This is a genomic window from Bifidobacterium thermacidophilum subsp. thermacidophilum DSM 15837 (assembly GCF_000426425.1).
Classification (GTDB): domain Bacteria; phylum Actinomycetota; class Actinomycetes; order Actinomycetales; family Bifidobacteriaceae; genus Bifidobacterium; species Bifidobacterium thermacidophilum.
On sequence record NZ_AUFI01000011.1, the window covers coordinates 57,672 to 115,342 of the forward strand.

General features: G+C 61.3%; 42 protein-coding genes, 2 tRNA genes and 1 pseudogene (1 of these 45 only partly in view). 26 read left to right on the forward strand and 19 right to left on the reverse strand.

The features are described 5' to 3' along the window. Positions 1–1,266, reverse strand: partial view of a signal recognition particle protein gene (ffh, locus tag K315_RS0107395; RefSeq protein WP_029576876.1) — the 5' portion only. 375 nt of this gene lie to the left of the window's left edge; 1,266 of the gene's 1,641 nt are visible here — the first part of the coding sequence; its start codon is at positions 1,264–1,266; the stop codon falls past the left edge of the window. A gap of 368 nt (positions 1,267–1,634) precedes the next feature. After that, complete coding sequence (gene cysS, locus K315_RS0107400; protein WP_029576877.1) at positions 1,635–3,245, reverse strand: cysteine--tRNA ligase; 1,611 nt, start codon at positions 3,243–3,245, stop codon at positions 1,635–1,637. 80 nt (positions 3,246–3,325) lie between these two features. Between cysS and K315_RS0107405 the strand changes: the two genes are divergently transcribed. Then, positions 3,326–4,051, forward strand: coding sequence for a type 1 glutamine amidotransferase (locus K315_RS0107405; RefSeq protein ID WP_029576878.1), 726 nt, complete (start codon positions 3,326–3,328; stop codon positions 4,049–4,051). Between the two features lie 74 nt (positions 4,052–4,125). After that, entirely contained in the window at positions 4,126–6,243 is a 2,118-nt protein-coding gene (locus K315_RS0107410; RefSeq protein WP_029576879.1) for an ABC-F family ATP-binding cassette domain-containing protein, read from the forward strand. A 235-nt stretch (positions 6,244–6,478) separates the two neighbouring features. Here the strand turns inward: K315_RS0107410 and ilvN are convergent, their stop codons facing one another. The 7 genes from ilvN to coaD form a co-directional block, all read right to left on the reverse strand. Continuing rightward, the gene (gene ilvN / locus K315_RS0107415; RefSeq protein ID WP_015449836.1) at positions 6,479–7,033 is read right to left on the reverse strand and encodes an acetolactate synthase small subunit; all 555 of its coding nucleotides are present in this window, start codon (positions 7,031–7,033) and stop codon (positions 6,479–6,481) included. 38 nt (positions 7,034–7,071) lie between these two features. After that, positions 7,072–8,994: an acetolactate synthase large subunit gene (locus K315_RS0107420; protein ID WP_029576880.1), complete on the reverse strand. Its 1,923-nt coding sequence runs from the start codon at positions 8,992–8,994 to the stop codon at positions 7,072–7,074. Between the two features lie 291 nt (positions 8,995–9,285). Continuing rightward, positions 9,286–10,239: a ribonuclease III gene (gene rnc / locus K315_RS09695; RefSeq protein ID WP_152571442.1), complete on the reverse strand. Its 954-nt coding sequence runs from the start codon at positions 10,237–10,239 to the stop codon at positions 9,286–9,288. A gap of 513 nt (positions 10,240–10,752) precedes the next feature. Beyond that, positions 10,753–10,947: a 50S ribosomal protein L32 gene (rpmF, locus tag K315_RS0107430; protein ID WP_015449839.1), complete on the reverse strand. Its 195-nt coding sequence runs from the start codon at positions 10,945–10,947 to the stop codon at positions 10,753–10,755. Positions 10,948–11,043: 96 nt separating this feature from the next. Further along, entirely contained in the window at positions 11,044–11,637 is a 594-nt protein-coding gene (locus tag K315_RS0107435) for a YceD family protein (protein ID WP_029576882.1), read from the reverse strand. Position 11,638: 1 nt separating this feature from the next. Further along, positions 11,639–12,700, reverse strand: coding sequence for a hypothetical protein (locus K315_RS10050; protein WP_029576883.1), 1,062 nt, complete (start codon positions 12,698–12,700; stop codon positions 11,639–11,641). Between the two features lie 163 nt (positions 12,701–12,863). Beyond that, entirely contained in the window at positions 12,864–13,370 is a 507-nt protein-coding gene (coaD, locus tag K315_RS0107445) for a pantetheine-phosphate adenylyltransferase (protein WP_029576884.1), read from the reverse strand. Positions 13,371–13,774: 404 nt separating this feature from the next. Between coaD and K315_RS0107455 the strand changes: the two genes are divergently transcribed. Beyond that, on the forward strand, positions 13,775–14,095 hold the full coding sequence (locus K315_RS0107455; protein ID WP_033520717.1) for a DUF3039 domain-containing protein: 321 nt from the start codon (positions 13,775–13,777) through the stop codon (positions 14,093–14,095). Between the two features lie 232 nt (positions 14,096–14,327). On the opposite strand, the gene K315_RS0107460 is transcribed toward K315_RS0107455, so the two are convergent. Continuing rightward, on the reverse strand, positions 14,328–15,725 hold the full coding sequence (locus tag K315_RS0107460) for a nicotinate phosphoribosyltransferase (RefSeq protein WP_274518221.1): 1,398 nt from the start codon (positions 15,723–15,725) through the stop codon (positions 14,328–14,330). Positions 15,726–15,819: 94 nt separating this feature from the next. On the opposite strand from K315_RS0107460, the gene K315_RS0107465 reads away from it, so the two are divergent. From K315_RS0107465 to K315_RS0107475, 3 genes are all read left to right on the forward strand, one after another. Continuing rightward, a complete protein-coding gene (locus K315_RS0107465; RefSeq protein ID WP_029576887.1) occupies positions 15,820–16,452 on the forward strand; it encodes a Pr6Pr family membrane protein in 633 nt (210 codons plus the stop codon). 212 nt (positions 16,453–16,664) lie between these two features. Further along, positions 16,665–17,399 (forward strand): ribonuclease PH, encoded by a 735-nt coding sequence (rph, locus tag K315_RS0107470; protein ID WP_033520719.1) that lies wholly within the window; start codon positions 16,665–16,667, stop codon positions 17,397–17,399. A 114-nt stretch (positions 17,400–17,513) separates the two neighbouring features. Continuing rightward, positions 17,514–18,197 carry a non-canonical purine NTP pyrophosphatase gene (locus tag K315_RS0107475; RefSeq protein ID WP_033520689.1) on the forward strand — a complete coding sequence of 228 codons (684 nt, stop codon included), beginning with the start codon at positions 17,514–17,516 and terminating at the stop codon, positions 18,195–18,197. A gap of 30 nt (positions 18,198–18,227) precedes the next feature. Here the strand turns inward: K315_RS0107475 and K315_RS0107480 are convergent, their stop codons facing one another. From K315_RS0107480 to K315_RS0107490, 3 genes are all read right to left on the reverse strand, one after another. Further along, positions 18,228–19,229 (reverse strand): AEC family transporter, encoded by a 1,002-nt coding sequence (locus K315_RS0107480; protein ID WP_029576890.1) that lies wholly within the window; start codon positions 19,227–19,229, stop codon positions 18,228–18,230. A gap of 564 nt (positions 19,230–19,793) precedes the next feature. After that, positions 19,794–19,866 (reverse strand) — tRNA-Thr (locus K315_RS0107485). A gap of 161 nt (positions 19,867–20,027) precedes the next feature. Next, positions 20,028–20,108, reverse strand: a tRNA-Leu gene (locus K315_RS0107490). A 1,847-nt stretch (positions 20,109–21,955) separates the two neighbouring features. Between K315_RS0107490 and K315_RS0107505 the strand changes: the two genes are divergently transcribed. The 16 genes and pseudogenes from K315_RS0107505 (at position 21,956) to K315_RS0107570 (ending at position 43,490) form a co-directional block, all read left to right on the forward strand. Continuing rightward, positions 21,956–23,209 (forward strand): mannose-1-phosphate guanylyltransferase, encoded by a 1,254-nt coding sequence (locus tag K315_RS0107505; protein WP_029576891.1) that lies wholly within the window; start codon positions 21,956–21,958, stop codon positions 23,207–23,209. Positions 23,210–23,359: 150 nt separating this feature from the next. Next, positions 23,360–25,057, forward strand: a complete 1,698-nt coding sequence (gene pgi / locus K315_RS0107510; RefSeq protein WP_015449853.1) for a glucose-6-phosphate isomerase — start codon at positions 23,360–23,362, stop codon at positions 25,055–25,057. A 249-nt stretch (positions 25,058–25,306) separates the two neighbouring features. Next, the gene (locus K315_RS0107515) at positions 25,307–26,422 is read left to right on the forward strand and encodes a LacI family DNA-binding transcriptional regulator (RefSeq protein ID WP_029576892.1); all 1,116 of its coding nucleotides are present in this window, start codon (positions 25,307–25,309) and stop codon (positions 26,420–26,422) included. Between the two features lie 585 nt (positions 26,423–27,007). Then, on the forward strand, positions 27,008–27,340 hold the full coding sequence (locus K315_RS10750) for an MFS transporter (RefSeq protein ID WP_238556465.1): 333 nt from the start codon (positions 27,008–27,010) through the stop codon (positions 27,338–27,340). Further along, a pseudogene (locus K315_RS10870) lies at positions 27,304–27,699 on the forward strand (MFS transporter); the annotation flags it as partial. The gene K315_RS10750 and the pseudogene K315_RS10870, both read left to right, overlap by 37 nt. A 115-nt stretch (positions 27,700–27,814) precedes the next feature. Next, positions 27,815–28,060, forward strand: a complete 246-nt coding sequence (locus tag K315_RS10875; RefSeq protein ID WP_029576894.1) for an MFS transporter — start codon at positions 27,815–27,817, stop codon at positions 28,058–28,060. A 49-nt stretch (positions 28,061–28,109) separates the two neighbouring features. After that, entirely contained in the window at positions 28,110–29,738 is a 1,629-nt protein-coding gene (locus K315_RS0107530) for a xylulokinase (protein WP_029576895.1), read from the forward strand. An 83-nt stretch (positions 29,739–29,821) separates the two neighbouring features. After that, a complete protein-coding gene (locus K315_RS0107535) occupies positions 29,822–30,514 on the forward strand; it encodes an L-ribulose-5-phosphate 4-epimerase (protein WP_029576896.1) in 693 nt (230 codons plus the stop codon). 51 nt (positions 30,515–30,565) lie between these two features. Continuing rightward, positions 30,566–32,080, forward strand: a complete 1,515-nt coding sequence (araA, locus tag K315_RS0107540) for an L-arabinose isomerase (RefSeq protein WP_029576897.1) — start codon at positions 30,566–30,568, stop codon at positions 32,078–32,080. A 1,064-nt stretch (positions 32,081–33,144) separates the two neighbouring features. Beyond that, positions 33,145–33,510 (forward strand): 50S ribosomal protein L19, encoded by a 366-nt coding sequence (gene rplS, locus K315_RS0107545; RefSeq protein WP_015449855.1) that lies wholly within the window; start codon positions 33,145–33,147, stop codon positions 33,508–33,510. 291 nt (positions 33,511–33,801) lie between these two features. Next, entirely contained in the window at positions 33,802–34,056 is a 255-nt protein-coding gene (locus K315_RS10450) for a hypothetical protein (protein ID WP_152571437.1), read from the forward strand. After that, positions 34,053–34,985 carry a signal peptidase I gene (gene lepB / locus K315_RS10755; protein WP_029576898.1) on the forward strand — a complete coding sequence of 311 codons (933 nt, stop codon included), beginning with the start codon at positions 34,053–34,055 and terminating at the stop codon, positions 34,983–34,985. The genes K315_RS10450 and lepB overlap by 4 nt, the downstream gene beginning before the upstream one ends. Further along, on the forward strand, positions 34,966–35,775 hold the full coding sequence (locus tag K315_RS0107555; RefSeq protein WP_029576899.1) for a ribonuclease HII: 810 nt from the start codon (positions 34,966–34,968) through the stop codon (positions 35,773–35,775). The genes lepB and K315_RS0107555 overlap by 20 nt, the downstream gene beginning before the upstream one ends. A 173-nt stretch (positions 35,776–35,948) precedes the next feature. Then, complete coding sequence (locus K315_RS0107560; RefSeq protein WP_029576900.1) at positions 35,949–37,067, forward strand: LacI family DNA-binding transcriptional regulator; 1,119 nt, start codon at positions 35,949–35,951, stop codon at positions 37,065–37,067. Between the two features lie 479 nt (positions 37,068–37,546). Beyond that, entirely contained in the window at positions 37,547–41,314 is a 3,768-nt protein-coding gene (locus K315_RS0107565) for a thiol reductant ABC exporter subunit CydD/CydC (protein WP_029576901.1), read from the forward strand. A 298-nt stretch (positions 41,315–41,612) separates the two neighbouring features. Next, positions 41,613–43,490, forward strand: coding sequence for a DUF4012 domain-containing protein (locus K315_RS0107570; RefSeq protein WP_029576902.1), 1,878 nt, complete (start codon positions 41,613–41,615; stop codon positions 43,488–43,490). 98 nt (positions 43,491–43,588) lie between these two features. On the opposite strand, the gene K315_RS0107575 is transcribed toward K315_RS0107570, so the two are convergent. The 3 genes from K315_RS0107575 to K315_RS09710 are packed head-to-tail and all read right to left on the reverse strand — an operon-like array spanning position 43,589 to position 45,816. Beyond that, entirely contained in the window at positions 43,589–44,440 is an 852-nt protein-coding gene (locus K315_RS0107575) for an SDR family oxidoreductase (RefSeq protein WP_238556466.1), read from the reverse strand. 51 nt (positions 44,441–44,491) lie between these two features. Next, on the reverse strand, positions 44,492–44,635 hold the full coding sequence (locus tag K315_RS10760) for a hypothetical protein (RefSeq protein WP_238556467.1): 144 nt from the start codon (positions 44,633–44,635) through the stop codon (positions 44,492–44,494). Then, positions 44,614–45,816 (reverse strand): aminotransferase class III-fold pyridoxal phosphate-dependent enzyme, encoded by a 1,203-nt coding sequence (locus K315_RS09710; protein WP_238556468.1) that lies wholly within the window; start codon positions 45,814–45,816, stop codon positions 44,614–44,616. The genes K315_RS10760 and K315_RS09710 overlap by 22 nt, the downstream gene beginning before the upstream one ends. 241 nt (positions 45,817–46,057) lie before the next feature. Between K315_RS09710 and K315_RS10525 the strand changes: the two genes are divergently transcribed. After that, entirely contained in the window at positions 46,058–48,424 is a 2,367-nt protein-coding gene (locus K315_RS10525; RefSeq protein WP_029576904.1) for an aminotransferase class I/II-fold pyridoxal phosphate-dependent enzyme, read from the forward strand. Between the two features lie 766 nt (positions 48,425–49,190). Here K315_RS10525 and K315_RS10460 read toward each other — a convergent pair. Beyond that, positions 49,191–49,346, reverse strand: a complete 156-nt coding sequence (locus tag K315_RS10460) for a hypothetical protein (RefSeq protein ID WP_155804624.1) — start codon at positions 49,344–49,346, stop codon at positions 49,191–49,193. A 148-nt stretch (positions 49,347–49,494) separates the two neighbouring features. Between K315_RS10460 and K315_RS0107595 the strand changes: the two genes are divergently transcribed. The 3 genes from K315_RS0107595 to K315_RS0107605 all read left to right on the forward strand — a co-directional run bounded on the left by K315_RS0107595 (position 49,495) and on the right by K315_RS0107605 (position 53,391). Next, positions 49,495–50,733, forward strand: coding sequence for an ABC transporter substrate-binding protein (locus K315_RS0107595; protein WP_029576905.1), 1,239 nt, complete (start codon positions 49,495–49,497; stop codon positions 50,731–50,733). 357 nt (positions 50,734–51,090) lie between these two features. Beyond that, positions 51,091–51,918: an HNH endonuclease family protein gene (locus K315_RS0107600; protein ID WP_238556486.1), complete on the forward strand. Its 828-nt coding sequence runs from the start codon at positions 51,091–51,093 to the stop codon at positions 51,916–51,918. 84 nt (positions 51,919–52,002) lie between these two features. Then, on the forward strand, positions 52,003–53,391 hold the full coding sequence (locus K315_RS0107605; RefSeq protein ID WP_029576907.1) for an Nramp family divalent metal transporter: 1,389 nt from the start codon (positions 52,003–52,005) through the stop codon (positions 53,389–53,391). Between the two features lie 157 nt (positions 53,392–53,548). Here the strand turns inward: K315_RS0107605 and K315_RS0107610 are convergent, their stop codons facing one another. Beyond that, on the reverse strand, positions 53,549–55,315 hold the full coding sequence (locus K315_RS0107610) for an MDR family MFS transporter (RefSeq protein WP_081666448.1): 1,767 nt from the start codon (positions 55,313–55,315) through the stop codon (positions 53,549–53,551). Positions 55,316–55,653: 338 nt separating this feature from the next. Beyond that, on the reverse strand, positions 55,654–57,381 hold the full coding sequence (locus tag K315_RS0107615; RefSeq protein WP_029576909.1) for a sugar transferase: 1,728 nt from the start codon (positions 57,379–57,381) through the stop codon (positions 55,654–55,656). Positions 57,382–57,671: the final 290 nt, after the last annotated feature.

Consider the following 57,671-nt stretch of genomic DNA (forward strand, 5'->3'; position numbering starts at 1 on the left):
GGAACCATAGGCGATGCGGGCGCGGCGAGAGCCGTCGATGATTTTCGGGTTGCGACGCTCCTCAGGGGTCATCGAGCGGATAATCGCCTCGGTGCGGTCGATCTCATGCTCGTCGAGCTGCTCCAGCGCCTGACGATGGGCCGCCATGCCCGGAATCATGCCGAGCAGGTTCTTCATCGGGCCGAGTTTGCGCACCTGCTGCAACTGCTCTAAGAAGTCGTCAAGCCCGAAGGTGCCTTCGGACATCTTGGATGCCGCCTCGCGGGCCTGCTCCTCGTCGAACTGCTTCTGCGCCTGTTCGATAAGCGTGAGGATATCGCCCATATCGAGGATGCGGGACGCCATGCGATCGGGGTGGAAGACCTCGAAATCCTTGAGTCCCTCGCCGGTTGAGGCAAACAGGATCGGCTTGCCAGTCACGCTGGCAACCGACAAGGCGGCACCACCGCGGGCGTCGCCATCGAGCTTGGACAGGACCACGCCGGTGAAGTCCACGCCTTCGTCGAAGGCCTTCGCGGTCTTGACCGCATCTTGGCCAATCATCGCGTCGATGACGAACAGGATTTCATTGGGATGCACGGCGTCGCGGATGTCGCGCGCCTGCTTCATGAGCTCTTCGTCAACGCCCAAACGGCCGGCGGTATCGATGATGACGACGTCGTACAGCTTGCGCTTGGCGAATTCGATGGAATCGCGCGCAACCTTCACCGGGTCGCCCGTGGTTTGGCCGGGGGCTGCGACCGCCTCGCCGCCGTCGGACTGCACACCCTTCTCGGGAGCGTACACCGGTACGCCGGCGCGCTCGCCGACGACCTGCAACTGGGTGACCGCGTTTGGACGCTGCAAATCAGCGGCGACCAGCAGCGGGGTGTGGCCGGCGTCTTTCAGCCAGTAACCGAGCTTGCCGGCGAGCGTGGTCTTACCGGCGCCCTGAAGGCCGGCGAGCATGATGATCGTCGGCGGGTTCTTCGCGAAATTCAGCGGACGGTCGACGCCGGCGCCGAGAATCGCGGTCAACTCCTCGTTGACGATTTTCACGACTTGCTGTGCCGGATTCAGCGCCTGCGAGACTTCCTCGCCGAGAGCGCGTTCACGCACACGGCCGGTGAAGGAACGGACGACTTCAAGCGACACGTCGGCGTCGAGAAGCGCACGGCGGATTTCGCGGATGGTACCGTCGATATCCGCTTCGGAAAGCTTGCCCTTGCTCTTCAAATGCTTGAAGGCATTCGAGAGCCGGTCTGTCAAAGAACTAAATGCTGCCATAATGCATTCCAGTCTAGCCGTGATGCGGGAAAAACCGCCACCCGCGCCCCTCCTGTTTCTGCCGATGCTGGGACTGGTGTGAGCGTCAGCAGTGGGTTGTGGTTCTGTTTCTGCCGACGCTGACGGGTAGCTGAGCGTCGGCAGAAGCTTGCATACACAAACTAGCTACGCGTGGGCTCTCGTTAGCGTAGACAGTTTGTGGAGATGGACAGTCATGACTTTGCGCGATTGGGATTCCTAACCTCGTAGAATCTCAAACCTCGCAGGGCTCCTAACACCGCGAGAATCCAAACGGCGCAGGAACCGAGTCGCTCGGAATCCTGCGCCGTTCGCATCGCTGCATCACTGTGCCGCTTACGCCATTTGCGTCACTTGAGCGACCAGGTCGAGCCGGACGGCGTGTCCTCGATGACGATACCGACCGCCGCAAGCTCGTCGCGAATCGCGTCGGCCTTCGCGAAATCCTTCGCGGCGCGCGCGGCCTGACGGGCCTGAAGCTGCTCGGAAACCAAAGCGTCGAGCGCGTCAGCGGCCTTGGAATCCCCGCCGTCTTTGGCACCGGCCCACGGTTCAGCCAGCGGATCGAGCCCGAGCGTATCGAGCATCGCGCGCACGGACACCAAAGCCTCGCGCACCCGTGCCTGCACCGTGTCATCGGCATGGTCCTCAACCTGCGACAACAGCGTGTTGCCGGAGCGAATCGTGCTGAAGACAGCTGCGATGGCGCCGGACACATTGATGTCGTCGTTCATCGCGTTGACAAAATCAGCAGGCAGCTGATCAGCGCCCACCGTGGTGATTTCCTCACGGGACGGCTGACCGCCGATGGCGGCGCCGGCGCGTTCGATGAAGTTGCTCACGCGCTCAAATGCGGCCTGCGCTTCGGTGAGCGTCTGGTCGGACCATTCAAGCATCGACCGGTATTGCACGGATCCGAGCGCGTAGCGCACCACCCACGCGCTGTGCTCGGCGAGCACAGCCGGCACGGACAGTCCGTTGCCCAATGATTTGGACATTTTCTCGCCCTTGGCGGTCACCCACGCTGAATGCATCCAGCGAGCCGCGGAATTCCAGCCGGCCGCGCGGGTCTGTGCCATCTCGTTCTCATGGTGCGGGAAGCGCAAATCAAGCCCGCCGCCATGGATGTCAAACGCCTCGCCCAGATAACGGTGGCTCATCGCGGAGCACTCGATATGCCAGCCGGGACGCCCCACACCGAACGGGGTCGCCCAGCGCGCGTCCTGCGGATCGGTGGCCTTCGGCGCCTTCCACAGCGCGAAATCACGGGGATCATGCTTGTCCGGGGAGGCATCTGCCGGGTCAACGGGGTTGTATTTGTCGTTGCCCGTCGCATCCACGCTCGGACCCATGCGGTCGGCGACCTCCGCGGCCTCATCCGCTTCGACGGCGCCCTGCTTCTGATGCGTCAATTCGCCGTAGTGCGGCCAGCTTGCCACATCGAAATACACGTTGCCGGTCGGGTTGCCGTCGGCGTCCTTCACCACGTAGGCGTGCCCGTTGCGGATAATCCGCTCGATGAGCTCGACCATGTCGGGGATATGCCCTGTCGCACGCGGCTCGACTGTAGGCGGCAGCACGCCGAGCGTATCGTAAGCGCGGGTGAACTCACGCTCGTAGTAGTACGCGCGCGCCCACCACTGCTGTCCTGCGGCGGCGGCCTTGTCGAGAATCTTGTCGTCGATATCGGTGACGTTGCGCACGAAAGTCACGTCATAGCCCAGACGCAGCATCCAGCGGCGGACGATGTCGAAGGCGACGGCGGCGCGGATATGCCCGATATGCGGGGAGCTTTGCACTGTGGCGCCACACACGTAGATCCCCACATGTCCCGGACGGATCGGCCTGAACGGCGACACGGCATGCGAGGCGGTGTCGTACAGATTCAGCCCGGCGGCGGATCCAGCGAGCTCATGTGCGCCGGAAATGTTGGAATTCTGCGGTTCTTCGACGTTTCCCATACCCATGAGCGTATTCGATTTGCCAGACAAAATCGGCCGGGTGTTCGCATGTTTACATAGGCAATGTCACAATGGTGTGTATGACGCAACCAGAAGTGCTTATCGTGCAGCATGTCCCGTGGGAGAAGCCGGGGCGTATTTTGGATAGCCTTGAGGACATGCAAATCCCGACGCAGACCGTCAACATTGTCAAGGAAAAGGAGCCCGACCTGCCGGATTTCAAGGAGCTCGCAGGCGTGGTGATCATGGGCGGGCCCATGGGCGCCCAGGACTATGACAAATACCCGGGTCTGAAGGCGGAGGAGAAGCTCGCGCGAGCCGCGATCAGCGTCGGCAAGCCGGTGCTCGGCATCTGCCTAGGCCATCAGATCATCGCCGGGGCGCTGGGCGCGAAGCTCAGCCACGGCAAGGAGCCGGAAATCGGTTTCGCTCCGATCAAGCGCGTTGACAAGCATGATTACTTCTCCATGTGGAGCAAGGAACTCAACGTTCTGCACTGGCACAACGACGTGGTCGGTCTGCCGGAGGGAGCCCAGCTGCTCGCCCGGTCGGCGAATACGAAAAACCAGGCGTTCCGGGCGGGCTCGGCCTTGGGCTTGCAGTTCCATCTGGAGGTCACGGCCACGCTGCTTGACGAATGGCTCGCCGAACCGGCCATGGTCGAGGGGATGAAGAAGTCGCAGATCGCCAAGATCCGCGATGATTTCGCCGAATACGACCCGCAGCTGCAGCCTTTGGCCGACCAGGTCTTCTCCGGGTTCGCGGCGCGTTGCAACACGTATATCCGCACGTTGCGCGGACGCTGATACCGCTGCGTGTCATCGGCGGCCGGACTCGTCTGCCCGGGCGTGCCCATGCCGGGCGATACGATGGGGGCATTATGCCGACTTATGATCTTGGACTGGAACACGTTTCGCTTTCGTTCGCCACGAAAACCATCTTCACCGATGTGACGCAAGGGGTATTCGAAGGCGACCGCATCGGTATCGTCGGACGCAACGGCGACGGCAAATCCACGTTGTTGCGCCTATTTTCCGGGGAACAGCAGCCTGATTCCGGGCGCGTAATCACCCGCAACGGGCTGACCTTCGGCATGCTCAGGCAACGTGATCCGCTGGACGACAACGCGACGCTGCGCGAGGCGGCGCTCGAGGGACGCGAAGACTACGAATGGGCGTCCGACACGTCATCGCGCGAAATCGTCGAGGCGCTGCTCGGAGGCATGAGCCTTGACGCCAAAGTCGGTTCGCTCTCCGGCGGTCAGCGCCGTCGCGCCGATCTGGCCCGTCTGCTGCTCAAGGACTGGGATATCCTCGCGCTGGACGAGCCGACCAACCATCTTGACGTCGTGACGATTCACTGGCTTGCCGAACACCTGAAGAACCGTTGGGCATCCGGTCAGGGTGCGCTGCTGCTGGTCACCCACGACCGGTGGTTCCTTGACGAGGTATGCGAATCGATGTGGGAAGTGCACGACGGGCTGATCGACCCCTTCGAAGGCGGGTACAGCGCGTACATGCTACAACGCGTGGAACGTGACCGTCAGGCCGATGTGCGCGAGGAACGCCGACGTAATCTCGCCCGCAAGGAACTCGCATGGCTGTCCCGCGGCGCGAGGGCACGTTCGACCAAACAGAAGTTTCACGTGAAACAGGCACGCGAACTCATCGCCGATGTGCCGCCGATGCGCAACACGTTGGAATTGAAGCAGATGGCGACATCGCGACTGGGCAAACAGGTCGTCGATCTGATTGATGTGACGCAGATTTATTCGCAGGATGACGAGCGTCGGCTCGATGCCGATGCTGCCGCCGTCACCGCGGCATCCGGGCGTGTGGATGTGGTTCCGCCGCTGTATGCCGAGCCGATTGTCACCGGTTCGGTCCAGCTGTCCGTCGACCCGGATGCGCTGATTCCCGGCACAGGGGAGCGCGAGGCTTCCGCTCATGTGTCCGAGGCAAACGATGCGGACGGGATGCCGGCCGCTGATACCGCCGCCGCACGCACGGTGACCGTATCCGGGCGCAAAATCCTTGATGATGTGACCTGGCTGATCGGTCCAGGCGACCGATTCGGCATCGTCGGTGCCAATGGCGCCGGCAAATCCACGCTGCTCAGGATCATCGACGGCACCCTCACCCCGACGTGCGGGCACGTGAATATCGGCAAAACCGTGAAATTCGCGGTGCTTTCGCAGCGGCTCGACGAGCTGGAGAAACTCGGCAAATACAAGATCAAGGAAGTTCTCAGCCGATACAAGCCAAGCTATATCGTCGACGGCAAGGAAGTCACTCCTGCCCAGCTTATGGAACGGCTCGGCTTTTCGTCAGCCCAGCTCATGACACCGATCAGGGACCTGTCAGGCGGCCAGAAACGCCGGATGCAGCTGTTGCTAATTCTGCTTGACGAGCCCAATGTGCTCATCCTCGATGAGCCGGGCAACGACTTGGACACCGACATGCTCGCGGTGATGGAGGATCTGCTCGACACTTGGCCGGGCACGCTGATTGTCGTATCGCACGATCGGTACTTGTTGGAGCGTGTCACCGACGAGCAGTTCGCGTTGATTGGCGGTAAAGTCAGGCATCTGCCCGGCGGCGTTGGCGACTACCTTGATATGGTCGAACAGGCCAGGAAAGACGGCGATTGGTCGGCTATTCTCGGCACCGGCGATGACCGGAAGGGCGGCACTGGTACCAAGGGTGGCTCCGCCGCCTCGGATGACGGCAAGCAGCCGGACGCCGACCAAGCCAAGCCCCAGACGCATAAGCTGGGCGGCAAGGAATTCCACCAGGTGTCCAAGCGGGTGTCCGCCATCGAGCGCAAACTGGCGAAACTCGAGGAAAGCCGCGCTGATATCGAGGCGAAGATGGCCGCGCATGATCCCAGTGATTTCGCCGGACTCAACGAGCTCAACACGCAGCTCAACGCAGTGACGGACGAGAAGGATGCGCTTGAAGCCGAATGGCTGGAACTGTCCGAAGAGTTGGAAGGCTGACCGGCGGGCAAATGACATCTGAGCTGGACAGTCATCCAGTTTAGATGCTGCACGCCAATCGTTTGGTGGACAGGCGACCGCCTGCCAGACGGACACCTGCCAGAGGGCGACCTGTCAAGCAGCCAATCTCGCTTGCCTATGAAACAGCCCCGTGAAACCCAATGCTTCACGGGGCTGTTTCATAGGCAAGCGTACGGCTCGCACGAATCGTACACTTCGCACAAATCGCTGATAATCAGCGGCCGGTAATCTCCGAACCGATGACCTTCTCGCTCAGCGCCTTCGGACCGCGGGTCACCGCGACCGCGCCGGAACGGACCAGCTCAATCACGCCGTAATGCTCAAGCAGACCGAGCAGCGCGTCAATCTTGCCTTCCGCGCCGGTCGCTTCGATGGTCAGCGACTCCGGGTTCACGTCGACCACGCGCACACGGAACAGACGCACAATCTCGAGCACGTCGGAACGGTTGGATTCGTCGGCGCTGACCTTGATGAGCACGAGTTCGCGTTCGACCGTGTTGTTCGGATCCAGCTCGACGATTTTCAGCACGTGCAGCAGTTTGTTGAGCTGCTTGATAATCTGCTCCAGCGGTACCGCCTCGACATCGGCCGTCACCGTGATGCGGGAGATATCCGGGCGTTCCGTAGGCGAAACGGACAGCGAGTTGATGTTGAACGCACGACGGGCGAACAGACCGGCCACGCGCGCGAGCACGCCAGGACGGTTTTCGACCAGCACGGACAGGGTGTGACGCTCGGAACCGGGCTGTGATGCGGGATAGTTTGCCATGATGACTCCTCTAAACCTCGATGCCTTCCTTGCTGGACTCACGCCGCGTCCGCGGCTGCGACGGAATTGCCAGTGCTGCCGGCTGCGGCCTTCGCCTGTGCGGCGGGGCTGAGCAGCGGTCGGACACCCGGACGGTAGGCGACCTCGTCGTTCGAGGCGCCAGCCGGAACCATCGGCCACACCATCGCGTCCTTCCAGACGCGGAAGTCGATGAGCACCGGGCGGTCGTTGATTGCATTGGCCTTCTTGATCGCCTCAAGCGCCTCATCCTTGGTGAACGCGCGCATGCCGACGCAGTCGTAGGCCTCTGCCAGCTTCACGAAATCAGGCACATCGACGATATCGTCGCGGTTCTCGCCGTCGTTCAGGCTTGTCGCCGAATAATGATGGTCGAAGAACAGGGTCTGCCACTGGCGGACCATGCCGTACACGGAATTGTTGATGATCGCGATCTTGATCGGCGTGTGGTCGAGCAGGGCGGTTGCCAACTCTTCGGAGGTCATCTGGAAGCTGCCGTCGCCGTCGATAAGCCACACCGGCTTGCGGCCGTTGAATTCGCGCTGCGAGCCGACTTTCGCGCCGATTGCGGCGGGCAGGCCGAAGCCCATTGTGCCCAGGCCGCCGGAGGAGATCCATGAATGCGGATGCTCGAAGTCGATGAGCTGCGACGCCCACATCTGGTGCTGGCCGACGCCCGCGACCCAGATGGTCTCGGGATCGGCGTTCTTGGACAGCTGCTCGACAACCCACTGCGGGGAGAGAGATCCATCCGCGGGGGCGTCCTGCGGCTCGTCGTACGTGGTCGGATACTTTTCACGCCATTCGTTGATCTGTGCCCACCACGGCTTGAGGTTCGGCTTGCTGTGGATGGCCTGCTGACGCTTGATTTCGGGGATTAGGTCGTCAAGCACTTCGGCCACGTCGCCGACGATTGGCACGTCGGGCTGACGGTTCTTGCCGATTTCTGCCGGGTCGATGTCGATGTGGATGACGCGGGCGGCGGGAGCGAAGGAATCGAGCCGGCCGGTCACTCGGTCGGAGAATCGCGAACCAATGGCGACCAGCAAATCACAACGCTGGACCGCGCCGGTCGCGGCGATGGTGCCGTGCATACCGAGCATGCCAAGCACTTTCGGATCGGAATCCGGGACGATGCCGCGTGCTGGAAGCGTGGTGACGATTGGTGCGCCCGTCAGATCGGCGAGTTCCTTGACCTGCTTGCCGGCGTTGGAGCGGACCGCGCCGCCACCCACATACAGCACCGGGCGGTAGGACTGCGAGAACAGCTTCGCGGCATCCGACAGCACATGGCCATGCGCCTTGGTGGTGGGGTTGTAGCCGGGAAGAATCATTCGCTGCGGCCAGGAGTAATACATCTGGCCGTTTTGCGCGGTCTTCGTCAAATCGACGACCACCGGGCCGGGGCGGCCGGAACCGGCGATGTAGTAGGCTTCGGCGAGCACGCGCGGAACATCCTGCGCATTCGTGACCAGATATGAATGCTTGGCGACCGGGTAAGTGATGCCGACGATATCGGCCTCCTGGAAGGCATCGGTGCCGATGGCGCCCACGCCCACCTGGCCGGTGATGACGACCATCGGGATGGAATCCATATTGGCGTCCGCGATGGCGGTGACCACGTTCGTGGCGCCCGGGCCGGAGGTGACGATGCACACGCCGACCTTGCCGGTCGCGACGGCGTATCCTTCTGCCGCATGGCCTGCAGCCTGCTCATGACGGGTCAGCACGAAGCGGAACTTGGTGTGCTGGTTGATGGCGTTGTAAACAGGCAGGATGGCTCCGCCGGGGATGCCGAATACGTCCTTGACGCCCAGATCCTCCAGCGCACGGATCAGCGCCTGTGCGCCGGTCATTTTCTCACCGTCGACGATGGACTGTTTCTCCGTTGCGGGTGCCTTAGGCACGCCGCTGAATGCCTGAAGTGGCGTTGGTGTAGCCATGATCCCTCTCATGTGTGTATTGGTGGTGCTCCGCTGCGGCGTCGCCCCTGGTGAGGCGCAACCCGGTGAGGCTCCTGTGCCGCCTGTCCCGCTTGTGGCGGTCTGGCAGGCAAGATAGTTGTATTGGTCTTATCGTAATCGCCTGTGGAGAGATAATCGCCGGACCGACCACATGATGGTAACGGTTCGGCGATTATCTCTATAGAGGTGTTGTGGCTGTCTGCGGGGCTGGCCAGCACGTTGCCTGCGGAGACCTGTGCGCCTGCCTGCAACGGTGGCGTGTATGGGTCGTCAGGCGGCGTCAGTTGCGTGGTCGGTACCTGTGGTTGCGGTGCTGTCGTCAGCGTTGCTGTTGCCGCTGATGTCCTTACCGTCGTTGTTGCCATTAACATCTGCGGTATCGCCGGAGCCTGCATGGGCGCGCATACGATTGCAGTCACGTTCGCGTTGTTTGAGCGTATGCCACGCCTGTTCCGCCGCGGCAAGTTGCGCCTTGCGCTTGCTGGTCCCCGAACCGGTCCCCAGCAGCGGGTCCTCGCCTTCCTGCGCGATCGAGCCATGTTCGTCGCGGATCGGCAGTGTCCAGCGCTTGCCATATCCGCCGGGAAGAATGGCCCGGGCGGTGAACTGTTGCGCGTATTCCGGACCGCTGACTGACATGCGGTACACCGGCTCGGTCAAATCCATGTGATGGGCGAGCACGGTCAGCGAGGTCTTCCAATCCAAAGCCGGGCCTTCTGTGGCGACTTCCCGGAGCGTATCGTCCACCAGCCGGTGAACCACTTCGCGTGCCCCGTCGATGCCGTGTTCGACGAAAGTGGCGCCGATCAGGGATTCAACGATGTCGCACAGAATGGAACTTTTATCAGCTCCGCCGGATTCGGATTCGCCGTGGCCGAGCAGAATGAATCGTCCGACATGGAGTTTGTTGCGCGCAATGGCCGACAACGATTCCTCGGACACCGCCTTGGCCCGCATCTTCGCCAGCTGCCCTTCCGTCATGTCGGGATGCGCCTTGAACAGGGTCTCTGTGGAGACCAGTTCCAGCACTGCATCGCCGAGGAACTCCAGCCGCTCATAGTTGGGGGCGCCGGGATGCTCATGGGAGAACGAGCGATGCGTCAACGCCTGGACGAGGAGCTCGGGGCTGATGGTGGTGCCGAGTGCGTCGAGCAGTTCCTTGGTCGGCGCCTGATCTGCCGCTTCCTGTCCGGAAACGCCGACATGATGCCGTTGCTGGGACATCTCGTCGGTATGGTTTGCGGGCGATGCGCCGGATGGGTGACGCTTGTGGTGGTGTTGATGTTCTGATGTGCCGTCGCGGTTGATAGCCATGCTGGGTTCCCCTGTCTGTGTCCTGTTCTGCCGTCACGCATGTGCGTGACGGCTCGGCGGCTTCCGGTGTTCTGCTGACGGCCGAATCAGGGGATGTCCCCGTTGTGGTAGCCGGCAGGATGCCTGAAGTCCATGTCTTGATGGCTTGCGCGTCGGGGATTGCTCGTCGGTTGCTCGTCGGTTGGCAGGCGTTCCTTCTGTGCAAGACCTGACCACTATCATACCGGCGGTCGTGATATTGCCGGTCTTCGGCACAGCACACCCAGGGGATGGGTGGGGTATCTGCTCGGTGTGTGACGTCTCGGTCGCACTGTGGACGGAATCGTCACAGGTACGCGGAATCGTCGCAGATACGACAGAACCCTGCCACCCGTCGATGGCAGGGTTCTGATTTACTGAATTACCTCAGCTGCTCCGGAGCGCTCACTTGGTGTGGGCGGACTGGATGGCGTCACGATAGACGCGGCCGCGGAAGGAGCCGCAGCTCGGGCAAGCCACGTGCGGCAGCGTCGGGGCGCCGCAGTTCGGGCAGGTGACGGTCTGCGCGGCAGACGCTTTCCAGTTCGCGCGACGCGAATGCGTATTGGCGCGCGAGGTCTTGTACTTAGGCAGTGCCATGGTGTAATCCTCTATTTCGTTCGAACGATTGAGCTTAAGCGTTCAGAATTGTACCGCATAGCTCGTACAACGTCCATCGGGGCGGCATGGCGCCGGTCAGCGATCCTTCGTTTCCCGCTCAAGCTGTTCCTTGAGCCCGGCGAGTGCCGCGAATCGGATGTCCGTGGTGTCGTGCTTGTGTTCGGGGTGCTCGTTGAGGTTGATGCCGCATTGCGGGCACAAGCCTTTGCAGTCGGGCTGGCACAGCGGTTGCAGCGGCAGGCTTTCGGCGAAGGTGTCGCGCAGCAGGGCCTCGAGATCGGCGAAGCAACCGTCGGGGCTAAGCGGGTAGGTGTCTTCGGATTCCTCTTCTCCGGCGATGATGTCGGTATCGTCGTCCGTTTCGTCTTCCTTGTAGGAGTAGGGGAAGAACGCGGTGACGTCGGTGCCCCAGTCGTGTTGCAGAGGTTTGAGGCAGCGGGTGCATTCCGCGTGGACGGGGGCGGTGATGTGGGCGTGGAATACCAGGCCGTCAATGATAGAGTCGAACGCTCCGTTCACATGAATCGGTTCACCTTCGGTCACGCCGACAATGGTGTCGCCGATTCCGCTCGGGGCGGGGAAGTTCGCGTCCACGGGGGAGCTTTGCCCCGGTCGTGAGGCGACTTGCGCCACGGATACTGCCCATGCTGAATCTTCTGGACGTGCCATATCAAGCCTCCGGATAGTCGTCTGATTGGATGTGGTCAAGTCGTGCGCTCGCTTCGCGTTCGCGCTGGTCGAGTACTGTCAGGCCGCCCCGCACATCTTGGCTGAGCTTGTCGAGCTGGTCTTGCAGACCTTGCATGACATCGGTGCAGTACTGGTTGGCGCCGCTGGTGAGTTTGTCGGCTTGTGTTTGTGCCTGGTCGAGGATAGCACGCGCTTTCTGCTTCGCGATATTGGTGATGTTGTCCTGCCCGGCGAGGAACTGCGCCTGCTCCTGGGCGTCCCGCACGATGTCCGCGGCGCGGCTTTGGGCGGACGAAACGACCGCGTTCGCTTGGGTTTGCGCGTTTTCGAGACGGCGTTCCGCTTCGCGCATCAGCGCCGAGGCACGTTCCAGCTGGACGGGCAGCATGGCTTTCAGTTCGTCGAGTTGGCTGGCAAATGCGTTGCGGTCGATTCTGACTTGGGAAGGGGTGAAGATGCTGCTTTTTGCCTCGTCAAGCTGTTGTTCAAGGGAGTCGATGATGTCGTAGACGGTGGTGAATTCCGCGCGGCTCTGGTCCTCCGGATCGGCGTGCGGGTCAAGGGCGTGCAGATCGGCGGCATGCGGGTCGCGTCGCGAGTTGGCACGCACATCATTTCGACCGGCGGAAGCGTCTGCGCGGTCGTCGTCCGCGGGAGTGTCTGAGTTAGCGCCGCCGTGGCTCGAAGGGTCGCGCAAATCCGGCAGGGAGGACATATCGAACGGGGAGAACACCGGTTTCGCCGTCGGTTTCGTGTTTTCGGGGTGTTCTCCGACTTGTGCGGTACGAGTGTTGCCGTCATGGGGGACACCGCTCGGGTCGCCCCCCGCGGCGGGTGCGTCTTGCCTGGCGTCGGCGGCTGGTGCCAATGCCGAAAGCGGCGTGGTCTGGTGTTGTGCGGGAGTCTGGGCGTTTGTTGACATGCTGGCTGACGCGCTGGCTGGTTCGCTTGCCGGATTGCTCGTCGGAGCGCCCGTTTGGCCGTCGCTGGTATCGGTCGCGTGCTGAGGATCGTTGGCGTTGTTGGCTTCCTCGCCTGTCATGCTGTCTCCTTGCTACCTGTGGTGTCCTGTGGCTGTCAGTGTCGGTGTGCGGTCGGTCGCGCTCGCCGCATCCGCAATGTCCTGCTGCCACATCGTTGCGTCTTCTTCTATCGTAGGCGATACGCCGGCGGTGTCGGGATCGTTTTCTGCGGTGTGTTACCGGTTATTTCCCGACTTGTTGCCCCTGTTCTTCCTCGTGCAACGCCCGTTCGAGCAGGGGGATGACGCAATCGGGGACCATGCCGGTCACATCGCCACCATGGCGGGCGACATCTTTGACGACGGAGCTGGAAATGTGCTCAAGCACCGGGTCGGCGGGCAGGAACAGGGTTTCCACGCCGGCGAGTTTGCGGTTGACGAGCGCCATGCCGAGTTCCGCTTCGTAATCGCCGTTCTGCCGCAGGCCTTTGACGATGACGGTTGCGCCCACTTTCTTGCAATAATCGGTGATAAGGCCGTCGGTGGATGCGACGGTCACGTTGTCGCAGGTTCCTCCGAGGGCCTGACGGATGATATCAACCCGGGTGTGTTCGGAAAACATCGGTGTTTTCGCTGCATTGACGGCTACGACCACATGCACTTGCGTGAAGAAACGCGAGCAGCGTCGGATAACGTCAAGATGTCCGGCGGTTACCGGGTCGAACGAGCCGGGGCATACTGCGATAGTCATAGCACAAGCGTACCGCGTTTCCCGCCGGGAGCGTCAGCTGTCTCAACGTCGGTAGAGGGTTGTGCCGACGCTGAGTGGCTGGTGAGCGTCGGTAGAAGGTCGCGCTTCTGTTTCTGCCGACGCTGAGTGGGTCGTGAATGTCGGTAGAAGGTGGCGGGGCGACGGGCCGTGGAAGCTTCTGGCGATGTGCCGCCGCCGTCGGATATCTCGCGTGACTATGATGGTGGCATCGACGACAATCCGGTGGAAGGCGGAAACTCATGAACAGGTACGGAGAAAGCATCAGTGGCAACAAGAATATGCTCGTGGAAGAATCCTTCGATACGCTCAGGGCGTCGGGCTCAGCGGCGGGCATAGCAACGGGCCAAGCTGCGGGCGCCACGGCCGAATTCGCTGCGGGTTCCGTGGTGGGGCTGATCGCACGCGATGCGGATGAGGCAGTCTCTCCGCTGTCGAATCCGGATTCCGCGACCGGCACGGCGGTGTTGGAGCGCCCGCAGGCGGAAGAGAAGCTCAAAGGCACTGATGACGGCGACGCGGACCGTTTCGCACATTATGTCTCCAAGCGCCGCATGGAGCAGTCGCGCCTGACCGGTCGTCCGGTGGTCGCGTTGTGCGGCAAGATCTGGGTTCCGAAGCATGATCCGTCGCAATATCCGGTATGCCCGGAATGCAAGCGCATCTATGAGCAGATGATGGGTGGCGCCGGCAACGGGGACGAGTGAGCCCAGTTTCCTGCCGACATGCCTTCCCGCGTGCGAACGATATCAATATGACGAATGCGATGAGCCGGCTGTGGGGCGTTGAAACGTCCTCGCAGCCGGCCCATCGTGCATATGGATGCAAAACCATGCGCTGATTGACGTCACCTGCTCACCGCATCGCAGCAACGGCGACAATCATTGCGCTACCAGCAACATCGCAGCGCTGATGACGCCGGTCAACCATCAATCACAGTCACAGCACCGTCGTTTCGGTCGGGATCGCCGGATCGCCCTTCATCAGGCTTTGCGCGGTAATCGGCAGCTCGGCCAACGCCTTCGCGCGGTAGTTGTGTGCGTTGACAATCGCGTCATGCCCCTGGTAATCATGGTTGATTTCGCCATGATCCACGTACTGCACGAGCAGGTCCTTCCAATCCTCGGGTGCGTGGAAATCGGCCAGCTTGCTTTCGGAACCGGAAATGACGTGTTCGCAATCCGCGAGATTGTACTCATAGGAGCGGTAGGCGAGTTTACGCCCGGGCACGGTCGCTTTGTCCTTGGATTTCTTGGCGACCGGCTCCATGATGCCGTCCGCGTTCTCGCGCTCGGTCAGCTTGTAGACCATCGCGCAGGTCGGGGCGCCGGACCCGGTGACGAGCATCGTACCCACGCCATAGGAGTCGACCGGTGCGGTCTGCAGCGCGGCGAGCGCGTATTCGTCGAGGTCGTTGGTAACGGTGATGGTCGTGGAAGTCGCGCCCAGGGCATCCAGTTCGTTGCGCACGCGTTGCGCCATCGCGGCCAGGTCGCCCGAATCGATGCGCACACCGCCGAGATCGGGGCCGGCGACTTCGACGGCGGTTTTCACGGCTTCCTCGATGTTGTATGTGTCGACCAGCAGTGTGGTGCTCTTGCCGAGCGCGTTGATTTGCGATTCGAAGGCCTCGCGCTCGCTGTCATGTACGAGGGTGAAGCAGTGGGCCGCCGTGCCGATGGCTTTGAGACCGTACAGCTGGGCGGCCAGCAGGTTCGCGGTGCCTTGGAAGCCGCCGACGACCGCTGCGCGTGCTGCGGCGACCGCGGCCCATTCGTTGGTGCGCCTGCCGCCCATATCCATGCAGGGGCGATCCTTGGCGGCGCTGACCATGCGGGAGGCGGCGGAGGCGACGGCGGAATCATAGTTGAGGATGGACAGCAGAAGGGTTTCGAGCAGCGTGCACTCGCCGAACGTGCCTTCGACCTGCAGCACCGGGGAGTTCGGGAAGAACATTTCACCTTCGCGGTAGCCCTTGATCGAGCCGGTGAACCGGAAGTCCTTGAGCCAGTCGAGCGTCTCCCTGCTCACGATCTTGCGGTCCGCGAGGAACGCAAGGTCCTCATCATCCAGGTGGAAGTGTTCGAGCGCGTCAAGGATGCGCCCGGTGCCGGCGAGCACGCCGTAGCGGCGGCCTGCGGGCAGATGCCGGGTGAAGATCTCGAAGACGCACGGGCGGTCCGCGGTCCCGTCCTTGAGTGCGGCGTCCAGCATCGTGTACTCGTACATGTCGGTCATCAATGCCGGTGAATAATCAACCATGATTTGTCCTTCTCGTGATGTTCTCGTATTCGGTCCGTTGCCGGTTAGCGTAGTCCGACGGCACGCGCCGTGCAAGCGTCGGTGGAAGGGTCTGCCGACGCTGAGGGGCGGGTAAACGTCGGCAGAGGGTTGTACCGACGGTGAGGCGGGGCGGGCGTAAGCTGACGGTATGAGATTCATTGCGGGTGTCTGGCGTCTGGCAATTGCCGCGCTGTGCTTCGTCGGCACATACGAGGCGTGGACGATTCCCAATCGATGGGTGTATTTCACATTCCAAACCGGGTTCATGCTCGGCATCGTCATGCTGTGGTCCGGCGCCGCGAGCCTGCTCAAAGGCATCCAACCGCCCGCATGGCTCAAAGGCTGCCTGACGGTGTACGCGATTATCACCGCGCTGGTCGCGTTCCTGCTCATGCCGCCGGATGACCCGCATTACGTGCCCCAAGTGCTCGGCATCATGACCAATACGATGCTGCATCGTATTGCGCCGGTCATGGCCGTGGTTGATTTTCTGCTGTTCGACCCGCACCGGCGGTTCAAACCAAGCTATGTGCTCAGCTGGATGGGCTACTTTCCGATCTATCTCGCCTTTGTGGTGATTCGCGCACAGTTGTGGCCGCATTCGGGCCCGTCGGTTGGCGGCAACCCGTACCCGTACACCTTCATCGATTTGGGGCAGCTGGGGTGGAGCCAGTTCATCGTCAACATCGTGGGCCTTGTCATCGGATTCCTGCTGGTCGCGCTCGCCGTGTTCCTCATTGACCGAATCCTGCCTGAGAAGTCGCTGTTGCGCTCGCAGTGAGCGGTGCCGCACGGTGACTGTCTCGGACATGCGGGCGTTGCGCTGTGCTAGGTTGAGAGCGTACGAAGGATGATACGCCGGTAGGCCCGGCACATTGCAGATAATTGCAGATGAAAGAACGCGAGGCAGACATGACACAGACGGATTTCGCGCACGAGAACGAGACGGATACTAAGGACGACGCGCAATCACGGCTCGCCTTGGAAGTCGATATGAACCTCACCCGTGCGGACGGGCGGAAAGTCAACGAACTTCGCCCGGTGCGCATCACCCGGCATTTCACCGAACCGCCGGAGGGCTCGGTGCTCATCGAATGCGGGCATACGCGCGTCATGTGCACGGCGACCTTCACGCCGTCCGTGCCGCGTTGGCGCAAGGACAGTGGGCTGGGCTGGGTGACCGCGGAATACGCGATGCTGCCGCGCGCCACCTCGGAGCGCACCGATCGTGAATCCGTCAAAGGCAAGATTGGCGGACGTACCCATGAAATCAGCCGTCTGATCGGGCGTTGCCTGCGCGGTGTCATCGATATGAAAGCGCTGGGGGAGAACCAGATCCAGTTGGATTGCGATGTTCTGCAGGCGGACGGCGGCACGCGCACCGCATCGATCACCGGCGCGTATGTCGCGCTCGTCGACGCGTTGCGTTGGGCAGAGAAGAACGGGCACATCAAATCCGCTGACAAGGTGATTAAGGATGCGGTGTCCGCGGTGTCTGTCGGCGTGATCGACGGCAAGCCGATGCTGGATTTGCCGTATGTGGAGGACAGCAAGGCGATGACCGACATGAACGTTGCCATGACCGGTTCCGGCGCGTTCATTGAGATTCAAGGCACCGCTGAGCATCGCCCGTTCACGCGCGCGGAGCTCGGGATCCTGCTTGACCTTGCCGAAAAGGGCAACCGCGAATTGCAAGCCGCCCAGGCTGCGGCGCTCGCCCAGGACTGATTGGTTTCAGGCTGATTTTGCCTCAGGCTGGTCGGTTTCGAGCCGATTGGTTCCGGGTGATTGGTTCTGGACCGACCAATCCGGCCGCCGCCGCGCGCAACCCAACCCAAATCGATGAAAGGAATCACGTTGGCACTCACCATCGTCGTCGCCTCGCATAACGAAGGCAAACTCGCGGAAATCCGCCGAATTCTCGCAGAAGACCTCGCTGGCGCGCCGATCGAACTCGTCTCCGCGGGCTCGCTTGGTCTGCCCGACCCGGTCGAGACCGGCGTCACCTTCCAAGAGAACGCGCTGCTCAAGGCGCGGTTCGTCGCACAACGTTCTGGCATGCCCGCGATTGCCGACGATTCCGGGCTGATTGTTGACGTGATGGGCGCGGCCCCCGGCATCCTGTCCGCCCGCTGGGCCGGCGAACACGGCAATGATGCGGCGAACAACGAGCTGTTGCTCAAGCAGATCGCTGATATCCCCGACGACAAGCGCACGGCCCGGTTCCGTTGTGCGGCGGCGCTCGCGGTGCCCGGGCCGGGTGCGGACGCCGACGGACTGCATCCGATTGTCTCCGACCACGTGGAAATCGGCGAGATGCCCGGCCGCATTATCCGCAAGCCGCGCGGGGAGCATGGTTTCGGCTACGATCCGCTGTTCGTGCCGGATGATCAGCCTGCCCGGGGGTCGGGCGGCCCCGAGCTGACATCCGCCGAGATGAGCGCGGATGAGAAGAACGCGATATCGCACCGCGGCAAGGCATTGAAGGCTCTGGTTCCGGCCATCGCGCAACTGGTGACGCGGTAGGGGGATTACGCTCTGGGGCTCATAAGCGACTTAGCCGAGCAGCGCCATCCGCGCAACGGTCATCAATGTCAACGACACCACTGCGGTCAACGCGAGCGAGAACCCGGCAAGCCGCGCATTGCCCAGCACCTTGTCGGTGAACATCGTGGAGAACACCGCAATCGGGGCGAGGCAGCACAGCGCGACCGCTTGCCGGACCTCGGCACCGAACGGCAGCAGGAACCAAGCGGCTGCGGCGAACGCGATGCCGCACGGCAGCCGCCACAACAACACCTCAGCTACGGCTCGGACATCCGCACGGCCGGCCGGCACGTCCATGAGCATGCCAACCATGAGCATCGCGCACAGTGAGTTCGCGTTGGCGAAAGGTTGCGCGATATCGGCGATACCGGACGGAATGCGGACGCCCGCGATCATCAGGACGATCATCACCATATACACGTCGAACGATACCGATGAGACGAATCCGCGCACGATACGACGCCCCAACGTGCGCCGGGCGAGTCGTTTGGCATCCCGGTCTGACGGGCGTCGGTAGGGCAGCGTCGGCGCGTCGCCCGCGTGCTGCTCGGCAAGCGTCATTCCCGGCGCGATATGCAGCAGCGTCTGGGTGAGCACATTCGTCCCCGCGGCTACCATGATGCAGTTGCCGATGTCGAACATCGCGGCAGGCACCAACGCCGCAGACCCGTAAAATGCCTGCAATACGGGGAAACAGAAGCAGCCGACATTGAATCCGGCGCCGTTGAGCATGATAAAAGCGCGCTGGGAAACCGGGCGGTGACGGGTGAACAGGAAAATCAGCATGGGTGGTACCGCGGCTGCGGCGAACCCGAAGAGCGAAATCCACAGCAGGCGGATGTCATGCGGCTGCGTGGCGAACGAGTAGATGATGGCGCCGGGCAGGATGAGATCGAATTCCGCGGTCTGCAACACCCGGTAATCGCGCGGCCCGAACAGTCCGAAGCGTTTGAACGCGTAGCCCACCATGATGATGAGCAGCAGGGTGACTGGTTGGATGAGTGTGTGCACGTCTTTCCTCCCTGCGATGTTGCGATGCCTGACGGACGGTGACGCTGTTCATCATAGGATTCGGCCGCGTCGGCGCGCGGGATGTGTCCGTCGTGCGGTGGGGTGCGGGTGTGAGTGCGGCGTGCGTGCGGGCGTGGCGGAATAGTGACCGAGACGTTGCTGTAGGCTGCGTTTTCGGTCGTATAGGAAAAAACGTGGTGCCCATGATGTGACTGAGTCCTGACGACAGTAAGCGTGTCGTGAGGTGATTCATCGTGCGCTTATTCATCCCGGCATATCGGCGGTAGCGCCATCCAACGCCGTCGCATGCTCGTCACCGGACACATCCGTTGTCTCTCAACCCGATGCCTCGGTTCAGCCAATCACTCCACAAACTGGTTACGCTAGCACCTCTCCCAGCGTAACCAGTTCGTGAAAAAAACAATGATCGGCACACTCATTACCGTGCCGCCGCGCCAGACACACATTTTGTTATGCAACCCATTTCCCGTGGCTTGGCGGATATCATTGCATGCGAAAACGGGATAAAACAAGAACGGCACGCCTAACGACGTGCCGTACCGGAGCCACTTGACAGAATCGAACTGTCGACCTGCTCATTACGAGTGAGCCGCTCTACCGACTGAGCTAAAGTGGCGTGTTGCCCGAGAAGCATACGCTCCTCGCGCACAAGTCCTTTACTATACCGGAACCTCCAGATATTGCAAAATCGACGGCGTTGTCGCACCAATCTCCCTTGGTATGAGCCCCAAGACAATCAGCACAATCATTCTGCCGATGCCGGGGCACATACACCAGTGCGCGCGAAGGGACTTGAACCCTCACGACAAAGTCACAGGAACCTAAATCCTGCGCGTCTACCAATTCCGCCACGCGCGCGACCTGTCCAATGTACCACCGGGCCAAGCCAGCCGTATCAGACCGCAGACAACCGCAGAATTCCGAGCGAAACACGCTGACGCACAACGGCACGACGATTGGTGGAGCCCCCAAACCGCACAACATCCGAAAGCTCCGAAAGCACAATCAAAATCATGCCGATAACGGGAACCGCACGCCACGGCGCAATGTGTTGCCCACGTTGTGCCCACAGTTTGCCCACGATTTCGGTCAGACGGCACGAGTCGCGCCCCCGATTCCGGGGTCGTGGACGCGCAGCCGATTCAGTCTTGCAACCCGCTTGCTGCAGCGCATCACATGCACTCAACACGGCACGCTCCATGAATCCCTCTGCGCGCACAGCGAAACACGCTCACCAATCGCCACTGCAAACGATGGCGGTTGCACTTCTGCCGGCATCCTCGCATACCGACAGGATGCCGGCATTCACAAGGATAGAAACGTTGTCATCAACCGGTTGGTTACGCAATCATTTCGTAAAATTACCGTGAAATCAGCCTTCCATTCACGCAGCCGAAGCGCCGGTCGGGTATATTCATGATTGCGCGATTCATGCGCATTGCCGGATAATCCCGACGCATCCAACCATTATCAATCGAGAAAGGAAGGACAGACCATGACTGAGCAAATACTCAGAATGGATTCGACGCTCGCCGCGCTCGACCGACTTATGTCGGAAGACAGCGACAACGACGACGATCATGAGGAGGCCTGAGAGCCTCCTCATTTTTTATCCGGTCTTTCCGGTCTTTCCAGCGCTTTCAGCTTTCCCGTCTTTTTGGGCTTTCCAGCCGTTTCAGTCATTGCTTCAGGATTTTTGTCGAACACCCCTCATCTGCAGCGACACAACAGTCGGTCCGACGCCGGAACCGTAAACCGCATCCGGCAACGGCATGGTCAACCGCATCTGAAGCCACGCATCAAACCGCATCATCAATTCGTCTTTTCCGGCATATAGGAACCAAAGTTATTGCTTTAGGCATTCCATTTCTTCGCGTATGCGGCGGCATACACAACCAGACGGAAGGTGCCGGGGAACGACGAGATCGCCTGGCGTCTGCCGGCTCGCGCATGCCCGGGCATACGCAACGACGCGTTATCGGCATATCAGGCCTGCCGGGCGCTTGCTTCCGGCGTACGGCGTATGTCCTGGCATACGCGCGATTGACAACCCCCGGCCCGCACGGCAAACTCGGTTGCATCCCCTGCGGCCGGCAAAGACACGGGATGCAAGTCCGATGTCTCGACGTGCTTCGACTCATACCATTTGTTTCCGTATCCATTCCGCCTTGAGCGCCCGACGCCGATTGCCCGGGCGCCATACCAAAGTCTCGATATCTCCCGTTCGAGCCGCGATGTTGAGAGATTGTTCGAAAGAGTCTCAACAACTCGCGCAAACGGCAATTTAGACGAGATATTGAGATTTCTCGATGCGTCGAGCATGATGGTCAGTCGTGAAAAAGCTTGGAATTTCAACGATTCTTGACTGCTCGCCGTCTGTGATGCCTAGTGCGGAATCTCAAAAAATCGGGAAAATCCGGATTCGCGAGGAGATATCGAGACTTTGTTCTGAAAATCTCGATGACATGGTGCAAATCGTCGAGATATTGAGATTTTTGCCGTTCTGTGTGCACTCCGTTCTGTGTACATTCCGTTCTGCGACATTCCATTTCGCGGATTTCGTCCCCTCAAACATTCCTCCTTCGGAATCGCGCCCCCCCGGCCTCATAACATGCCAGAAGTTCGTGATTGAAAGCACACGTCGTTAGCATCGCAGTATTTCTATACCGCATTCCTGTGCCATACGCTTGTGCCACAATGGAGCCATGAGCAGCATGATCGACGCGAATGCACAGAATGCACAGCATGGTGAACCGCATGGCAACCCAAGTATGGCGGCGGGACGGCAGGAGCCGCAGCAGCAGCCGCAGCCACAACCGCAGGACGGGCGCACGGGAGTAGACGAGGATTTTTACGCGGTGATTCCCGCCGGCGGCACGGGGACCCGCCTGTGGCCGCTGAGCCGCGAGGCCAAACCGAAATTCCTCTACGACCTGCTCGGCCAGGGCCGCACGCTGATCCAATCCACCTACGACCGGCTGGAACGCGTTGCGGGGCGGGGCCATGTCACGGTGAGTACGGGTTGGCGGCATGTCGCGGCGATCCGTGAGCAGCTGCCGCATCTTGACGGCAACGACATCTTCGCCGAGCCGGTGCCGCGTGATTCCACCGCCGCGATCTGCCTCGCCGCCGCCGTGTTGGCTCGCCGCCACGGGGAGCGCGTCGTGGTGGGGTCGTTCGCCGCGGACCATGTGATTCGTGGCGCTGCCTCCTTCGCCCGCGCGGTCCGTGAGGCCGTCGCCACGGCGCGCGCCGGCTATGTGACGACCATCGGCATCGCCGCCTCCCGCCCGTCTACGGCGTTCGGCTACATCCATCAGGGCCGTTCCCTGGCCGCGGACGTGCCCGAAGCCCCGAACGCACGGCTGGTCGAGCGGTTCGTTGAGAAACCCGATGCCGCGACCGCCCAAGCCTACCTGTCCACCGGCGAATACCGTTGGAACGCCGGCATGTTCGTGATGCGCGCGGACGTATTGCTCGGCTGCTTGCGTGAATACAAGCCGCGTATGTACGACGCGATTTCAGCTATCGCGGACGCGTACCTTGCTGGCGGCGATGCGGTCGATGAGGCGATGGCGACTCACTGGTCGGGCATCGAGAAGATTGCGTTCGATTACGCGGTCGCTGAACCGTTGAGCGTGCAGGGCGGCGTGGCGATGATCCCGGGTGATTTCGGCTGGGACGATATCGGCGATTTCAATTCCGTCGCCGCGTTGTTGCCGAGTGTGAACCAGCAGAACATCAAGATTCTCGGCGATCGTGAGAACGTGTCCTATATCGATTCCGCCGGCGATGTGGTGGTGCCCGCCGCAGGGCGGACGATCGCATTGCTCGGCGTGAACGACATGGTTGTGGTCGACACGCCGGATGCTTTGCTCGTTGCGCCGCGTGCACGCAGCCAGGAAGTCAAGAATATGGTGGCGCATCTGCGGCAGGAAGGCCGTGACGAGCTGCTGTGACCGGCTTCGCCCGGACGGCATCGGGGACTGTCCGGTTCTGTCCTATTTTGTGAGTATCTTGTCACATGGAAGCAAACGATGTCATTCCGCGTCGCGTGTCTGCCACGCATGCGGGAAGATATCGCTTCGATTATGAAGAAAGGACCAAGTATGGCCATCAATCCGCCAGTTGACGCCACCAAGACTCCTGAGTGGGCTGCCCTGCAGAAGCACTATGACGAGCTGCAGAACGAAGGCATCAGCCTCAAGAAGTGGTTCGCCGAGGATCCGAGCCGTGTGGACCAGCTGAGCTTCGATGCCGGCGACCTGCACTTCGATCTGTCCAAGAACCTGATCAAGCCGGAAACCCTGAAGCTGTTCGCCGACCTCGCCAAGGCCGTCAAGCTTGACGAGCGCACCAAGGCCATGTACACCGGCGTGCACATCAACAACACCGAGGATCGTGCCGTGCTGCACACCGCGCTGCGTCGCCCGGTCGAAGATGAAGGCAAGTACATCGTCGACGGCCAGGATGTCGTCAAGGACGTGCGCGATACGCTCGATCGCATCTACGCCTTCGCTGACAAGGTCCGTTCCGGTGAGTGGAAGGGCGTCACCGGCAAGAAGATTGAAACCGTGGTCAACATTGGCATCGGCGGTTCCGACCTGGGCCCCGTCATGGTGTACGAAGCGCTCAAGCCGTACGCTGACGCCGGCATCTCCGCCCGCTACATCTCCAACATCGACCCGAACGATCTGGCCGAGAAGACCAAGGGCCTCGACCCGGAGACCACCCTGTTCATCATCGTCTCCAAGACCTTCACCACGCTTGAGACCCTGACTAACGCCCGTGAAGCCCGCACCTGGCTGCTCGAAGAGCTCAAGGCCAAGGGCGCCATCGACGGCTCCGACGCGCAGAACGCCGACGCCATCAAGAAGCACTTCGTCGCCGTCTCCACCAACCTGGAGAAGGTCGAGGAGTTCGGCATCGACCCGTCCAACGCTTTCGGCTTCTGGAACTGGGTCGGCGGCCGTTACTCCGTGGATTCCGCTGTCGGCACCTCCCTCGCCGTGGTCTTCGGCCCGGCCCGCTTCGAGGAGTTCCTGCACGGCTTCCATGAGATCGACGAGTACTTCGCCAACACCCCGTTCGACAAGAACGTGGTCGTGCTGCTCGGCATGCTCAACGTGTGGTACCGCAACTTCTTCCACGCCGCATCCCATGCGGTGCTCCCGTACGACCAGTACCTGCACCGCTTCCCGGCGTACCTGCAGCAGCTGACCATGGAGTCCAACGGCAAGTCCGTGCGCTGGGATGGCACCCCCGTCACCTCCGACACCGGCGAGATCTTCTGGGGCGAGCCGGGCACCAACGGCCAGCACGCCTTCTACCAGCTGATCCACCAGGGCACGCAGCTGATTCCGGCTGACTTCATCGCGTTCGTCAACACCCCGAACCCGACCAAGGACGGCGACCAGGACGTGCACGAGCTGTTCCTGGGCAACTTCCTCGCGCAGACCAAGGCGCTTGCGTTCGGCAAGACCGCTGACGAGGTGCGCGCCGAGGGCACGCCTGAGGACATCGTCCCGGCCCGCGTGTTCACTGGCAACCGCCCGACCACGTCGATCTTCGGTGTGGCGCTGACCCCGTTCTCGCTCGGCGAGCTGATCGCCCTGTACGAGCACATCACCTTCGTCGAAGGCACGGTGTGGGGCCTGGACTCCTACGATCAGTGGGGCGTCGAGCTCGGCAAGCAGCTGGCCAAGCAGATCACCCCGGCGATTTCCAAGGACGACGATGCGCTCGCCGCCCAGGACGCCTCCACCCAGGGCCTGATCAAGTTCTACCGCGCCAACCGCGAGTTCTGATTCCGGCGGGTTCTGATTTCGCCGCAACGTTGCTATGCGTTTGCTTGATGCGTAACGCATAGCTGAACGTCCAGGGGCCCATCTGCATGTGCAGGTGGGCCCTTTTCATATGCCCTGCGCTTGTGTCACGGGTACTTGTGGCACCGGCGGTCGGTATATAGTGCGGCTGTGATACCCCCGTTTTGCGATGCGTTTTGTGGTAGAGTCAAGACCGCAATGGATGAATGCAGGTCCGGGAGGAAGTGAAGTATGGCAACCGGGCAACAAGCGAATAAACGCCCCTCGATGTTTGAAGTGGCCAGACTTGCCGGTGTGAGCCATCAGACCGTTTCACGGGTCATCAATGATTTCCCTGGTGTTTCCCCAGCCACTCGTGCCAAAGTGCAGCGGGCCATCGAGCAGCTTGATTATCGTCCCAGCAATCCCGCGCGCGCCTTGGCTTCGCGCAAATCGCGCACCATCGGGCTCATCGCCGGCGGCCGGGAATTCTACGGCCCTATTTCCTCCATCGGCGCCATCGAGTCGATCGCCCGTTCCCATAGCATGTTCATGTCCGTGTTACTCGTGCATGAGGCGACCTGCACGCAGAAGGAGTTCGACGATCTGTGCCGTATTCTCGATGAGCAGAACGTCGATGCGTTCATTTTCCTGACCCCTACCGATGTGATGTTCTCTGCGGCATGCCGCGCGCAGGTCATCTGGCCGCGTGTGCTGCTCACCTCCACGCATGGCGGTATGGGCCTTGAGGAGGAGCTGAGGTTGCTGCGCCCGTCCGACCGTCGAAAGATCGCATTGGCCGGCATCGACCAGTGGAGCGCGATGAAGGATGTGATGGGTCTGCTCAAAACCCTCGGGCATCGTTCCGCGTTGTATTTCGCGGGTCCGCGCGAATGGCGCGATGCGGCTACACGCTTGGCGGCGTGGAATGACCTGTGCGCGGCCGACGCGATGAATTCTGTCACCATCCAATGTGATTCCTGGGATGGCAGTGAGGCGTATGCCAGGATGAACCACGTGCTTGAGGATATCGGCCGTTCCGGTGGCAAGTTGCCGACCGCCGTGGTCGCGTCGAACGATGCGCAGGCGATGGCCGTGGCGCGTGCCCTGCACGAGCATGGCATGCGTATTCCGCAGGACGTGAGCGTGGTCGGTTTCGATGACATGCCCGGTGTGGATAACATGTACCCGCCGCTGACCACGGTGCGGCAGGATTTCGAGATGCTGGGCCAGCAGGCCATGCGCGAGGTGCTGTTCCTGTTGGGGGAGGGGGACAAACCCCAGTACGCCTCGGTGCAGCACGGTGTGGGAATGGTTCCGGCGAAACTGATTCGCCGCAGTTCCGTAGGCGTCGCCCCGAACCGCTGATTCGCGCGGGCATCGGGTGGTTTCCCACGTGGTTATGCGTTGTGTGTGGTGTGATGTGACACGGCATGGTTGCGCGGACTGAGGTCTGACGGCTGGCGAGATATCCCGGCACTGGCGGAGGAATTCCCGCCGGCGCCGGGATTTTTCGTATATGCGATAGCGCGGTGAGGGTTCAACGCGGAACCCGGGTCGTCTACGTAGGTTTTGGGGCTATAGGCCGATTCGTGTGTCCAACAGCTGCGCGTCATATACCCTTTGCCGACGCTGACGGCACACTCAGCGTCGGCAGAAGCGGGGAGCTAACCGTCTGGCAGGGTAATCGCAAGGGTGCCTGGATCCGCGCGAAACAGGATAAATGTGAGCGTAACACATTGTTCAACACGCCGAAGAAACGGCGTAATATCAAGCTTTGCGAATCGATTGGACAAATGAAAATGTGAGCGGTAACATTTCATATCAGCGAACGGGAAACCGAATCGCCGTAGCAAAGCCGCGAAATTGCCCTGGCTCCAAACCGGGGTCCCGTGTGAAGCAAAGCTGCTTCGGCAGGTCAAACTGCCGGTTGGGAACAACAAAGGAACAACTATGACTGAGAACGCTACGAGCGCCGCCGTGAAGCAGGGCTCGATGAAATACGTGGTCATCCTGGCGCTGAGCGCCGGCATGGCCGGACTTCTGTATGGCTACGACACCGTGAGCATCTCCGGTGCCATCGAATTCCTGCGCCAGGCGTACCACCTGTCCGCCGGCCTGCAGGGACTCGTGATCTCCTCCATCATGATTGGTGGCGTCGTCGGCGTCGGCTTCTCCGGCTTCCTCGCCGATAAGATCGGCCGCCGCAAGGTCCTCCTCATTGGCGCGCCTGCTTCTTCTTCGCAGCACTGTGGTCCGCCTTCACCTTCAGCCCGTGGACCCTGATCGCCGCCCGTATCATCGGCGGCACCGAAGAGGCCCATCGTGAGGTCGCCGACGTCAAGGCTTCCATCGAGCGCGACAAGAACGGCAAGCTGAGCGACCTGTTCAAGAAGCCGCTGCTCACCCCGTTCCTCATCGGCCTGCTGCTCGCCGCCTTCAACCAGGTCGGTGGCCAGAACGCCGTCTCCTACTACGGCCCGACTATGTTCAAGGCCGCTCTGGGCAACAACATTCCGAACGTCGAATTCCTGTGCTCCTCCCTCGTCGGTCTCGTCGAACTGATCTTCACCGTCGTGGGCATGGCCCTCATCGACAAGGCAGGACGTAAGCCGCTGCTCGTCACCTCCGCTGCCGGCATGGGCGTCTTCGCCGCCCTCATGGCCTTCGCCTTCCACGCCAACATCGGCTGGCTCGTCGTCGCCGGCGCCTGGCTTCATCGCCTGCTTCGCCTTCGGCCTCGGCCCTGTGACCTGGGTCATGATCCCCGAGCTCTTCCCGACCTACATGCGTGGCCGCGCATCCGGCCTGTGCACCGTGCTGCTGTGGGGCATCAACATCTGCGTGGGCCAGTTCACCCCGATGATGTTCGAAGGCTGGGGCGGTACCGGCACCTTCGTCTTCTGGATGATCATGGACTTCATCGGCGCCATCTCCATCGCCAAGTTCGCTCCTGAAACCAAGGGCAAGACCCTTGAGGAGATCCAGGCCCTCTGGACGAAGTGACCCGGCGAACGCGAATCCAATACCACAAGTAACAAGCAAAGGAATCGATATGGTCGACATTGACGATACTCCCCAGCAGATCGCGGAGAAGATTCGTGGCGGTCGCACCGCACTCGGCATCGAATTTGGTTCCACCCGAATCAAAGCCGTACTGATCGATGACACGTACCGAACCATCGCCTCCGGCGATTACCAGTGGGCAAGCCATCTGGAGGATGGCCTGTGGACCTATTCCCTCGAAGAGGTCTGGAAGGGCCTGCAGTCCGCCTACGCATCCATGGCGAACGATGTGTACAACGCCTACGGCGAGCGACTGGTCTCCATCGGCCATATCGGCTTCTCCGCCATGATGCACGGCTACCTCGCCTTCGACAAGAACGGCGAACTGCTCGTACCGTTCCGCACCTGGCAGAACACCAACACGCACGAAGCGCACGAGAAGCTGTCGGAACTGTTCCAGTACAACATTCCGGAACGCTGGTCCGTGGCACACCTGTACCAGGCCGTACTCAACGGCGAGGAACATGTCGGCAATGTGGACTACATCACCACGCTCGCCGGCTACGTGCACTGGAAGCTCACCGGCAAGAAGGTCCTCGGCGTGGGCGATGCCTCGGGCATGTTTCCGATCGACCCGACCACCAAGACCTACGAAACCGAATTTCTGAAGCGCTTCGACGCGCTGGACGAGATCGCGGCCCAGCCGTGGAAGATCGAGGATCTGCTGCCGACCCCGTTGGTCGCCGGAACCCCGGCTGGTGAGCTGACCGCCGAAGGCGCCAGGCTGCTCGACCCCTCCGGCATCCTGCAGCCGGGCATCGTCCTTGCCCCGCCGGAAGGCGATGCCGGCACCGGCATGGTGGCCACCAACTCCGTGCGCGTCCGCACCGGCAACGTGTCCGCGGGAACCTCCATCTTCGCCATGGTCGTGCTCGAGCACAAGCTGGCGCGCCTGCACCCCGAAGTCGATCTGGTCACCACGCCCGCCGGCGATCTGGCAGGCATGAGCCACGCCAACAACTTCACCTCCGACCTCAACGCCTGGGTGAGGATGTTCAGCGAGTTTGCCGAAGCGATCGGCCACCCCATCGACGCCGGCACCCTGTTCGGCACCCTGTTCCGTGCGGCCATCAGCGACAAGGCCGACAAGAACGCGGGTGGATTGCTCAACTATTGCTTCTACTCGGGCGAATTCCTGGCAGGGCTGCCCGAAGGCCGGCCCGTGCTGGCACGCGGCCCCGAATCGCACTTCACGCTGGCCAACCTCATGCGCGCCCAGCTGTTCAGCGCGTTCTCACCGGTCAAGATCGGCATGGACGTGATGACCAAGGACGAAGGCGTGAGAATCGACTCCCTGGTCGGCCATGGCGGAATCTTCACCACGCCGAAGGTCGCGCAGAAGATCCTGGCCGCCGCGTTCGGCACCCCGATCAAGGTGATGGCAACCGCGGCAGAAGGCGGCGCCTGGGGCATGGCCGTGCTCGCCGACTATCTGTGGCATGCACCGTGCCCGCTCGATGAGTACTTGGACACCCGCGTGTTCGCCGATGTCAAGTCCACCACCGAAGAGCCGGACCCGCAGGATGTGGAAGGCTTCGAGGACTTCTTCGCCCGCTTCCAGCGTGGCCTATCCATCGAACGTGCCGCCATCGAGGCGATCGATCTGGAAAGCAAATAGCACACGAGCGGCGCATACCCGAACGACACACACACACGAACGGCACATACCCGAACGACAAATACCTAGGAAAGGAAGATAACATGGCAACTTTGGCTGATTACGGTCCCGAAGTCCGCGCCGAAGTCAAGCAGGTGCGCGAGGTCGTCGCCACGCTGCACGCACAGCTCATCAAGTGGAACCTCGTCGTGTGGACTGCGGGCAACGTTTCCCAGCGGTTGCACTCCGCCGACCTGATGGTGATCAAGCCCTCCGGTCTGCGCTACGAATACCTGACCCCGAGTTCGATGGTCGTGTGCGACCTCGACGGCAACGTGGTCGATGGCGCGGAAGCCCCGAGCTCCGATACCGCCTCCCACGCATACATCTATCGTCACATGCCCGACGTCTACGGTGTGGTGCACACCCACTCCACCTATGCGACGGCGTGGGCAGCCACCGGCCAGAACATTCCTTGTGGCCTGACCATGATGGGCGACGAATTCGGTGGTCCCGTACCGGTAGGCCCATTCCGCCTCATCGGCTCGGAAGCCATCGGCGAAGGTGTTGTGGAGACATTGAAGCAGTATCCGAAATCCCCTGCGGTGCTCATGCAGAACCATGGTCCTTTCACCATCGGCAAGGATGCGGAAGCTGCCGTCAAGGCCGCCGCGATGACTGAGGAAGTGGCCCACACCATGTGGGCCGCCAGGCAGCTCGGCGATATCATTCCTATTGCGCAGGAAGATATCGACAAGCTCAATGACCGCTACACCAACGTATACGGCCAGCACTGAACCTCGGACACAACACGTTATATCCAAGTACAACGAAGCAAGGGAATAACAATGACAATGGAAAACCCCTTCGAAGGTAAGGAAATCTGGTTCGGCGTCGGTTCGCAGGACCTGTACGGCGAAGAAGCCCTGCGCCAGGTAGCCCGGCAGACCGGCGAAATGGTCGACTTCCTCAACGCTACCGGCAAGATCCCGGCCAAGATCGTCCTGAAGCCGACCCTGAAGTCCTCGGACGGCGTCAAGGCGTTCATGACCGAAGCCTCCGCCAACCCGAACGTCATCGGCGTCATCACCTGGTGCCACACCTTCTCCCCGGCCAAGATGTGGATCCGCGGCCTCGAAGTGCTGACCAAGCCGCTGCTGCAGCTGGCCACCCAGCACCACAAGGAAATCCCGTGGGAGACCATCGACATGGACTTCATGAACCTGAACCAGGCCGCGCATGGCGACCGTGAGTTCGGCTACATCGTCTCCCGCCTGGGCATTCCGCGCAAGATCGTCGTCGGCCACTACACCGATCCGGAAGTCGCCGAGAAGGTCGGTACCTGGGCTCGCGCCTGCGCCGGTTGGGAAGCCTCCCAGAACATGAAGGTCATGCGTTGGGGCGACAACATGCGTAACGTTGCCGTCACCGAAGGCGACAAGACCGAAGCCGAGCGCGTGTTCGGCGCTTCCATCAACACTTGGGCCGTCAACGAGCTGGTCGCCGCCTACGAGAAGGTCAAGGACGATCAGGTCAAGGACATCATCGAGGACTACAAGGCCAAGTACGACGTTGTCCCCGAGCTGCTTGATTCCCGCTACGATGAGCTCTTCATCGCGGCCAAGGAAGAGGCGGCCATGGTCAACATGATGCGCGAGAACGGCTGCACCGCCGCCGTCGACAACTTCGAAGACCTCGGCACCCTGCCGCAGCTTCCGGGCGTCGGCGCCCAGCGTCTGCCTTCCGAGTACGGCTGGGGCTTCTCCGCAGAAGGCGACTGGAAGACCTCCGTCCTCGTGCGCATCGGCGCCGTCATGGGCTACGGCCTTGAGGGTGGCGCTTCCCTCATGGAGGATTACTCCTACAACTTCACTCCGGGCAACGAGCTCGACATGGGTTCCCACATGCTCGAGGTCTCCCCGTCCATCGGCACCATCGAGAAGCCGAAGCTGGCCATCTACCCGCTCGGCATCGGCGGCAAGTCCGACCCGGTCCGTCTGGTCTTCTCCGGCAAGCCCGGTGACGCGGTCGTCGTCTCCATGGCCGATGAGCGCGAACGCTTCCGTCTGCTCATGGACGAGGTCACCGTCGTCGCCCCGCAGGGCTCCCTTAAGGAACTGCCGTGCGCTCGCGCCGTCTGGAAGCCGAAGCCGGATTTGAAGACTGCCGTGCAGTGCTGGATCACCGCCGGCGGTTCCCACCACACCTGCATGACCACGTCCGTCGGCCGTGAGGCTTGGGAGGACTTCGCCCGCATCGCCGGTGTCGAGCTCGCCGTCGTCGACGAGAACACCAACCCCCGCCAGTTCGAGAAGGAGCTGGAGCTCAGCGAGATGTACCACCGTCTCGAGAACCGTCACTGAGATGATGGAGCGGTAGCGGCGCGGCAGAAGGCTTGACGCACACCTTCCATGTGTCTTCGCCCTCTGCCGCACCGTTCAGCCACGCATCATGCCGCTGGGGGACGCCTCAGTAGGTTCGTATGCTGACATGACCAAGCCCGGCTTCGTGCCGGGCTTGTTCTGTTGTGCTGGACAGTGGGGTATCTGCCCGTGGTGTGATTGGACGGTTGCATGGCTGTCCGGTATCGGCGGTTGTCGGGTTTGATGGCTGGGTATCTGCCCACCGTGCGATTGTCGTGTCGCATGGTGGGCGGATGAAGTGGGTGTGGTCGGGGTTGATTGTCGGTGTCTTCCTGTGGTGTGACTGTTCGGTTGCATAGCTGTCCGGTATCGGTTCCTTCCGGTTCCGGCAGTTGTCGGTTCGGGTGGCTGGGTATCTGCGCGTGGTGTGACTGACTGGTGAGATGACAGCTTGATTGCGGATGCGGCGGTTGACGTGGGATATCCGCTCGCAGTGCGATTGTCGGGTCGCATGGCGGTCTGGTACGGGTTCCTTCTGGTCCCTGTGGCTGGTATCTGTCTGTGGTGTGATTGGTCGGTGACATGGCGGCCTGATTGCGGGTGCAGCGGGGTCTGATGATGGGGTATCTGCCTGTGGTGTGCCATGCGTGTCGCACGGCGGCTTGATTGCGGCTCCAGCAGGTTCCAGACGGGGCGGTATCTGTCCGCGGTGCGACTGACTGGTCGCACTGCGATTGGGTATCGACCACCGTAACGCGGCGACCGGCGCCCAATGCCCCGCTCCTGTTACGCCCACTGGCCGAGCGTCAGCGACATTACCATCCAGCCGCCAGTCCGCACGTCACAGTAAAATGAACCTTTGATGTGCCGAAAAACGGGACGCCGCATAATCCCGTCTTTCTTTGGGTCCAGCCGGAACACTTACGTGGCGGAAACGCCATGATTCCGGCGGATTGGCACCCTTCGCAGGCGAACCTGCGAAGACATTTCAGCTGAACGGAATCCCGAAGGGGACCGTGCAGCCCCGACCAATCGTCGGTATGCGGCGGCGATGGAGGAACATCATGGTTAATGCCATCGAAGCATTCGACGCCAAGCATCTCAAGCCGGCGGAGGAAATCCCCGCGTTCCGTCCTGGCGACACCGTCGAGGTCAACGTCAAGATCAAGGAAGGCAACAACTCCCGTCTGCAGGCGTTCACCGGCGTGGTGATCGCTCGTCAGGGTGCCGGCGTGCGCGAGACCTTCGTGGTGCGCAAGATCAGCTTCGGCGTGGGTGTCGAGCGTCGTTTCCCGCTGCACTCCCCGTCAATCGATTCGATCAAGCTGGTGCGCAAGGGCCGTGTGCGTCGTGCGAAGCTGTACTACCTGCGTTCGCTGCGCGGCAAGGCTGCTCGTATCGTCGAGCGTCGCGACAACAGCGAGAAGTGAGTTTCGCGCTCATCGTATGAACCGGACAGCCCGGCGACCAGTAACGGTCGTCGGGCTGTCTGCGTTTCAAACAGTGCGGACGGCACGGGCGTGGTGGATGCACCGGTGGTCCGTGCCGCTTGCGGCGCGCGGGTTTGCAATACCGGGACATCCGCGACAAGCCGCAAATCGGAACAGCCGTGGGGGTATGGACTTCGTTTTCGACCGTCCGATAAGTCCTCGCTTCGGATTGGATCGGCGGGTACGAGCAGACGTGCTGGTAACGTATGCGACAGCACCGGTCAAGCTGGGATGGCGGTAGCATGGTCGAGCCAATACGATGAGCGACCGACAGTACTGCCCGACGGTAGCGCCGACGGCGAGTGGCTGACAGTACGGCAGGTAGACGCTCCGGAAGGGCGTTCCGGCGGCGCGATTCGGCAGGACGTTACGGTATCGCACCCGGCGCAATCCGGAGGCGCCCCGGCAGGATGCCCCGGCATCGCACCCGGCACGGTGCCTGACAAGGCTTCGCCGACAGCAGGTCGGCAGATGGGAGAATCATGACGCAGCAGATGTCTCGGTCGTCAAACGACCAGCGCGGTGACGCGGATTCCCACATCCTTTCAGTCGCCGAACGCGGCATCGATCCCGCCCCTGTCACCGCAACGACACAAGCCACCGCAACGACAACAGCCTCGGCATCATCACAACCCCCGGCTTCCTCCCAGACTTTCTTCCAAGATTTCTCCCCGGAGTTTTCCCCAGCGAACGCCCCAGATGATGTATCATCCCGACACGCCCGGCACGCAGCGCGCGCAGCCCATGCGGCCCACGCGTCCGGCTTGTCGTCCCGCGGCGGTGTCCCTCGACGCTCTGCAAGCGCATCGTCAACCTCCGAGAACGCCCGCGAATGGCTGCTGTGGTGTGGTATTCCGGTACTGATCGTGCTGCTCATGCGCGTGTTCCTGTTCGGTTTCTATGTGATTCCTTCAGGCTCTATGCTGGACACCATCGAAATCAACGACCGGGTCATCACCACGAAACTTGCGCCTGACCTCATCAAGTTGCAGCGCGGCGACATCGTGGTGTTCAAAGACCCTGCCAACTGGCTGCAATCCGAGTCATCGATGGGCGGCGATAACCTGATCAAACGGCTTATCGGCCTGCCGGGCGATACCGTGGCATGCGCTGGCGCCGGCCAGCCGGTGACCATCAACGGCGTGGCCATCGATGAAAGCTCGTATCTCAAACCCGGCGTGCAACCCAGCGATTTTGCCTTCAACGTCACTGTGACCGAGGGTCATATTTTCGTGCTTGGCGACAATCGCGCCAATTCCGCGGATTCTCGCTATCACCAGGATGATGGGTCGAACGGTCTCGTCCCGATCAGTGATGTGCTCGGCGTGGCGATTGTGCGCAACTGGCCGCTCAACCGCATCGGCAGACTAGATTCCCATCACGAGGTGTTCGCGAATGTCCCCAATCCAGCATGACGAGTCCAGCAGTCCGCAAGACACCGCTCATACCGCACACACTGTAGGCGGCAATCGGCACGCTCGTCAACGCAGTACGACACACGTTCGCCCGGTTCCCACACTCGAGCTGGAACGCACCCTGGCCGCCCAAGGCTACGATGTGATCGTCGGATTCGATGAGGTCGGCCGAGGCTCCCTCGCCGGCCCAGTGATGGTCGGCGCCACCGCGATTTGGGCGCGTGACTTGCCGACATTGACGGTGCCTGAAGGGGTCGCGGACTCCAAAATGCTGACGGAACACCGCAGGGAAGCGATATTCCACCCGTTGCGCCGGTGGTGCGCCTCAAGCGCGGTCGGTCAGGCGAGCAATACCGAAATCGATGAATGGGGCATCACCTATGCGCTCGGTGTAGCCGCCCTGCGTGCGTTGGACGAGCTGGAACGCCAGCTTGGTATCGGCAGCGCGACACAGACGCCCCAAAGCGTCATCCGCGTCGGCGGGATTCTCGACGGTCCCAACGATTACATCACCGCCGCTCTTGGCACCTTCGACGCGCCGGACGTTCCGGTGCCCGCCCACATCATCACGAAAGTCAAAGGCGATCAGCATTGTGCCACGGTTGCCGCTGCGGCGGTCATCGCGAAAGTCACCAGGGACCATCTGATGGTGGATATCGCCAAGGGAAATCCGGCGTATGAGCCATACGGTTGGGCACGCAACAAAGGGTACGGCTCGCAGGTGCATCGCGACGCAATCGCAAAGTATGGGCCGACGCCCTTGCACCGGTTGAGTTGGCATCTGGTCTGAATCCGGACAATTCAGCCGTGTGACAATTCAGCCGGGGCGCCAGCTGGATTGGCACCAGTCGGGAGCCAGCCCGCCTAGGTTGACGACACTACCCGCATATATCAACCGGATTGGCTGCACCAGCCAGATAGACGCCAGCAGCATCAACACCATGAAGAAAGGAGACGAATTCGATGGAGCACCATCGCCGCACCGCCCGCCCGTCAATGAAGGATGTGGCCGCGCTGGCGGGAGTCAGCTATCAGACCGTCTCCCGTGTGATCAACCATTCGCCCGACGTGTCGATTGACACGCGCAATCGTGTGCGCCAGGCCATCCAGCGGCTCGGCTATCGCCCCAGCAATTCCGCGCGGGCCCTCGCATCGAGCCGTTCCCGCATCATCGGCGTGATTATGGGAGGCGACCAGTTCCATGGCGAGGTGCAGACCTTGCAAGCGATTGAAGCTGCTGCACGGTCTCGCGGCCTGTTCGTCGCCGTGTCGATGATCCGCAAGGCCATGTGTGCGCAAAACGATTTCAACCATCTGTGCGACGCCTTCGACGAACTCAATGTGGACGCGTTCATCATGATGGTGCCGACGGATGTCCTGTTCACTGCGGCGTGTCGTGCCCCGGTCACTAGGCCGCGGATCTTGCTGACGGCGACACACGGCGGAACCAGCATTAGCACCGGGCTGAGCATGATTCATGACGAAGCCCAGCGCAATCGGACGGCGGTCGTGGGCATCGACCAATGGGGAGCCATGGACCGGCTGCTCAGCATGATCGCCGGCTATGGGCACCGCACGGCCTTGTATATCGCAGGGCCTTCTCAGTGGCGTGATGCGACGACACGGCTCGAAGCATGGCGTGAACTGTCCGCGCAATACGCGATTTCCTCGAATGTGGTGCGATGCCGCTCTTGGCAGTCCGATGAAGCGTACGCGCAAATGAACCATGTGCTGGAATACTTCGGCTCATCAGGCGCCAAACTGCCGACGGTGATTGTCACGGCAAGTGACGCTCAGGCCATCGGCGTGGCCCGTGCGTTGCGAGAGCACGATATTCGCATTCCGCAGGACGTCAGTTTGACCGGTTTTGATGACATTGCGGTGGCCAGCGATACGTTCCCGCCGTTGACGACGATTCATCCGGACTACAGCCAGCTTGGCGTCGCCGCGATGCGCGAGGCGCTGTTCCTGATGGGGGAGGGACCGGAACCCGGCTATCCGGTCTCCACGTACGGTGTCGGCCAGGTTGAGGCGAAAGTCGTCAAACGCGCCTCACTGGCGGGCGTATCGCTGGGACGGTGACTGTCCGCTCAGTTGCGAAACACCGGATCCGGAAGCGGAGAGCCGGGAGTGGTTGGAGCCAGAGCAAGCGCATCCACCAGTTTTGCGGTTCCGCCCGCCTTCGCACGGGATGACGCGGGATTATGGAGTATTGGTCGCGGTTTGCGAAAACTCTGGTGGATGCCGAGACAATCAGCTACAATACCCCCATTGTGATCGTGACCGTATGCGGTTGGCATACAGCGTCCCGGATCGTCTGAATCCCAAGTTTTCAGGCCTTCCCAGCATGGTGTCTCCATCATGCGCGGACCGCTCCGCCGGCTGCCGGACGTATCGACCGTCACCGGATGGTGTCGACCAACCCCGTTGCCGTGCGACCGCTACGAAGCGGCCAACACGGCAGGCAGGCGGCGAAGCCCCCGGCGCAGGCCGCTCAGCTCCAGGTCAACGGGTCCAGTGAGATGTTGTCATGTGATTCGCGTACGCGGAAAGGGGTCGGCATGTTCGATAAGCGGCTGTTTTCGTTGACGCCGGGCATCAAGCGCCTGGTGGCTGCGAAGGTGGTATGCCTATGGGTGTCGCTGTTGGCGGATATCGGGTTCGCCTATGTTCTGGTTGGTCTGCTCGGCAACATCCTCGGGTATGTCGAGCCGCTTGACGCGTCCAAATGCACCCAGCTCAACGCGATCGGCAGGTGCCTCAACCCTGCGCAGACACAGGGCGATTCGGCGCTCGAATCCGGCAAACACGCCCTGTCGGCGTACCCGGACAATTACGGCATGTTCATCCTGTTCATCGCCGTCATCGTCGTCGTGAAATACGTGGCCACCCGCTGCTCCGCCTATTTCGGCACCCGCGCCAGCGAAAGCGTCAAACTTGCCCTGCGTGAGAAGCTGTACCGCAAAATGCTGCAACTGGGCCCCTCCTACGCCCAGCGCGTGCGCACCTCCGACGTGGTCCAGTCCGCAGGCGAGGGCATTGAGCAAATCCAAAGCTTCTTCGAACTGTTCCTTCCGCAACTGTTCTATTCGATTCTCGCGCCGATCACCCTGTTCATCTTTGTTGCCCCCGTCAATTGGCCTGCCGCGCTGGTGCTGCTGGTGTGCGCTCCGCTGATTGTCATCATCGTGGGGCTGGTTGCGATGAGCGCCTCCCGCGTGTTCAAGAAGTACTGGGGCAAGTACACGGATATGGGCGCTGCGTTCCTTGACGACCTGCAGGGCTTGGAAACGCTGAAAACCTTCGATGCCGACGGGCGTGCGGCCGAGGACATGAACCGCAAGGCCGAGGAATTCCGCGTGATGACCATGCGTGTGCTGCAAATCCAGTTGCGCTCACTGTCGGCGATGGACCTGGTGGCGTACGGTGGCACCGCGGCCGGTATCGGCGTGGCGATCTGGCAGTTCATGATCGGCCAGATCTGGCTGCCGGCTGCCCTGGTGGTCGCGCTGCTGTCAGCGAGTTTTTTCCTGCCGTTGCGCCAGTTGGGGTCGTATTTCCATGTAGCGATGAACGGCATGACGTCTACGAAGCGCATTTTCGCGCTGCTGGATGCCCCGGTGCCGCATCACGGCAGCATTCGTCTGCCTTCTGTCGCGGATTCCGTGTCGGTGACTTTCGACCATGTCGGATTCGCCTACGGCTCTGGCGATGACAAGAAAATTGCTCTGCATGATGTTGATTTCTCCGCGCAGCCGGGCCAGTTGACGGCCATTGTCGGCGTGTCTGGGTCTGGTAAGTCCACGGCAGCCGGTCTGCTGGGCGGTTCGTTGGTCGGCTATGACGGCTCGATTCGTCTCGGTTATTCGCTGCTCGGCACGTCCGCGGATGTGGAACTGAGTGATGTTGCGGAGCAGTCGCTGACGGGCGCAGTCACGGTCGTCAGCGCCCGCAGCCACTTGTTCGCCGGCACGCTGCGTCAGAATCTGGTGATGGCCAAGCCCGGCGCCACGGACAACGACCTGTGGGTCGCGCTGCATCAGGCGCGTATCGATGATTTCGTGTGCGCCCAGCCCGGCGGTCTTGACATGAAAATCGAGCAGGATGCGGCGAATCTGTCAGGCGGCCAGCGCCAGCGCTTCGCGATTGCCCGCGCCTTGCTGCGTGACAGCGCGATCTATGTGTTCGATGAGGCAACCAACAGTGTAGACGTGGAAAGCGAGAACCGTATTCTCGCCACCATCCGCGATTTGGCGGACCGCAAAACGGTGCTGATGATTACGCATCGTGTTGCGAATGCGGTGCTCGCCGACCAGATTGTGGTATTCGACCACGGCACGGTCGCCCAGACTGGCCAGCATGATGCGCTGGTGGTAACGGATGGCGTGTACGCGAAACTGTTCCGGGCACAAGCGGTGTTCGAGCATGTCTCCCACCGTGATGACGCCCGAATGATGGTCGGTAGCGAGCAGATGCGCCAGTTGGCGGGTATGGGCAGCCGTGCCGTGGCATCCGGTGCTTCCACCCTGTCTATGGGCGACACATCTCAATCGGCCTCTCAATCGGCGGCTGAGCCGGTATCTGCGGCTTCGTCAACGGATACGGCGGTGAACGCCAACAGCGCCGGCACCAGCCCGGATGCCGCCCCGGGAACCGCCTCCGCTGCCGGTGACACGCCAGGCAAACGCTCCGGCTCAATGTCGTTGATCGGCCGTCTGCTCGGCGAAGTCCGGCCGTTGAGCCTGTACATGGTCCAAGCATGCCTGTACGGCACCATCGGTCATCTGTCGGCGACATTCCTGCCGGTGTTCGGCGTGTGCGCCCTGTTCGCTCATCTCGGTCATCCGGTGTGGGGGCTGTCGTCCCGCACCGCGGTGGTCTGCATGGTGGTGTGCGGCCTGTTGCGCGGTATCATGCGGTACGCGGAACAGTATATGAACCATAATGTCGCGTTCCGCCTGCTGGCGCTGTTCCGTTCCAAGGCCTTTGCCGCGCTGTGCAGACTGGCTCCCGCCAAGCTCGCCGGCAAGGGCAAGGGCGATTTGATCTCGCTGATTACCACTGATGTCGAATTGCTGGAGATTTTCTTCGCGCACACGATTTCTCCGGTTGTCATCGCCGTGGTGACCACGGTGGTGTTCGCGGTTGCGGCCTTCACGCTCGACCCGTGGTTCGCGTTGCTGCTGGTCGTCGCGCATCTGATTGTCGGGGTGTTGCTTCCCCGCCGTTTCGCGGCGAGCGTGCGTACGCTTGGCCCGAAGATTCGCAAGTATTCCGCGCAGCTTGACGATGTCATGCTCGACGATATGCACGGTCTGGATGAAATCATCCGGTTCGGGCAGGGCAGTAGGCGGCTGGGCAACATCGTCTCAAGAACCCGCCGCCTGTGGTCGGAACGCTCCCGTCTGAGCCGCCGTACCGGTCGTTTTACTGCAATCGGCGGTCTGCTGGTTATCGCCGCCACGGTGGGCGCGGTCATGGTCGCCTTGCGCGTGTCGCAGGGCAATCCGTTCTCCATCCCGAATGCGGTGGTCGCCGTGGTGCTGATTGCCAGCTCGTTCGGCCCGACCCTCGCCTTGAGTGCGCTTCCGGTGAATCTGACGCAGACCTTCGCCTCCGCGAGACGTCTGTTCGCACTGCTTGACGAGCAGCCGGCGGTTGTGGAAACCGGAACCGACCAGCCTGAGTATGACGGCATGGCGTTCGAGCATGTGGACTTCTCATACCGCCCTGACCAGCCGATTGTGCGCGACCTGTCCCTGGCTGTTCCCAAGGCCGGCATCCTCGGCATTCAGGGTCCGTCCGGGCGTGGCAAGTCAACAGTGCTGAAACTGCTGATGCGCTATTGGGATCCGAAGCGCGGCCAAGTCCGCTTCTCCGGCGTGCCACTTCCGCAGGTGGATGCGGCCTACCGCCGTCGTGTACAAACCATGATGAGCCAGGAGACATATCTGTTCGACGGGTCGATTGCGCAGAATCTGCGCATCGCCGACGAACATGCGAGCGACGAGCAGCTGCGTGAGGCGTTGCACAAGGCTTCTGTGCTCGATCTGGTCGATTCGCTGCCTGACGGGCTCGATACACAGGTCGGCGAGCTTGGCGGGCGCCTGTCTGAAGGCGAACGGCAGCGCATCGGCTTGGCACGTGTCTTCCTGCGCAAGGCGGACTTGGTGCTGTTCGATGAGCCGACCAGTCGTCTGGACGCCTTGAACGAGGCGGTGATTCTCACGTCAATCAACCAGATGGCCGCCGAGCGCGATGTCGCCATTGTGCTGGTCTCACATCGGCAGTCGACAATGCGCGTCGCCGACGTGGTCGTGCGGGTCTGATGCCGATTGGACGGCGTCAATCCGCTGACGCCGTCCGCCAAAGTCCGCCTAGGTTCGTCTAGGTCCGTCAATCAGCTGTCGTCCATCTCCCGCACCCATCGTCCCAAACCATCAGCCTGATGTGCGTGGTGGAAACGGAAACGTGGAACAACGGTGGACATCCCCGTCAAGCCGCCAGATGCGTTCCTCGGGTGCGGGATAATACGATGCGGGATATTTTCAGTTGGATTGCATCGGTGCGGCCCAAGGTGTGGCATAGCCGTACCGGGCTGCATACCGGGGATCGGTGAGGAGCAAGATGAGCAGACATACCGCGCAGCACGGCAATATGCCCGGTGTCCACGGGGGCAGGCGCAGGCATATCTGGCCATGGATTGTACTGGCTGTTCTGGTGGTCGTGGTTGCAGCCGCAGGCATCACGGCATACACCTTCTACAAGCAGGCCATGGAAGTCAAAGCCCACGAGGAGAAGGCGATTTCGCTGATGTCCGGCCTAAAGGGGCTTTCGGGCTCAGGTGCGTCCGGCATCAGCAAAGACACGGTGGATTCCATCAACGCGGTGTTGCCGCAACTGCAATCGGAAACCGCCACCGCCGAACAAATCACGAACGGCAAGCTGTGGACGCTGGCATCCCACATGCCGGTGTACGGCGATGACATCACAACTGTCCGCGGCATGACACGCATCGTGCATGCGCTGACCACCGAGTCGATTCCGCAGCTGAGCTCCACACTGGGCACGCTGGTCAACACACCGCTGACCACGGACGACGGGTCGCTGAACCTCGAGCCGATCACCCAGGCGGCCACATCCATGAAGGCCGCGAACGAGCCGCTCCAGAAGCTGGTCAAAGAGTATGACGCCCTGCCGCAACCCAAAATCGGCAAGGTCGCCACGGCGTACGCCAGCGGCAAGCAGCAGCTGAACGCGGCGGGAACGACCATCAACAATCTGTCCAACGCGCTGGATATCATCCCCGGTTTCCTTGGCTCCGGCGGCGCGAAAACGTATGCAATCATGGCGATGACCACGTCCGAAGCGCGCTCCAGCGGCGGCCTGCTGGGTTCGGTGGGCGTCATGACCACCGACAACGGCAAGATTTCCATCGGGGATTTCCGTTCGAACAACGAGTACATTCCGTATGGTGCCGGAGACCCGACCGCGGACGAGCAGCGGATCTTCAACCAGTGGGGGCCTCTGCAAATGTCCTTCGATATGCGCGACCTCGCGGTGTACACAGACGCGCAGCGTTCGGCGGAAGGCATGCGCGCGATTTGGCAGCGCACCCCGTGGGGGGCGAGCCAGAACCTGGACGGCGTGATTATGGTCGATCCGGTGTTCCTGCAGAAGATGGTCGCGATCAACGGGCAGGTCACCCTGTCGGACGGCCGCGTGCTCGACGGCACCAATACGGCGGAATTCCTGCTCAACACCGTGTACCAGGAGTACCCGGTGAGTATGCAGGACCGGTATTTCACCGAGGTTGCAACCCAGTCGATCGGCGCGATGTTCTCGAATATCAATCTTGAGAAGCTCACCCAGGTCGGGCAGGCGATGTCCTCGCTTGCACAGAACCGGCACTTCTCCATGTACAGCTTCGATGAGACGACGGAAAACTCGTTACTGTCCGCTGGCTTCACAGCATCCACGCCGAGTGACGAGGCCAACCCGAAGATCGGCGTGTACATCACCGAGCAGAACCCGTCCAAGATGGACTGGTACGTGCACCGCACGACCAAGATCACGCGCACGTCGTGCAATAGTGACGGTTTGCAGACCTACCACGTGGAATACACGCTGAACAACACAATGACGAATGCCGAACTGTCCAAGGTACCTGATTACATCGCCGGTGGCGTCCAAGTGCCGAGTCTGGCGCGCGGTATGGCCGCCGAGAAGATGCTGATTTACGCGCCTGCCGGCGGGTCGATCTCGAATATCACCACAAGCGGGAACGGCACGGTGTCCGTGGCACCGAAGCAGACCACGCTGAACGGCAAGAGCGTCACCACGACGCTGGTGCTGTTGAATCCTGGAAAATCGATGACCTACTCCTTCGACGTGACCACCTCCACGAAGGCTACAGCAGACCTCGGTGTTGACCAGACGCCGATGGGCTGGGAAGATCCTGGAGTGAGTGTGGATACCTCGGCTTGTGCCATCGGGACGAAGTAACGCCGGTACAGCCGGAGGCAGCAACGGCACCTGTACGACTCATTATCCAAGCCGTCCAGGTGCCGTTTGCCATAACGGTCTAGAGACCCGCGGAAAACCTATTTGCGGAACACCTTGGTGTAGGAGCCTTCCGCCCGCGGTCTGACCACAATCGAGTCGATATCGACGGTATCGGGCTGGTCAAGCGCCCAACGGATGCATTCGGCGATATCCTCGGCCTTCAGCGGGTCCGGCACCCCGGCATACACAGCCGCGGCTTTGGCAGCGTCGCCGTGGAAGCGGTGCATCGAGAACTCATCGGTATGCACCATGCCGGGGGAGATATCGACCACGCGAATCGGCTCGCCGATCATCTCGAGTCTCAAGACGCGGGCCATCACGCGTTCGGCGAATTTCGACGCGCAATACCCGGCACCGCCCTCATACGGTTCGATGCCTGCGGTCGAGGAGATGACGAGCACGGTTCCTGCGGATTCCTTGAGCGCGGGGAGCAGCTTCTGCGTCATGCGCAGCGTGCCGAGCACGTTGAGCTCGTACATGGCCCGCCAATCGTCGATGCTCGCGGTGGCGACCGGATCCTTGCCGATGGCCCCGCCGGCACAGTTGACCAGCGCTTTGACCGGCCCGCCGGCGAGTATCGTCTCGACGGCTGCCTGTGCGCTTGATTCGTCGGTGATGTCGGCGGCGATCGGCTCGACCGCATCGCCGAGCTCCTGAGCCAATGCGTCGAGACGCTCGGCCCTGCGTGCCAGTGCCACGACGTGCCATCCGTCTGCGACCAGCGCGCGAACCGTCGCCGCGCCGATTCCGCTGGATGCTCCGGTCACAACCGCGCGCTGGCCGCCGTCTGCCGGCTGTGGGGTTGATTGTCCTGCAGGTGATGTCGCAACTGGCGTTACATGCCGTGTTGCCGTTGGTGTTACTGATTGCGTTGTCTGTTGTTCTGTCATGGTCATCCTTCCTGCTGCTTTCGCAGCGGTGTCATGCTCGTCTGGCTGGTTTCAGCATCCGGCAGCGGTCATCGCTTTGTCAAGCCGGGCGACGCCTTCGGCCGCTTCCTCGGCGCTGATTACGCAAGGCGGGGTCACGTGGATGCGGTTGTTGTGCACGCCGAGCACCAGGTTCAGTTTGTCTGCCTCCGCCACAATCCGCTGCATACTGGCGTCATCAAGCGGCTCTTTGGTTGCCGGTCGGCGACCAGCTCCACCGCCCAGAACACGCCCTTGCCACGCACCTCGCCGATGGTCGGGTGATGCTCGGCGAGCGCCTGAAGACCCGGCCCGAGCACGTCTTGGCCGACATCGTGAGCGTTGTCGACGATATGCTCGCGTTCCATCGCCTCCTGCGTGGCCACGATCGCTCCCATCGCCAGCGGATGCCCGGAATACGTCAGGCCGCCCGGGAACACGACATCGTCGAAATACTTGGCCACCGGGTCGGACATGATCACGCCGCCAGCCGGGACATACCCGGAATTGCACCCCTTGGCGAAGGTGATGATATCCGGCGTGTAATCGTAGCCGTCGAGCGCGAACCAGAATCCGGTTCGCCCGAAGCCGGCCATCACTTCGTCGGTAATCATCAGAATGCCGTATTTACGGGTGATTTCGCGCACACCCTTGAAATAATCCTTCGGCGGGATGATGATGCCCGCAGTGCCGGGAATGGATTCGAGCAGTACGGCGGCGATGGTGTCCGGCCCCTCGAACTGAATCACATGCTCGAGATGAGTGAGCGCGCGCTCGCATTCCTCCTCCTGCGTGGTGGCGAAGAATTCGGAACGGTACAGGTACGGTGTGAAGAAGTGGACATGGCCGCGCGCGTAATCGTTCGGTTTGCGCCGCCAGTCGCCGGTCGCGCTGATCGCGGCGCCCGTATTGCCGTGGTAGCAGCGGTAGGAGGAGAGGATCTTGTCGCGCCCGGTGACCAGGCGTGCCGCGCGCATGGCGTTCTCGTTCGCGTCGGCGCCCGCGTTCGTGAAGAACACCTTGTCGAACCCTTGAGGTGCGCGGCGTGCGACCAGCGAGGCGGCCCGGCCACGGGCGAGGTTCGCGTAATCGGGGCCGATGGTGGCGAGCAGTTCGGCCTGTTTCTTGATGCCTTCGACGACCGCGGGGTGCTGGTGCCCGATATTCACGTTGACCTGCTGGCTGGTGAAGTCCAGCATCTCACGGCCGTCCGCGTAGTTGAGCCACACGCCGTGACCGGTGACCACCTCGGTCGGGTGGAGGTTGCGCTGTGCGTGCCAGGAGTGGAAAACGTGCGCGCGGTCCAACGCGTAGGCGTCGTCCCAGATCGTCTCATCTGCCGAGCAATCGTGTCCCATGATGTGTCCTTTCCTAGGTTGGGTTCCGGCGTCGGGCCGGCTGTGTTCATTTGGCATCGCATGTGACGCCATGTGACGTTGCAATTGACATTGTGAGCAATGAACATTTCGCGTTTTACGTGGACATTTCCTGTTGTGCATCGTCTTGAAACACCGGAATAACCGCGATTGGCGATACTGGGCGTGTCATATGAAGCGTGTGCGCGTGGGCCGCGGAGAGTGCAGAAGGCGAGAAGGCGAAATGATCACAGACAATAAGCACAATGATTCGAGGATTCGTCATCCGGACGATGTTAAGCCCGGTGCCGGCAGCGGCAGCGGACTCGTAGATTCCCGAGATTCCAGTGACTCCCTTGCCCTCCAAGGTCCACAGCAATCTCAAGACGGGCAGGAGCCCGATGATTCCGCGGGAACTCCCGTGTTAGCCGGCGCTGCGGATCGTGGCACGTCCGGCATCCGGGCGGGGCAGACGCTGGTCGTCGAGGCCGAGCGTCTTGCAGGATTCGTCCGTACCCAGACCGCCAGGGCGACTCCGCAACGCATTGTCGAATCGCTGACCACGTTGGTCTCCACTGAAGTTCTGCCTGAAGGAACACGTCTGCCGACCGTTCGCGCACTTGCGGCGGCACTTCGCGTGAGTCCGGCCACGGTTTCTGCCGCGTATCATATGCTCGCCCGTTCGGGGGTCATCCATTCGCGGGGTAGGGCGGGCACGTTCGTGCTTCCGCAGGCGCTGTCCGAAGTAAACATTCCGCCGGCCTCGGCTGCGTCATTCGCGGGAGGCGCGGATGGCTGGGGAGCGCGTACGGCCATGCCTTCGGTGGCGGGTGCTCGAGTCGTGTTCGACATGTCTGATGCGGGCCAAATCCTTGAAATGCCGGGCGATGAGGAAGAATCCAAGCAACATAACAGCAAAGATGCTGGACTCGACGTAGAGCGTGATGCCGGACGGGCGGCTGGGCGTGCTGACGTGCGTGCAGACGGAATGGACGAGGGGCGTGCCGACGGACGCGATGCCGGGCAGAATCATGGTCGAAAATCCGGGCGAAATACCGGCGCGTCCGCTTCTCGCACATCGGGCGCCAGCACGTCCGGATTCGACAGGCGTGCATCCGGCCAAACGCGAGGCTTCGCCGCCGTCCACGCCCCGGTCATCGACCTGTCCCGCGGAACTCCGGACAATACGCTTCTGCCGCCAATCCGCCCATATTTGGCCCGGCTCGGCAACCGGCGGGCATTCGTGAACTCGTACACCGGGCCGACAATCCTGCCGATGCTGGAAGAGGAATTGCGCGGCGACTGGCCGTATGATCCGCAGGCGATGACCATGGTGTCCGGGGCGGGGGATGGACTTGCGCTCGCCATCGCCACATTTGTGCGCCATGGCGATGTCGTGATCGTCGAATCGCCCACATACCCGTTCATTCTTGATGTGCTGCGCGAAAGCGGGGCAATCGCCGTCGGCGTGCCGGTTGATGCGGAAGGCATGGATCCCAATCTTCTGTTCGAGGTGCTGGAGCGTTTCAGCCCGTCCGCGGGGCCGACGCACGACCAGGGCCGTCGCATCGGCGTGATCATCATCCAGCCGCGGGCGCAGAATCCCACAGGTATCAGCTATACGCCCCAGCGGTTGTCGGTGATCGCCCGGGTGTTGCGCATGTGGGAGCAGGAAGCCGCCGGGCGCGAGATTCCGCCGATTCTCGAGGATGATAGCAGCGGCATGGTCGCTGATGTATTCGCGGTGTCCCTAGGGTCCCTGTTGCCTGACCGGGTGATTCATATCCGCAGTTTTTCGAAATCGCATGGCCCCGATTTGCGGCTTGCGGCATTGTCGGGGACGCGTGAAGCGGTTGATGCGATTGTGGAGCGGCGACGGCTGGGAGCCGGCTGGGTGAGTCGGTTCCTGCAGGAGCTGCTGTGCGAGATGCTTGCGGATCGTCAAGCGTATTCGACCATTGCAGGCGCACGCCACACGTACGCGCTCAGGCGCAAGACGATGGCTGCGCTGCTGGAGCGTTTCGGGATGCAAACCGTGCCGGGCAGCGGATTCAATATGTGGTTGCCGGTGCGTGATACGGCTGCGGCGAGGCGGATTCTCGCGCAGGAGCATATCCGTGTGGCGGAAGGCGGACGGTTTTTGCCGGAATTCTGTGTCTCGGCAAGTGATGACGATTCGCGCGTGCAGGAGTGTGTGATCGGCGGCGACGATTGGGCGGATGGCGGAATCGTCGGGAGCAATGTGATTGCTGGGGTTGCAGGTGTTGTGGGTGCTGGTGTTGGTGGGGTTGCTGAGGTCTGTGGTGGCGCTGATACAGGTGGCGTTGCTGGGACTGATGGGGTCAGCGCTTCCGATGTCGGGAACGCTGGTTGCAGGGCTGGTCGCGACATCGGTGACGCCGCCTATCATGTCGCCGACACTGCAGGCATCGGAACTGTTGGAACAGACGGTTTCAGCCGTGCTTCGACTATTGGTATTGATGGCACGGCCGCAACGCTGCTGACCGATGCGGGCGTCACCCAAGGCAATGCGATGCGAGTGACGATTTCGCAACCCGAAGCAATCACCGAGCGCGTCGCCCAATGCCTGGTACAAGCTGCAACTGCCTGAACTAGGGCGGTGTGGTCCCGCGCAGCTGCCTGGATTCACATCCCCGCCGCGTCCCTCGATCCAAACCGCAAACTCCCCACCGTGTGAGTGAATCCTCACACACTCGCCCTTTGGCTGGCCCGCGTGGCCGATTCCGGTTACTTGCCGGGTCGTTGTGTGAGTCAATCCTCACATAGTGGAGCCTCTGCGCTCCCATCCGCCGCGACCTGTGTCGGTTCGGCGCTGGCGTTCGCATTCTTGTGGTACCGGAACTCCGGCATCTCGTTTATCTGTAGTACCTCGCGGACCGCATCTCAGCTATCTGTGTTCGCATATGCCTGATACCGTAAGTACAATCCGCGGAAAATCAACGACCATACTGCCGGTATCGGCGGGTGACGAACACAGATAAGCGAGATAGCTTCCGGCAGGTACTACAGATACGGCAGATAGGCACACCCTGCATATAGTACTTCGTTGTACCAAGCCGAATCCCGCCAGGCTTCGACTCCACCGCATTCACACCCCACCGCCCCAGCCCCTGCAACACTCACGTTCCACCAAACTACGACCGCATCACACCTAGGCCCCGCCAAACGCAGCCCCTGCAGCCCCCGCCCAGTCAAACCGCCCCCGAAACACGATTGTGCGCTGATGGTTACGCACCGCCCCGTCTGGCAACAGCGATGTTGCCCAAGAGGAACGGCGGGGAAATGTTCAATCCGCACAATGGTGCGCAACGCAACACCCCGGTATTGCACCGGAAACCATCATCTGGCGCAAACCGCTATCGATGAGACGCGCGTTTGATGCCGATGATTCGCATCGGCTCGAACACAAGCCCAGGCTCAAGCCCAAGCTCGAGCACAAGCTCAAGCATCAGTTTGATACCGGTTCCCGGGGAGGCGGATTGTTTGGGAAGCAGAAGAAAGGAAGCTATCATGACTGGATTCACAGATGCCGGGCATGCGATGAACAATACCGCAGCAGACCGCGCAGCAGACCACGCGACAAGCCCAGACAACGAGCGGTTCAACCGCAAACACCACCACGCACGCATGCGCCGCCGCCGCTCCGTCCGCACGGCGACGATGCGCGCGACCGCACTGTTCGCCGCCGCCGCGTTCGGTCTGTCCGGCCTCGCTGCCTGCGGCTCGGGGGCATCCTCGTCATCAGGCTCATCCTCAGCCGATTCCGGCGCGTTGATGCTCGGCGGCTTCTTCCCTGAGACCGGCAGCCTGTCATACCTCGGCCCCGATACGGTCGCAGCGTTCAAGCTCGCCGTCAAGGATGTCAATGCGGCAGGCGGCGTGCTCGGCAAAGACGTGAACACCGCCATCGCCGATTCCTCAGACGCCGACCACGCCGACCAGAACACCTCCGGCGTGCAGTCGTTGCTCGCCAAGAAGCCGGGTGTCATTATCGGCTCGCCGTCCAGTTCGGTGACCAAGAACATCTACAAGCAGGCCTCCGGTTCCAAGGTCCCGGTTATTTCGGTCGGCGCCACATCGCCCAGTCTGTCCGGCATCGACGAGTATTTCTTCCGCACAATCGCCCCTGACGGCGTGCAAGGCGCGGTGATGAGCAACGTCATCGAACAGGATGGCGTGCAAAATCTCGCCATCGCGGTGTTCAACGACGAGTACGGCACTGGGTTGCGCAAGGTGATTGTCAACAAGCTCGCCGACAGCAACGTCAACATCGTCTACGGCAAGGCCGAGACCTTCGACCCGACGGAGACGAATTTCTCGTCACTGGTGACCACACTGAAAGCATCCCATCCCGACGCGATTCTGGTAATCGCCTTCGATCAGACCAAAGCACTGGTCAAGGAAATGATCAGCCAGGGCATCAATACCAACAAGCTGTACCTGACTGATGGCAACACCCAGGATTATTCGGGCGATTTCGACCCCGGCGTGCTGAAGGGTGATTCCGCGACGATTCCGGGCGCCGAAGCGAGTGAGGAATTCCAAAAGCGCATCAAGTCCATCGATTCGTCGGTCAAGAACTTCACGTATGCGGCTGAAACCTATGACGCCGTAGTGCTCTCCGCGCTCGCTGCCCAGAAGGGCGGTGCGGTTGACGGCGCGACGATCAAGGACAATCTGCCCGCGGTCTCCGGCGCGGATGGCGGCACGAAGTGCAAGAGCTACAAGGAGTGCCTGGCGCTGATCAAGAGTGGCAAATCCATTCAGTACCAAGGCCTGACCGGCATCGGTCCGTTCAACAAGGACCATGATCCGTCGAGCGCTAACATTGGCATCTACAAGTTCGACGGCGACAACAAGCCGGTCTTCGACCACTTGCAATCCGGCAAGGTGGCGTGATTTCAGCGATACGCTCGGGTGACGGCGACAAGTTGCGCAGGCAGCTTGCCGCCGTCGTTTGTTGTTGGGGTTGATTAGGGGCCAATCGGGGCTGTCGGGACTATTGCGATGGTATCGATAGGGGCTGTCACACTCGTCCGATAGATTGAATCCGGGGCGAGCTGGGGGAGCGGCGACGGAGATGTCATGAACATCGGACGCGATCGGTAACGGGCAGGGGGAGCCATGGACCGTGGGCGGAAGCAGTCTCAGCAGCATCGGCAGCATCAGCGATATCGGCAGTATCAACGGTTTTGGGGGTCTTCGCCTGGGGCATCGCAACGGTTTCGGCGATTTCCATGGCATCGGCGGCAGCATCTGTCGTCGGGGCGTTTCAGCCGACCGCGTTTCGCGAGTCCTCGGGCGAGGTGCCTGATCGTCGTCGTTGTGGTCGCATGCTTCGGTTTTGTGGTCGGTTTGGCACTGCCGTACGTGAGCCCGCCAGCTGCACGGATCACCGGCGAATATGTGGCGACTGGCCCGGTCGCCGATGTGTTGCGCACACTTGTGGTGGATGCCCGGCAATCCGGCAAGGGGTACCAGCGCGACGAATTCGGATATCGCCAGACCGACGATGACGGGAACGGGTGTGATATCCGCGACGATATTCTCGCGCGGGACTTGCACGATGTGCGATTTACCGTGGCGGGCGGCTGCGTTGTGCGGTCCGGCACGCTCGAAGACCCGTATACCGGCCGCACGATTGCATTCATGCGCGGCGCACAATCAAGCACCGCCGTCCAGATTGACCATGTGGTTGCATTGAAGAATGCCTGGCGTTCCGGCGCATCCCGGTGGAACCGTGCACAGCGGTATCGTTTCGGCAATGATCCGTTGAATCTGCTGGCAGTCGATGGTTCTGCGAATGAGGAGAAGGGGGCGGCGTCCGCGGCATACTGGTTGCCGACGAATGCTGAGTTCCGCTGCACGTATGTGGCGTTGCAGGTCGCGGTGAAGGCCAAGTATGGGCTGAGTGTGACGCCACAGGAGCGTGAGGCGATGGCCGCGGTGCTGCGAGGATGCCCGAATCAGCAGATTCCATCTCGGCATTCCACCCCCATTGTACACGGCGTGTCGCCTGACGGCACAAGGGCTGAGAGCTCCAGTCCGCGCTATGTTACACAGCGTTACAAACCGGACCTATAACACTAACGGACTCGTGAGGCGGTCACCCCGCCGGCACGATAATGAATATGAGATATCACGACGAGACATGAGAGCTGGTTGAACATGAGCGAGTCGGAACATCGGGGAAAGAATACGGATACAGCCGCTCACAAGGCGCAGCTGGATCCGAATCAGTCAGTACGCGGATGCGTGGGTGGCAAATTGCCCACGGGAGCATCGGCAGCGCAGAGAACCGGGCGCGCACCACACCCTCAGCCCACCCAACCCCAACCACACCACCACGGCCACGCACTAGCCCCAATTCTCGGTCCCGCTTTCGTCGCCGCAGTCGCCTACGTGGATCCGGGCAATGTGGCGGCGAACATCACTTCGGGCGCCCGCTACGGCTATCTGCTGGTGTGGGTGCTGGCGCTGGCGAACCTCATGAGCGTGCTGATCCAGTATCAGAGCGCGAAACTCGGCATCGTGACCGGCAAATCGCTCCCGCAGATTCTCGGCGAACGGATGAGCGACGCCGGCCGATACATGTTCTTCATGCAGGCTGAGGTAATCGCGATTGCGACGGATTTAGCGGAGGTTATCGGTGGGGCGATCGCGCTGCGCCTGCTGTTCGGCCTGCCGCTGTTCTGGGGCGGCTGCGTAATCGGCGTGGTGTCAACGGTCCTATTGTGGTTCCAGGGTGGCCGCACTCATCGTGTGTTTGAGAAGATTGTCATTGCGATGCTTCTGGTGATCACCTTCGGCTTCATAGCCGGACTGTATGTCGACCCGCCGAATGTCGGGGATGTGCTCACTGGTTTGGTCCCGCGGTTCCGTGGAACGGATTCGGTGTTGATGGCGTCGTCGATTTTGGGCGCGACGGTGATGCCGCACGCGATTTATCTCCACTCGACGCTGGTGAACGATCATTATGCTCCAGGCGAAGAAAAACCGGACACCAAACAGTTGCTGCGCGGCTCCAAGATTGATGTGGTGTGGGCGCTCGCGTTGGCGGGCACGGTGAATCTTGCGCTGCTTGTGTTGGCAGCCAATTCGCTGTACGGCATGAAGGGCACGGACACCATCGAAGGCGCCCAGCATGCGATCGAGATGGCGCTCGGCCCGGCGGTGGGAACGATTTTCTCAATCGGCCTGCTTGCTTCGTCGCTATCGTCGACTTCGGTGGGCACGTACGCCGGCTCCGAGATCATGCGCGGACTGCTGCATATTCACGCGCCGATGTGGGCGTGCCGCGTGGTGACGCTGGTTCCTGCGCTGGTGGTGCTGTGGTTTTCTTCGAATCCGACATATGCGCTGGTTATCGCCCAGGTCGTGTTGTCGATCGGTATTCCGTTCGCGATTATCCCATTGATGCGGTATACCCATGACCGTGATTTGATGGGAGAGTATCGTGACGGGACGATTAAGCATGTGGTATTTCTTCTGGTTGTAGTATTGATCATCGCGTTGAACGTAGTGTTGGTCTATCTCACCATGACGGGTCAGAATTGAGATGCTGCTGCGATTGCAGAAGCGATTGTGATGCCTTGCCGGCGCGCATACCTTCGGCGAGGGGTTTCCCGTCCGCCGGGCAGCCTCCCCGTCTGCCGGCCCTTCTTGCCCCGTTATTTCGAACAACAACCGAGCGCCCCGGCGCGCCTTCCGCCGGTCACTTCCCAGCTTTGCCGGCGGCGGCATCGGCACCGCTCGCACTGCCGGTTCCGGCGTGCAGACGCATCTTGCTGAGCGCGTACTGTGCCGCCTCCCGCGCCGAGCCCGCGCCTCGCCCGTGCACGCCGAAGATTACGAGCAGCAGCTGGGCGAGCACGAAGCATGCGCTGATGCGCAGCGTCCATTTCACGCTGTCGATGTTGGCGAGTGTCGATCCCAGCCCGCCTTCGTGGAACACCCGCGTCAGGGTTTCCATGGTGATGACCATGACTGGTGCCCCGATGGCCCCGGCTATCTGGCGCACGGTGTTGGTGACAGCCGACCCCGCGGACACCTCCTGCCGGGCAAGACAGTTGAGCGACCATGTGGTGATTGGCATGAGTACGAGCCCCATACCGATCTGCCGCGTGAATTGCGATATCGAGACCCACCAGATCCACGTGTCGGTGCCGATCATGCTCATCATGAGGGTGCCGATCAGGAGTGTGGCCGATCCGACGAGTGCGACGGGCCGCGCCCCGAAACGGTCGAGCAGCCGTCCTCCGCAGAATTGCGCGATGCACTGGCCGATGGCGCCCGGCAGCATGATCAGGCCGCTCATGGTCGCGCTGTATCCGCGGTCGTTTTGTATGTACAGCGGAATGATCACCATAATCGAGCTGAATGCGAAGAAACTCAGTGCAGCGCAGATGGTGCCCACCGTGAAGCTCTTGTTGTGCAGGACGCCAAGATTGAGCAATGCCGGTCGCGGCGCCGGGGATTCGGGCGAAACATGTGTCGATTCGCCTGACACCGCGGCGGAAGTCGTACGCCCGCTGTCCCGCGCGTCTGCGCGTCCGCCCACACCCCCAGTGGCGTCCGCCACGGCAGCCCCGGTCCCGCTCTGGGCATTGGCGCTCTCCGCACGCTCCCACGCCCGGTACGCTGCCGCCATGTGAATCTGCCGCATCACGAACCAGATGATGCCGGCGATGCCCACAAGAATCGGCACCCAGACCAGCGGATGCGTGAACGCGTGCGCTTCGATATTTGTGAATCCGAACATCAACCCGCCGAAACCGAAGATGGAGAGGCTTACGGAGAAGAAGTCCGCTTTCGTGCTGCGGTCGGTGACTCCGAAGTTGTGCAGCCCGAAGAAGGCCAGCAGCACCGAAGCCGCGCCGATGACCGTCAACGTCATGAAAATTGAGCGCCATCCGTTCGCATCGGTCTGCCACCCGCCAATCACCGGGCCGATCGCGGGCGCGACGCTCATTGCCATGCCGACGGTTCCCATGGCGAATCCGCGGCGGGAGAGCGGGTAGATGGAGAACACGGTGATCTGCAGGACCGGCCACATGACGCCGGTGCCAATGGCTTCGAGGATTCGCCCGAGCAGAATGACCACGAAGGTCGGCCCGAGCCAGGCGAGTATCGAACCGGCGGTGAACACGAGCATGGAGGTGATGACGATCTGCCGTGTGGTGAACCGCCGGGTGAGGTATGCGGTGAGCGGCACCATGACGCCCATGACCAGCTGGAATACGGATGTGAGCCATTGCCCGGTGGTGACGCTGATGTGGAAGTCTTTGACGATGGTGGGCAACGCGGAGCTGAGCTGCAACTGGGTGAAGTTGCCGACGAAGGTGATGAAGGTGAGGATGATGAGGGAGGCGAGTGCGGTTCTGCTGAGGTGCCCGTCCACGTAGGCGTCGGCTGAGCTGAGCGTCTTGCTTGAAGGTTGCGGCTGACGCGCTTGGCCTGACCGCCCTTGTTTGACGCCGATGCCGGATTCATCTGCCGTGCGTGGCTGCCTGTGCTGTTCTCTCCTACTCAATACCTCACCCGTTTCGTTCGGTTCATTCCGCTTGACTTATGCGACATCTCGTCCGGGCGGGCATAGACCTTGTGATTGCTCTGGAGAATCCCATGATAGTCGGGTCTACGCACAAAGGGCGGCCTCCCGGGCATGATTGTCCAAGCTGCCGCCCTTTGGAAGAAGTGACGGAATGCCGTGATACGTCCCCTTCCCGACGCGTCAAGACCTTCCGCAAAGGTGATTGCGGAATCGAACCGGTTCGGCACGGTTCCGGATATCCGCCGGCTTGTCGCCGGTCAGCGTGATCAGTAGGATCCTGTGCCTTTCAGCACTGCCGACACTGTCTTGAACAGAATTGCGATGTCGCCGGTGATCGACCAGTCCTGGACATAGGAGACATCGATGACTTCTGACTGTTCCTTCGACAAATCGCTGCGACCGGAAATTTGCCACGGCCCGGTAATTCCAGGCTTGACGAGCAAACGAGTGGAATACAGCGAATCGTATCGTGCGACCTCCTCCGGTAACGGCGGGCGGGGGCCCACCAGACTCATGTCGCCTTTCAGCACGTTGAACAGCTGGGGCAGTTCGTCGATTGAGGTTTTCCGAATGACATGCCCGATTTTCGTGATTCGTGGATCATCTTTCAGTTTGAAGATGAACCGGTCCTCGATGCGGCGTTCCTTAGCCAGCTTTGCCTTGACCGCATCAGCGTCGGTACGCATCGAGCGGAATTTGTACATGGTGAACGGTTTGCCGTAGATTCCGATTCTCTGTTGTGAATAGAGTACCGGTCCACCATCCTCTTTTTTCACCATGATTGCAGCCCAGATCATGAGGGGTGACAACACAATCGTTGCGATAGTGGACAGAACGATGTCAAACAGGCGTTTGATGACTCGCGTGGCGACTGTGTATTGCGGGAGTTTGGCTGTCAATACCGGTGTGGTCGGGTTGTTGCGGAATCGCAGTTCGCCTCCGCCGATGTCCGCGACCTTGGTGGTCAGTGCAAGTTCGATCCCCATGGATTCCACGGCGAGCGAGAGCGTCCGCATGGTTTCCGAATCCCGGGTGAGCACGTCGGTGATGAGCACGGTCTGTGCGTTGAGCCGTTTCGCGGCCTGCGGCAGGTGTGAATTGAGCGGCAGGATTCTCAGACGGCGTTCGAGGTCACTGGCTGGCTCGAACGGGACGGAGACAAGATGCTGCGGCGAGTCCGCGTTGTCGGTCTTACGCGTGGAAGCGATCGGACAGATGGCGATGGGCTTGTATCCGAGGGGATTGTTTGCCCCGAGGTTGGCGATGGTTTCGCGTATGCCCTCTGGTGAGCCGACAATGACAGTCGGATAGTTGTATTCGCCATTCCTGCGGTTGCGGTGGAGCGACAGCCGCATCAGCCAGCGTTCGATGATGAGCAGGGCCAGCGTGATGATGGGTACGAGGAAGACAAAGCTACGGGGAATGTCCAGTTTGAAAATATAGGTAGCTGAGCACAACATCACGAAGTTCAGCAGCTGCGAGTTGATGAGCTTCGTATACAACCCGTAGCCTTCGCCCATGGTGTGCCGTTCATAGCTCCTGCAGATATTTAGACAGATGAGATTGGAGACACAAACGATGACAAGGAATCCTGTGACTCCATCAATTTGCCCGCGGTTGGCCAGTAGGGACTGGTACCCATGATGGTTGAAGAGGAACACGAGACTGCATGCGATCAGAATCATCACAGTGTCGAGTGCAATCAGCGTGGCGTTGTACATGTATCGCCAGCGAGGCACAGAGACTCCCAGCGGCGGATCGCCATTGCCGGTGCGGTGGAAGATGCCTTGCTCGTCCGGCGCGAAATATGACCCATCGAAGAACGATGTTTCATGGTTTCGGCCGGTTGTCTCGTGCTTGGCGGCCCGCGGCTGTTGCCTCGTGCCGGATGAGGCTACTCGTGGCGTGCCTTGCTGGGCCGGCGGTGCAGGAATATCCTGCTGTAGCCGGTCTGGGGACTGTACTGCTGTCGCGGAGCCTTCCCGTGCTGGCATGTGTTGTTCTCTCCTGTCTTCACGTTTGTCACGAGCCCCTCCCCCCACCCCCTATCCATGCTTGAAGAAGTACGGACCGTTTCGGCTCTTGAATATCGAACTGGTTTGTAGGGCTCACGGCATGTTCTGGGGTCGAGTATACCCTGACCCTGAACGACAAATTGGTAGCTTCTCATGTTTGCGATATCAATCCAACACATTGCCCTGCAATGTTGTTTCATGCCACCGTACAAAGTGTTTCAATGGCATGTTTTCGATGATTGCTGAAATTCATAGAGTTCATCCGAGGT

What these genes read in the sequence shown, in the direction of transcription:
- cysS (WP_029576877.1), bottom strand. Translation starts at nt 3,245, where the DNA reads ATGGGAAACGTCGAAGAACCGCAGAATTCCAACATTTCCGGCGCACAT.
- K315_RS0107405 (WP_029576878.1), top strand. Translation starts at nt 3,326, where the DNA reads ATGACGCAACCAGAAGTGCTTATCGTGCAGCATGTCCCGTGGGAGAAG.
- K315_RS0107410 (WP_029576879.1), top strand. Translation starts at nt 4,126, where the DNA reads ATGCCGACTTATGATCTTGGACTGGAACACGTTTCGCTTTCGTTCGCC.
- ilvN (WP_015449836.1), bottom strand. Translation starts at nt 7,033, where the DNA reads ATGGCAAACTATCCCGCATCACAGCCCGGTTCCGAGCGTCACACCCTG.
- K315_RS0107420 (WP_029576880.1), bottom strand. Translation starts at nt 8,994, where the DNA reads ATGGCTACACCAACGCCACTTCAGGCATTCAGCGGCGTGCCTAAGGCA.
- rnc (WP_152571442.1), bottom strand. Translation starts at nt 10,239, where the DNA reads ATGTCCCAGCAACGGCATCATGTCGGCGTTTCCGGACAGGAAGCGGCA.
- rpmF (WP_015449839.1), bottom strand. Translation starts at nt 10,947, where the DNA reads ATGGCACTGCCTAAGTACAAGACCTCGCGCGCCAATACGCATTCGCGT.
- K315_RS0107435 (WP_029576882.1), bottom strand. Translation starts at nt 11,637, where the DNA reads ATGGCACGTCCAGAAGATTCAGCATGGGCAGTATCCGTGGCGCAAGTC.
- K315_RS10050 (WP_029576883.1), bottom strand. Translation starts at nt 12,700, where the DNA reads ATGACAGGCGAGGAAGCCAACAACGCCAACGATCCTCAGCACGCGACC.
- coaD (WP_029576884.1), bottom strand. Translation starts at nt 13,370, where the DNA reads ATGACTATCGCAGTATGCCCCGGCTCGTTCGACCCGGTAACCGCCGGA.
- K315_RS0107465 (WP_029576887.1), top strand. Translation starts at nt 15,820, where the DNA reads ATGAGATTCATTGCGGGTGTCTGGCGTCTGGCAATTGCCGCGCTGTGC.
- rph (WP_033520719.1), top strand. Translation starts at nt 16,665, where the DNA reads ATGAACCTCACCCGTGCGGACGGGCGGAAAGTCAACGAACTTCGCCCG.
- K315_RS0107475 (WP_033520689.1), top strand. Translation starts at nt 17,514, where the DNA reads ATGAAAGGAATCACGTTGGCACTCACCATCGTCGTCGCCTCGCATAAC.
- K315_RS0107505 (WP_029576891.1), top strand. Translation starts at nt 21,956, where the DNA reads ATGAGCAGCATGATCGACGCGAATGCACAGAATGCACAGCATGGTGAA.
- pgi (WP_015449853.1), top strand. Translation starts at nt 23,360, where the DNA reads ATGGCCATCAATCCGCCAGTTGACGCCACCAAGACTCCTGAGTGGGCT.
- K315_RS0107515 (WP_029576892.1), top strand. Translation starts at nt 25,307, where the DNA reads ATGGCAACCGGGCAACAAGCGAATAAACGCCCCTCGATGTTTGAAGTG.
- K315_RS10750 (WP_238556465.1), top strand. Translation starts at nt 27,008, where the DNA reads ATGACTGAGAACGCTACGAGCGCCGCCGTGAAGCAGGGCTCGATGAAA.
- K315_RS10875 (WP_029576894.1), top strand. Translation starts at nt 27,815, where the DNA reads ATGATCCCCGAGCTCTTCCCGACCTACATGCGTGGCCGCGCATCCGGC.
- K315_RS0107530 (WP_029576895.1), top strand. Translation starts at nt 28,110, where the DNA reads ATGGTCGACATTGACGATACTCCCCAGCAGATCGCGGAGAAGATTCGT.
- K315_RS0107535 (WP_029576896.1), top strand. Translation starts at nt 29,822, where the DNA reads ATGGCAACTTTGGCTGATTACGGTCCCGAAGTCCGCGCCGAAGTCAAG.
- araA (WP_029576897.1), top strand. Translation starts at nt 30,566, where the DNA reads ATGACAATGGAAAACCCCTTCGAAGGTAAGGAAATCTGGTTCGGCGTC.
- rplS (WP_015449855.1), top strand. Translation starts at nt 33,145, where the DNA reads ATGGTTAATGCCATCGAAGCATTCGACGCCAAGCATCTCAAGCCGGCG.
- K315_RS10450 (WP_152571437.1), top strand. Translation starts at nt 33,802, where the DNA reads ATGGCGGTAGCATGGTCGAGCCAATACGATGAGCGACCGACAGTACTG.
- lepB (WP_029576898.1), top strand. Translation starts at nt 34,053, where the DNA reads ATGACGCAGCAGATGTCTCGGTCGTCAAACGACCAGCGCGGTGACGCG.
- K315_RS0107555 (WP_029576899.1), top strand. Translation starts at nt 34,966, where the DNA reads ATGTCCCCAATCCAGCATGACGAGTCCAGCAGTCCGCAAGACACCGCT.
- K315_RS0107560 (WP_029576900.1), top strand. Translation starts at nt 35,949, where the DNA reads ATGGAGCACCATCGCCGCACCGCCCGCCCGTCAATGAAGGATGTGGCC.
- K315_RS0107565 (WP_029576901.1), top strand. Translation starts at nt 37,547, where the DNA reads ATGTTCGATAAGCGGCTGTTTTCGTTGACGCCGGGCATCAAGCGCCTG.
- K315_RS0107570 (WP_029576902.1), top strand. Translation starts at nt 41,613, where the DNA reads ATGAGCAGACATACCGCGCAGCACGGCAATATGCCCGGTGTCCACGGG.
- K315_RS0107575 (WP_238556466.1), bottom strand. Translation starts at nt 44,440, where the DNA reads ATGACAGAACAACAGACAACGCAATCAGTAACACCAACGGCAACACGG.
- K315_RS09710 (WP_238556468.1), bottom strand. Translation starts at nt 45,816, where the DNA reads ATGGGACACGATTGCTCGGCAGATGAGACGATCTGGGACGACGCCTAC.
- K315_RS10525 (WP_029576904.1), top strand. Translation starts at nt 46,058, where the DNA reads ATGATCACAGACAATAAGCACAATGATTCGAGGATTCGTCATCCGGAC.
- K315_RS10460 (WP_155804624.1), bottom strand. Translation starts at nt 49,346, where the DNA reads ATGATAGCTTCCTTTCTTCTGCTTCCCAAACAATCCGCCTCCCCGGGA.
- K315_RS0107595 (WP_029576905.1), top strand. Translation starts at nt 49,495, where the DNA reads ATGCGCGCGACCGCACTGTTCGCCGCCGCCGCGTTCGGTCTGTCCGGC.
- K315_RS0107605 (WP_029576907.1), top strand. Translation starts at nt 52,003, where the DNA reads ATGAGCGAGTCGGAACATCGGGGAAAGAATACGGATACAGCCGCTCAC.
- K315_RS0107615 (WP_029576909.1), bottom strand. Translation starts at nt 57,381, where the DNA reads ATGCCAGCACGGGAAGGCTCCGCGACAGCAGTACAGTCCCCAGACCGG.